This is a genomic window from Comamonas sp. lk, assembly GCF_900564145.1.
Taxonomy (GTDB): Bacteria; Pseudomonadota; Gammaproteobacteria; order Burkholderiales; family Burkholderiaceae_C; genus Comamonas.
This window is the reverse complement of the sequence record NZ_UOOB01000001.1, coordinates 2,051,971-2,109,641: the sequence shown is the minus strand read 5'-3', so window position 1 is coordinate 2,109,641 and position 57,671 is coordinate 2,051,971. Positions and strand designations below refer to the sequence as shown.

Annotated in this window: 50 protein-coding genes and 1 riboswitch (2 of these 51 only partly in view); of the genes, 17 read left to right on the top strand and 33 right to left on the bottom strand. The window is 61.2% G+C overall.

Annotated elements, in window-relative coordinates:
- The 3 genes from EAO39_RS09725 to hisD form a co-directional block, all read right to left on the bottom strand.
- A protein-coding gene (locus EAO39_RS09725) for an SDR family oxidoreductase (protein WP_120967207.1) crosses the window boundary here: on the bottom strand, positions 1–75 show its start. Its footprint begins 666 nt before the window's first position; the window shows 75 of its 741 coding nt (coding positions 1–75); it begins with the start codon at positions 73–75; the stop codon falls past the left edge of the window.
- 13 nt (positions 76–88) lie between these two features.
- A complete protein-coding gene (locus EAO39_RS09720; protein WP_120967206.1) occupies positions 89–2,338 on the bottom strand; it encodes a sulfatase-like hydrolase/transferase in 2,250 nt (749 codons plus the stop codon).
- Between the two features lie 144 nt (positions 2,339–2,482).
- A complete protein-coding gene (gene hisD, locus EAO39_RS09715; RefSeq protein ID WP_120967205.1) occupies positions 2,483–3,790 on the bottom strand; it encodes a histidinol dehydrogenase in 1,308 nt (435 codons plus the stop codon).
- 126 nt (positions 3,791–3,916) lie between these two features.
- Here hisD and EAO39_RS09710 point away from each other — a divergent pair, with 126 nt between their 5' ends.
- Positions 3,917–4,969: a LacI family DNA-binding transcriptional regulator gene (locus EAO39_RS09710; RefSeq protein ID WP_120967204.1), complete on the top strand. Its 1,053-nt coding sequence runs from the start codon at positions 3,917–3,919 to the stop codon at positions 4,967–4,969.
- A 41-nt stretch (positions 4,970–5,010) separates the two neighbouring features.
- On the opposite strand, the gene EAO39_RS09705 is transcribed toward EAO39_RS09710, so the two are convergent.
- Genes EAO39_RS09705 through EAO39_RS09690 form a run of 4 tightly spaced genes read right to left on the bottom strand, consistent with a single transcriptional unit; the run spans position 5,011 to position 10,662 of the window.
- Positions 5,011–6,183: an acetyl-CoA C-acyltransferase gene (locus tag EAO39_RS09705; protein WP_120967203.1), complete on the bottom strand. Its 1,173-nt coding sequence runs from the start codon at positions 6,181–6,183 to the stop codon at positions 5,011–5,013.
- 15 nt (positions 6,184–6,198) lie between these two features.
- Complete coding sequence (locus EAO39_RS09700; protein ID WP_120967202.1) at positions 6,199–8,310, bottom strand: FAD-dependent oxidoreductase; 2,112 nt, start codon at positions 8,308–8,310, stop codon at positions 6,199–6,201.
- Positions 8,311–8,347: 37 nt separating this feature from the next.
- Positions 8,348–9,454, bottom strand: coding sequence for an acyl-CoA dehydrogenase family protein (locus EAO39_RS09695; protein WP_120967201.1), 1,107 nt, complete (start codon positions 9,452–9,454; stop codon positions 8,348–8,350).
- A gap of 14 nt (positions 9,455–9,468) precedes the next feature.
- Complete coding sequence (locus EAO39_RS09690) at positions 9,469–10,662, bottom strand: acyl-CoA dehydrogenase family protein (RefSeq protein ID WP_120967200.1); 1,194 nt, start codon at positions 10,660–10,662, stop codon at positions 9,469–9,471.
- A 296-nt stretch (positions 10,663–10,958) separates the two neighbouring features.
- Here EAO39_RS09690 and EAO39_RS09685 point away from each other — a divergent pair, with 296 nt between their 5' ends.
- From EAO39_RS09685 to EAO39_RS09655, 6 genes are all read left to right on the top strand, one after another.
- Positions 10,959–11,945: a tripartite tricarboxylate transporter substrate binding protein gene (locus EAO39_RS09685; protein WP_120967199.1), complete on the top strand. Its 987-nt coding sequence runs from the start codon at positions 10,959–10,961 to the stop codon at positions 11,943–11,945.
- A gap of 133 nt (positions 11,946–12,078) precedes the next feature.
- Positions 12,079–14,226 (top strand): acetate--CoA ligase family protein, encoded by a 2,148-nt coding sequence (locus tag EAO39_RS09680; protein ID WP_205589364.1) that lies wholly within the window; start codon positions 12,079–12,081, stop codon positions 14,224–14,226.
- Between the two features lie 192 nt (positions 14,227–14,418).
- Positions 14,419–15,276, top strand: coding sequence for a helix-turn-helix domain-containing protein (locus tag EAO39_RS09670; RefSeq protein ID WP_120967197.1), 858 nt, complete (start codon positions 14,419–14,421; stop codon positions 15,274–15,276).
- Positions 15,257–16,039: an IclR family transcriptional regulator gene (locus tag EAO39_RS09665; protein WP_120967196.1), complete on the top strand. Its 783-nt coding sequence runs from the start codon at positions 15,257–15,259 to the stop codon at positions 16,037–16,039. The genes EAO39_RS09670 and EAO39_RS09665 overlap by 20 nt, the downstream gene beginning before the upstream one ends.
- A gap of 154 nt (positions 16,040–16,193) precedes the next feature.
- On the top strand, positions 16,194–17,162 hold the full coding sequence (locus EAO39_RS09660) for a tripartite tricarboxylate transporter substrate binding protein (RefSeq protein ID WP_120967195.1): 969 nt from the start codon (positions 16,194–16,196) through the stop codon (positions 17,160–17,162).
- A gap of 151 nt (positions 17,163–17,313) precedes the next feature.
- Positions 17,314–18,090, top strand: coding sequence for an enoyl-CoA hydratase (locus EAO39_RS09655; protein ID WP_120967194.1), 777 nt, complete (start codon positions 17,314–17,316; stop codon positions 18,088–18,090).
- Between the two features lie 353 nt (positions 18,091–18,443).
- Here the strand turns inward: EAO39_RS09655 and EAO39_RS09650 are convergent, their stop codons facing one another.
- The 3 genes from EAO39_RS09650 to EAO39_RS09640 all read right to left on the bottom strand — a co-directional run bounded on the left by EAO39_RS09650 (position 18,444) and on the right by EAO39_RS09640 (position 22,062).
- The gene (locus EAO39_RS09650; RefSeq protein ID WP_240467087.1) at positions 18,444–19,280 is read right to left on the bottom strand and encodes a TnsD family Tn7-like transposition protein; all 837 of its coding nucleotides are present in this window, start codon (positions 19,278–19,280) and stop codon (positions 18,444–18,446) included.
- 76 nt (positions 19,281–19,356) lie between these two features.
- A protein-coding gene (locus EAO39_RS09645) for an IS3 family transposase (protein ID WP_120967072.1) occupies positions 19,357–20,507 on the bottom strand; the annotation gives its coding sequence in 2 pieces (ribosomal slippage) (positions 19,357–20,258 and positions 20,258–20,507; 1,152 coding nt in all).
- Positions 20,508–20,544: 37 nt separating this feature from the next.
- Positions 20,545–22,062 carry a TnsD family Tn7-like transposition protein gene (locus EAO39_RS09640; protein WP_162989518.1) on the bottom strand — a complete coding sequence of 506 codons (1,518 nt, stop codon included), beginning with the start codon at positions 22,060–22,062 and terminating at the stop codon, positions 20,545–20,547.
- A gap of 457 nt (positions 22,063–22,519) precedes the next feature.
- On the opposite strand from EAO39_RS09640, the gene EAO39_RS09635 reads away from it, so the two are divergent.
- Entirely contained in the window at positions 22,520–23,656 is a 1,137-nt protein-coding gene (locus EAO39_RS09635) for an iron-containing alcohol dehydrogenase (RefSeq protein ID WP_120967191.1), read from the top strand.
- Positions 23,657–23,716: 60 nt separating this feature from the next.
- Here EAO39_RS09635 and EAO39_RS09630 read toward each other — a convergent pair whose 3' ends face one another.
- From EAO39_RS09630 to EAO39_RS09605, 6 genes are all read right to left on the bottom strand, one after another.
- Complete coding sequence (locus EAO39_RS09630; protein WP_120970891.1) at positions 23,717–26,179, bottom strand: AI-2E family transporter; 2,463 nt, start codon at positions 26,177–26,179, stop codon at positions 23,717–23,719.
- Positions 26,180–26,597: 418 nt separating this feature from the next.
- Positions 26,598–27,698: a patatin-like phospholipase family protein gene (locus EAO39_RS09625; RefSeq protein WP_120970889.1), complete on the bottom strand. Its 1,101-nt coding sequence runs from the start codon at positions 27,696–27,698 to the stop codon at positions 26,598–26,600.
- Between the two features lie 83 nt (positions 27,699–27,781).
- Entirely contained in the window at positions 27,782–28,654 is an 873-nt protein-coding gene (locus EAO39_RS09620) for an ATP-binding protein (protein ID WP_120967190.1), read from the bottom strand.
- 14 nt (positions 28,655–28,668) lie between these two features.
- Positions 28,669–29,361, bottom strand: coding sequence for a response regulator transcription factor (locus EAO39_RS09615; protein WP_240467086.1), 693 nt, complete (start codon positions 29,359–29,361; stop codon positions 28,669–28,671).
- 492 nt (positions 29,362–29,853) lie between these two features.
- Positions 29,854–30,696: an HDOD domain-containing protein gene (locus tag EAO39_RS09610; RefSeq protein ID WP_240466938.1), complete on the bottom strand. Its 843-nt coding sequence runs from the start codon at positions 30,694–30,696 to the stop codon at positions 29,854–29,856.
- A 56-nt stretch (positions 30,697–30,752) separates the two neighbouring features.
- Positions 30,753–33,125: a Tex family protein gene (locus tag EAO39_RS09605; RefSeq protein ID WP_120967187.1), complete on the bottom strand. Its 2,373-nt coding sequence runs from the start codon at positions 33,123–33,125 to the stop codon at positions 30,753–30,755.
- Positions 33,126–33,304: 179 nt separating this feature from the next.
- On the opposite strand from EAO39_RS09605, the gene EAO39_RS09600 reads away from it, so the two are divergent.
- The 7 genes from EAO39_RS09600 to EAO39_RS09570 all read left to right on the top strand — a co-directional run bounded on the left by EAO39_RS09600 (position 33,305) and on the right by EAO39_RS09570 (position 40,676).
- Positions 33,305–34,405 carry a DUF72 domain-containing protein gene (locus EAO39_RS09600; protein WP_120967186.1) on the top strand — a complete coding sequence of 367 codons (1,101 nt, stop codon included), beginning with the start codon at positions 33,305–33,307 and terminating at the stop codon, positions 34,403–34,405.
- A gap of 64 nt (positions 34,406–34,469) precedes the next feature.
- Positions 34,470–34,561: riboswitch (TPP riboswitch) on the top strand.
- Between the two features lie 69 nt (positions 34,562–34,630).
- Entirely contained in the window at positions 34,631–35,713 is a 1,083-nt protein-coding gene (locus EAO39_RS09595) for a long-chain fatty acid--CoA ligase (RefSeq protein ID WP_120967185.1), read from the top strand.
- Entirely contained in the window at positions 35,710–37,161 is a 1,452-nt protein-coding gene (locus tag EAO39_RS09590; protein WP_120967184.1) for an acyl-CoA reductase, read from the top strand. Before EAO39_RS09595 ends, EAO39_RS09590 begins: the two co-directional genes overlap by 4 nt.
- 4 nt (positions 37,162–37,165) lie before the next feature.
- Positions 37,166–37,924, top strand: a complete 759-nt coding sequence (locus tag EAO39_RS09585) for an ABC transporter ATP-binding protein (protein ID WP_120970887.1) — start codon at positions 37,166–37,168, stop codon at positions 37,922–37,924.
- Positions 37,921–38,709, top strand: a complete 789-nt coding sequence (locus EAO39_RS09580) for an ABC transporter permease (RefSeq protein WP_120967183.1) — start codon at positions 37,921–37,923, stop codon at positions 38,707–38,709. Before EAO39_RS09585 ends, EAO39_RS09580 begins: the two co-directional genes overlap by 4 nt.
- A 25-nt stretch (positions 38,710–38,734) precedes the next feature.
- Positions 38,735–39,739, top strand: coding sequence for an ABC transporter substrate-binding protein (locus EAO39_RS09575; protein WP_120970885.1), 1,005 nt, complete (start codon positions 38,735–38,737; stop codon positions 39,737–39,739).
- A gap of 139 nt (positions 39,740–39,878) precedes the next feature.
- Positions 39,879–40,676, top strand: coding sequence for an SDR family oxidoreductase (locus EAO39_RS09570; protein WP_120967182.1), 798 nt, complete (start codon positions 39,879–39,881; stop codon positions 40,674–40,676).
- 33 nt (positions 40,677–40,709) lie between these two features.
- Here the strand turns inward: EAO39_RS09570 and EAO39_RS09565 are convergent, their stop codons facing one another.
- From EAO39_RS09565 to EAO39_RS09520, 10 genes are all read right to left on the bottom strand, one after another.
- Complete coding sequence (locus EAO39_RS09565; protein ID WP_120967181.1) at positions 40,710–41,849, bottom strand: enoyl-CoA hydratase/isomerase family protein; 1,140 nt, start codon at positions 41,847–41,849, stop codon at positions 40,710–40,712.
- Positions 41,850–42,054: 205 nt separating this feature from the next.
- Positions 42,055–42,270, bottom strand: a complete 216-nt coding sequence (locus EAO39_RS09560; RefSeq protein ID WP_120967180.1) for a molybdopterin-binding protein — start codon at positions 42,268–42,270, stop codon at positions 42,055–42,057.
- A gap of 32 nt (positions 42,271–42,302) precedes the next feature.
- Positions 42,303–43,271: an ATP-binding cassette domain-containing protein gene (locus EAO39_RS09555; RefSeq protein ID WP_120967179.1), complete on the bottom strand. Its 969-nt coding sequence runs from the start codon at positions 43,269–43,271 to the stop codon at positions 42,303–42,305.
- A 110-nt stretch (positions 43,272–43,381) separates the two neighbouring features.
- On the bottom strand, positions 43,382–44,209 hold the full coding sequence (gene ssuC, locus EAO39_RS09550) for an aliphatic sulfonate ABC transporter permease SsuC (RefSeq protein ID WP_120967178.1): 828 nt from the start codon (positions 44,207–44,209) through the stop codon (positions 43,382–43,384).
- 10 nt (positions 44,210–44,219) lie between these two features.
- On the bottom strand, positions 44,220–45,428 hold the full coding sequence (gene ssuD / locus EAO39_RS09545; RefSeq protein ID WP_120967177.1) for an FMNH2-dependent alkanesulfonate monooxygenase: 1,209 nt from the start codon (positions 45,426–45,428) through the stop codon (positions 44,220–44,222).
- Positions 45,429–45,440: 12 nt separating this feature from the next.
- Entirely contained in the window at positions 45,441–46,502 is a 1,062-nt protein-coding gene (locus tag EAO39_RS09540) for an aliphatic sulfonate ABC transporter substrate-binding protein (RefSeq protein WP_120967176.1), read from the bottom strand.
- Positions 46,503–46,527: 25 nt separating this feature from the next.
- Positions 46,528–47,541, bottom strand: a complete 1,014-nt coding sequence (locus tag EAO39_RS09535) for a sulfonate ABC transporter substrate-binding protein (protein ID WP_120970883.1) — start codon at positions 47,539–47,541, stop codon at positions 46,528–46,530.
- Between the two features lie 207 nt (positions 47,542–47,748).
- A complete protein-coding gene (ssuE, locus tag EAO39_RS09530) occupies positions 47,749–48,354 on the bottom strand; it encodes an NADPH-dependent FMN reductase (RefSeq protein ID WP_120967175.1) in 606 nt (201 codons plus the stop codon).
- Between the two features lie 148 nt (positions 48,355–48,502).
- A complete protein-coding gene (locus tag EAO39_RS22930; RefSeq protein ID WP_240466937.1) occupies positions 48,503–48,706 on the bottom strand; it encodes a hypothetical protein in 204 nt (67 codons plus the stop codon).
- A gap of 57 nt (positions 48,707–48,763) precedes the next feature.
- Positions 48,764–49,795, bottom strand: coding sequence for a sulfate ABC transporter substrate-binding protein (locus tag EAO39_RS09520; protein ID WP_120967174.1), 1,032 nt, complete (start codon positions 49,793–49,795; stop codon positions 48,764–48,766).
- 142 nt (positions 49,796–49,937) lie between these two features.
- Here EAO39_RS09520 and EAO39_RS09515 point away from each other — a divergent pair, with 142 nt between their 5' ends.
- Entirely contained in the window at positions 49,938–50,213 is a 276-nt protein-coding gene (locus EAO39_RS09515; RefSeq protein ID WP_120967173.1) for an oxidative damage protection protein, read from the top strand.
- 320 nt (positions 50,214–50,533) lie between these two features.
- Here the strand turns inward: EAO39_RS09515 and EAO39_RS09510 are convergent, their stop codons facing one another.
- The 7 genes from EAO39_RS09510 to EAO39_RS09480 form a co-directional block, all read right to left on the bottom strand.
- Positions 50,534–51,034, bottom strand: a complete 501-nt coding sequence (locus tag EAO39_RS09510) for a disulfide bond formation protein B (RefSeq protein WP_120967172.1) — start codon at positions 51,032–51,034, stop codon at positions 50,534–50,536.
- A gap of 113 nt (positions 51,035–51,147) precedes the next feature.
- A complete protein-coding gene (locus tag EAO39_RS09505; RefSeq protein WP_120967171.1) occupies positions 51,148–52,275 on the bottom strand; it encodes a sulfate ABC transporter ATP-binding protein in 1,128 nt (375 codons plus the stop codon).
- Positions 52,276–52,304: 29 nt separating this feature from the next.
- On the bottom strand, positions 52,305–53,345 hold the full coding sequence (cysW, locus tag EAO39_RS09500; RefSeq protein ID WP_240466936.1) for a sulfate ABC transporter permease subunit CysW: 1,041 nt from the start codon (positions 53,343–53,345) through the stop codon (positions 52,305–52,307).
- On the bottom strand, positions 53,345–54,226 hold the full coding sequence (cysT, locus tag EAO39_RS09495; protein WP_120967170.1) for a sulfate ABC transporter permease subunit CysT: 882 nt from the start codon (positions 54,224–54,226) through the stop codon (positions 53,345–53,347). The genes cysW and cysT overlap by 1 nt, the downstream gene beginning before the upstream one ends.
- 159 nt (positions 54,227–54,385) lie before the next feature.
- Positions 54,386–55,387 (bottom strand): sulfate ABC transporter substrate-binding protein, encoded by a 1,002-nt coding sequence (locus EAO39_RS09490; protein WP_120967169.1) that lies wholly within the window; start codon positions 55,385–55,387, stop codon positions 54,386–54,388.
- 254 nt (positions 55,388–55,641) lie between these two features.
- Complete coding sequence (locus EAO39_RS09485; protein ID WP_120967168.1) at positions 55,642–56,250, bottom strand: alpha/beta hydrolase; 609 nt, start codon at positions 56,248–56,250, stop codon at positions 55,642–55,644.
- Positions 56,251–56,393: 143 nt separating this feature from the next.
- Positions 56,394–57,308, bottom strand: a complete 915-nt coding sequence (locus EAO39_RS09480; RefSeq protein ID WP_120967167.1) for a LysR family transcriptional regulator — start codon at positions 57,306–57,308, stop codon at positions 56,394–56,396.
- Positions 57,309–57,510: 202 nt separating this feature from the next.
- Here EAO39_RS09480 and EAO39_RS09475 point away from each other — a divergent pair, with 202 nt between their 5' ends.
- Positions 57,511–57,671, top strand: the 5' end (the start) of a protein-coding gene (locus EAO39_RS09475) for an NAD(P)H-dependent oxidoreductase (protein WP_120967166.1). 457 nt of this gene lie beyond the right edge of the window; the window shows 161 of its 618 coding nt (coding positions 1–161); its start codon is at positions 57,511–57,513; its stop codon lies off the right edge, out of view.

Here is a 57,671-nt window from a genome sequence, read left to right as displayed (position 1 = left end):
GGCAATCGCGCGTCCTATGCCACGACCTGCACCGGTCACGAAGGCCACTTTTCCCGCAAGCGAAAAATCTGTCATTGAAGCCTCCGGTTCATTGCTCACCGAGAATCGCGGCGTAAATCGCGCTCGGCTCGGTTCCGCCATCAATGTCGAGGTCGACGAAGACCCGCAGGGACGCACCGGTAAAGGCAAACGGTGCCTCGTAGGAGCGGCTGACGGGTGCGCCCGCATCCAGTCCGCAGTTGAGGCCGGCGGTGGTACCGTGCGTGGGCCAGGTGCTGGGAATGACCACCGAGCCGAGCTCCACGCCATCGACGTAAAGCGAGGCCGCGCCCGCATTCTTACCCTGGCGCTGGAACCGCAGTTCGATGCTCGCCTTGTCCGCTGCCGGCCGGAAGTCCACCTGGAGGCGGTGCGTCACTGACTCGGAGTAGACGTATTCGTAGCACAGCTTGCCGCCCTGAAGGAACAGCACAAAGCCACCGAAGTGACTACCCCAGGCCAGGAGAATGCCTTCCACCCCGGGAGCGCGCGCACCGTTGAACGTGGCCTTGATCCGGTAGCTACGGTCGGTGATATCGGGCGAAGTCAGCCGGTCGATCCGGGCCATGTCGCCATGCAGCTCGTAATGCGCCACCGGGTTCATCTTCAGGCGTGCGGCCGCCCGTTCCCAGTCCCGGTCATCGAGCGGGAGCGCGCCGTATTGGCGTGCCTGATCCCACCACAGGTCGACCATTGCCTTGAGCTTTTCGGGCTTTTGCGCCGCCAGGTCATGGATCTCCGCGTAGTCCTGGTCCAAGTGGTACAGCTCCCACTCATCCTTCTCGAAGTCTCCGTCCTTGGGATGGCGTGCGACGGCCTTCCAGCCGCGGTGCCAGATGGCGCGATCACCGAGCAATTCGAAGAACTGGCTTTCCTTGCGCGTGGGTGCTGTCGACTCGCCAAAGGTATAGGCCATGCTGAGGCCATGGATCGGCAACTGCGGCGTGCCCTTGTAGGTTTGCGGCGCCTGCACCTTCAGAATGTCGTAAACCGTGGGCGCGAGGTCGATAACGTGATGGAACTGGTGGCGGATGGCCCCTTCGTCCTTGATCTGCCCCGGCCAGTGCATGATCAGCGGCGCGCGCACGCCGCCACCATGCGTGCCTTTCTTGTACCACTTCAGCGGTGTGTTCGAGACCTGGGCCCAGCCTGTCGGGTAGTGGTTGTAGGCCTGCTCGCTGCCGATCTTGTCCAGGTTCGCCAGTCCCACTTCTGGCGACTCCTTCTCGTACACCATGTGCTTGCGCAGATTGATGGCTCCTGTCGGGCCACCTTCGGCGCTGGCGCCGTTGTCGGACAGCAGCACGAACAGCGTGTTGTCGAGCTGGCCAACGGAATCGAGGTAGTCCACCAGGCGGCCGATTTCAGAATCGGTGTGCTCCAGAAAACCGGCGTAGGTTTCCTGCAGCCGCGTGAACAAGGTCTTCAGGTCGGTTGTCAACTCGGTCCAGGGCTGGACACCAGGGTTCAAGGGCGACAGCGTGGTGTTGGGTGGCACAACGCCCAGGCGGATCTGCTTTTGCAGACGCTCGGCCCGGATACCGTCCCAGCCACCGTCGTAGCGACCCTTGTAGCGGTCTATGTATTCCTGTGGCACATGGTGCGGCCAGTGGCAGGCACCGAAAGCCAGGTAGAGAAAGAAGGGACGCTGCTGCGCGGAAGACAGGTGGTCACGCACGTCGGTGATCGCGTGATTCACCAGGTCCGTGCTCAGGTGGTAGTTCTCCGGCTTTTCCAGGCGGATAGGACGGTTGTCCTGGCACAGCTCCGGGTTCCACTGGTCAGTCAGCGCGCCATGGAAGCCATACCAGCGGCTGAAGCCCTTGCCGATGGGCCAGTTGTCGTGCGGGCCAGCCGAACCATAGTCGGCGATATTGGTTAGATGCCATTTGCCGACGGCGTAGCTTCCGTACGCATGCTGGCCCAACACTTCAGGGATGGTCGCCGCTTCGCTAGACACCTGGCCGCTGTAGCCAGGAAAGCCGCTGGACCATTCCGCAATGATGCCGACACCCACGGTATGGGCATTGCGCCCCGTCAGCAGACAGGCCCGCGTAGGCGAGCACATCGACGTCACATGGAAATTGGAATAGCGCGCGCCCTTGGCGGCCAATTCATCCATGCGTGGCGTGGCAATCTCGGAGCCGTAGCAGCCGATGTCGGAATAGCCCACATCGTCCAAAACGACAAACACTACGTTGGGTGCGCCCGCCGGTGGCGCCACCTTGTCAGGCCACCATGGCACGGAGTCCTTGTAGGTCTTGCCGATTGTTCCCTTGAACGCATTTGCGGGGTTCATCTTGTTGTGTCTCCGAAAGTGAAGCCTCTGGCTTCAGATAGGTAAAAAGCGCTGTAGTCCACCAGCGTGGGGCGGGTACAGGCCTGGAGCAGGCTAGACCTGCACGGCTGCTAGTCCGCCCCATCCTGTCGCTGTCGCCTGAGCTCAGGCGGCTACGCCTGCGTAGGGCACATCTTCATTGCCATAGCGGCGCACACGGATGTTGGCCTGCTCGCCGTGGGCGACCATGCCTTCGATAGCGCACAGGCGCGAGCAGTATCGGCCGATCATGGCCGAGGCTTCGTCGGTCAAGACCTTCTGGTAGGTGCATGTCTTAATGAACTTGCCGACCCACAGCCCGCCGGTGTACTTGCCGGCTTTGCCGGTAGGCAGCGTGTGGTTGGTGCCGATCACCTTGTCACCGTAAGCTACGTTGGTGCGTGCGCCCAGGAACAGGGCCCCATAGTTGCGCATGTTCTTCAGGAAATAATCCGGATCGCGCGTCATGACCTGGACATGCTCGCTGGCGATGCGGTCGGCCTCCGTCACCATTTCCTCGTAGGAGTCGCAGACGATCACCTGACCATAGTCGCGCCAGGACACGCCGGCCGTCTTGGCCGTCGGCAGGATTTTCAGCAGGCGCTCGATTTCGGTGATGGTGTCGCGTGCCAGCTTCTCGGAGTTGGTGAGCAAAATGGCAGGCGTATTGAAGCCGTGCTCGGCCTGGCCCAGCAGATCAGTGGCGCACAGTTCGGCATCGACCGAGTCATCGGCGATGACCAGGGTTTCCGAAGGGCCGGCAATGAGGTCAATGCCGATGCGGCCAAACAGCTGACGCTTGGCTTCCGCGACGAATGCGTTGCCGGGGCCGACCACCATAGTCACCGGTTCAATACTTGCAGTCCCCAAAGCGAAAGCGCCGATCGCCTGTACACCGCCCAGCGTGTAGATTTCATCTGCACCACCCAGGTGCATGGCGGCGACCACTGCGGGTGCTGGCTTGCCGCCCACGGGCGGCGACGAAGCGATGATGCGCGACACGCCTGCGACCTTGGCCGTCACCACGCCCATGTGGGCCGACGCCACCAGCGGGAACTTTCCCCCCGGCACATAGCAGGCCACACTCTCGACGGGCATGTTCTTATGGCCCAGGATCACGCCGGGCAAGGTTTCCACTTCCAGATCGTGCAAGGTGTTTTTCTGGTGTTGCGCGAAATTGCGGATCTGGGTTTGCGCAAAGCGGATATCGTCGAGCTGACCGGGCGTCAGCTGTTTCACGCAGGCGGCAATTTCGGCATCCGACAGGCGAAAGCTTTCCGGCGACCAGTTGTCGTACTTGGTGGACAGTTCCAGCAAGGAGGCATCGCCACGCTCTTCAATGTCGGAAAGAATATTGCGGACGGTGGCCTGCACTTGCGATGCGTCCTGGGCGGACTGTTCTGCCGTGCGGCCTTCTTTGAGATAGCGAACCATATGTGTCTCTCCGATCATCTGAGTTGGGATTTCTTTGCAATTTCACGCAAGATGTGTACAGTTTGCATTAGCAAATTGCGCAAATGTTGCGCAAACATTCATGGTTAACCCTGGCAGGAATCACTTATGAAATCCCAGACCGCCCACCGAAGCGCCTCCATGCCCAGCGCCCCTACACTGGACGACGTTGCGCAACGCACAGGCGTTTCCACCTCGACTGTGTCACGTGCGTTGTCAGGGCACGCATCCATCAGCGCGGGCACGCGCGACCTGGTGCAGGCGGCGGCCAGCGCGCTCGGCTACCGCCTTCCCACGCAAGGCCGCAAGGTCAGAAAGTCGGCCACGAAGATCGTCGGTGTTGTGATCGGCGCACTGCATAACCGCTTCATGACGGTGCTGCTGGAGCACCTGCACGACGAATTGCTGGCCTGCGGTTACCACGTCACGCTGATCATCGACTCCATGAACGAAGCCAGCAGCCTGCAGACCCTGCGGCCGCTGATCGACGGGTTTCTCGACGGGCTCATCTTTGCGACGGCTTCGCTGGACTCGCCCGTGGTGGCCGAACTCAAGCAGCGCGGCATTCCGCTGGTACTCGTCGTCCGCTCCGTCGACGAGCCCGGTATCGACACTGTCGAGATCGACAACAGCCACGCCGGCGCGGAAGCGGCGCGCCACCTGTACGAGCTCGGCCACAGGAACATCGGCATCGTGATGGGGCCGCGCAACACTTCGACCAGCCGTGACCGCTACGAAGGAGCGATGAAATGGCTGGAACTCCAGGGCATTCCACGCCAGGACGTGCCCGTCATCTTCGGCGAGTACACCACCGAAAGCGGCTACTCCGGCGCAGTTTCGCTGCTAGCGCAGCCTCAGCCCGTGTCGGCCATCATCGCCGGCAATGACACCATAGCCATGGGCGTACTTGACGCAGCGAAGCGCCGCAGCATTGCCGTGCCGCAGCAGCTGTCGGTGATCGGCTTCGATGACATTCCCCTGGCAGGCTCCCCCTTGCTCGCATTAACGACGATTCGCCAACCAGTGGAAGCCATGGCACGCACGACAGCACGTCGACTCGTGGAGCGGATGCAGGGCAACCATTTCTCACCCGCGACACGGGACATCCTACCGATCCAGTTGATCCAGCGCGACTCCACTGGCCTTGTGCGCAAGCCATAGCCTGTGGTCCCTGCCAGCAGCCGCTGGCAGGCGTAGAGTCGCTAGACGACCTCGAACAGGCCTGCCGCGCCCATGCCGCCGCCCACACACATGGTCGTGACCACATATTTCACGCCACGGCGCTTGCCCTCGATCAAAGCATGGCCCACCATGCGCGCGCCCGACATGCCGAACGGATGGCCGATGGCGATCGCTCCGCCGTCAACGTTCAGGCGTTCGTTCGGGATGCCCAGGCGATCGCGGCAGTAAAGCACCTGGACCGCAAAAGCCTCGTTCAGCTCCCACAGACCGATGTCCTCCATCTTCAGTCCGGCACGCTTAAGCAGCTTGGGCACCGCGAAGACCGGGCCAATACCCATTTCGTCTGGCTCGCAGCCGGCCACCGCAAAGCCACGGAAGATGCCCAGCGGCTGAATGTTGCGACGCTGGGCCAGGCGAGCATCCATGACCACGCAGGCACTGGCACCATCCGACAGCTGGCTCGCATTCCCGGCGGTGATGCAGCCGCCCTCCACCACCGGTTTCAGGCCCCGCAGACCGTCCAAGGTGGTGACGCGGATGCCCTCGTCCTGCGTCAGCGTCACTTCCTCTTGGCGCGCTTCGCCGGTCTGTTTATCCACGACGAGCTTACGTGTCGTCATGGGCACGATTTCCCGGGCCAGACGCCCCGCCTCCTGCGCGGCCAGCATGCGCTGCTGGCTTTGCAGTCCGTATTCATCCTGGCGCTCGCGAGAAACGCCATAACGCCGGGCAACCGTTTCAGCGGTATCTATCATCGCCGCGTAGATGGCCGGTTTGTGGGCCAGCAACCACGCGTTGCGCGCCTGGTGCATATTGGTGTGGTTGAGCGTGAGGCTCACCGAATCCAGCCCGCCGGCCACCACGATAGGTGCGCCGCCCATGACGCTTTGTGCGGCCATGGCGATGGTCTGCAGTCCCGAGCTGCAGAAACGATTGACGGTCACGCCCGAGGCCGTGACGGGCAGGCCGGCGCGCAGTGCAATCTGGCGCGCGATATTGAAGCCGGTCGTGCCTTCAGGGCGCGCCGTGCCCATCATCACGTCTTCGATTTCGGCCGGATCAATGTCTGCACGCGCCACGGCATGGCGCACGACATGGGCGCCGAGCTCCGCGCCATTGGTGTCATTGAATGCCCCGCGTGTGGCTTTGCCAATGGGGGTACGGGCAGTAGAAACGATGACTGCGTCATTCATGGGAAATCTCCTTGGTTATTGGGTCGAAGCCTGGGAATCGCCCAGATCCTGAAAGCGGCCGCCGGAAGCCGCCAGTTGGGCCAGCAAAGGTGCGGGCTCCCACTGGTCGCCGTGTTCCTGGTGGAATTCCCGGATACGCGCGTAGACCTTGTCCAGGCCTACCGTGTCGGCATAAAACATAGGGCCACCGCGGAAGGGGGGAAAGCCATAGCCGTTGACGTAAATCAGGTCGATGTCGGATGCTCGGCGGGCGATGCCCTCCGCGAGCAGGCGCGCGCCTTCATTGACCAGGGCATAAACATTGCGCTCGACGATCTCCGCGTCGCTGATCTCCCGGCGCGGGATGCCTGCTGCAAGTGAGCATTCGTCTATCAGTCCATGCACTACGGGATCGGGCAGCGGCGTTCGGCTGCCGGCCTCGTAGCGGTAGAAGCCAGCACCGGTTTTCTGCCCGAAGCGGCCAAGCGCGCAGACACGCTCGAGAATTCGAGAAGACCGGGTGCCAGGCTTGCGCGTCTCGGCCATGCGTTTGCGAATGGTCCATCCGATATCCAGACCTGCAAGGTCGGCCACAGCAAAGCGCCCCATCGCCATGCCGCAATCTTTGAGCGCAGCGTCCACCTGTTCTGGCGTCGCGCCCTCTTCCAACAGGAACTCGGCTTCGATCGCCTGCGGCAGCACCATGCGGTTGCCCACGAAACCATCGCAATTGCCCACCAGCACGGGCAGCTTCTTTATCTGCTGGCCCAGGCGCATGGCCGTCATGATCACATCCGGCGCACTTTTGGCGCCGCGCACTACTTCCAGAAGCCGCATCATATTCGCCGGACTGAAAAAATGCAGGCCGATCACGTCCTGCGGACGCGAGACCACGGCGGCGATCTGGTCGATATCCAGTCGCGACGTGTTGGTGGCCAAAATGGCGCCCGGCTTGCACACACGGTCCAAGCGCTCGAAGACTTCGTGTTTGACCGACATCTCTTCAAACACCGCCTCGATCACCAGGTCCACGTCGCTGAGTGCGTCATAGCTGAGCGTGCCTTGGATCAACCCGACACGGCGCTCCAGCTCCGCCGCGCTGAGCTTGCCTTTGGCGGCGGTGGCAGCGTAATTGTCGCGAATCATGCCCAAGCCGCGGTCCAGCGCCGCTTGCCGCATCTCCAGCAAGGTCACGCGCAAGCCCGCGTTGGCCAGGCTCATCGCAATGCCCACGCCCATGGTGCCCGCGCCTATGACGCCCACATGGTGGATAGGACGTGGCTGGGTGCCTGCAGGCAGATCGTCGAGCTTGGCGGCCTCGCGTTCGGCGAAGAACAGGTGGCGCAAGGCCTTGGACTCCGGGCCTTGTACCAGCACACCGAAACGCTCGCGCTCGTAATCAAGACCTGCTTCGAAATCCAGAACCATCGCCTGCTCGACGCAGTTGATGCACTCCTGCGGAGCAGTGAAGCCCGGCTTGGCCTGGCGCAGCCGTACACGCTCGTCGTCGAACAGCGTGGCAGCCCCATCGTTACGCGCCACCATGCGGGACACCAGCGGCAGGGCTGCACCGGCCTTGTCACGCGCAAACGCCGTGGCCTGAGCCAGCAGCTCGCCGTCGACCACCGCGTCGAGCAACCCGCAAGTCAGTCCCGCCTCTGCGCCCACGGGCTCGCCCGTGACGATCATGCGCAGCGCCTGGACCGCGCCGACTAGGCGCGGCAACCGCTGCGTTCCGCCGCCGCCAGGCAGCAGGCCCAGCTTGACTTCGGGCAGGCCCAATTGGCTGACCTTGGTGGCCACACGGTAGTGGCAAGCCAGCGCCAGCTCCAGGCCACCGCCCAGCGCCATCCCGTGAATGGCCGCTACCACCGGCTTAGTGGAGGCCGCAAGACGCGTGGCCAGCGAACGCAGCGTCGGCTCAGCGCCGGCCTTGGGCGTGTTGAACTGCCGGATGTCCGCGCCGCCGCAGAACATCTTGCCGCCCCCGTAGATCACCACGGCGCGCACGCTGGTATCTGCTTCGGCGGCATGCAAAGCCTCGTCCAAACCTTGGCGCAGCTCGAAACCAAGCCCATTGACGGGTGGATTTTCCAGGCGAATCAATGCGACATCGCCGTCGCGGTGGATGTGAATATGTGCAGTCATGTCGATACTCAATGAAGAATGAAAAAGGCGCTCGGCTTCAGTCGATGCGGGCAAAACGTTCGACATGGAACGCCGTATCACCAAGCGTCTGTTCGACGGCCATCTGGCGCTTGACGTACTGGGACAGCAGCAGCTCATCGGTCATGCCCATGCCACCGTGCAACTGGATGGCATCCTTACCGACCCTGCTGCCAGCCGCGCCGGTGCGCGCTTTGGCGGCCGACACGGCCCGGGTCTGAGCCACCGCATCGCCCTCGTCGACCGAGGTGGCCGCGAACCAGGCAAGCGAGCGCGCCTGTTCGACCTCAATCAGCATGTCAACCATGCGGTGCTGCAGCGCCTGACTCGCACCTATCGCCTGGCCGAACTGCTGACGCGTGCGGGCATACTCGACGGTCATGTCCAGCATCACCGTGGACAGGCCCACGCTCTCAGCGGCCAGCGCCGCCGTCGTGCGCCGCTCGGCCGTGCTCAGCGCGGCATGCGCGTCGCCGACCGGCCCCAGCACCTGTGCCGCCGTAGCCACCACCTTGTTCAGCGTCAGCTCCGATGCGCAGCCCCCGTCGACGGTGGGAAAGTGGCGCCAGACGAGCTGCGGCGCATCGGTCGGCAGGACAAACAAGCTCAGGCCCTGTGCATCGCCGGCCACGCCTTCGGTGCGTGCGGCGACGATCACGTGGGAGGCATGCTGGGCATACCAGACATTGGATTTGTGTCCGCTGAGCACGAACCCATCGCCCTGGCGCTCAGCCCGTGCAGCCAGCGGCAACAGGTCATGACGGGCCTCGACTTCGTAGACAGCGCAAGCGAACATCGCTTCGCCGCTGGCCAGTGCCGTGAGCCAGCGATCTTGCTGCGCAGCGTCGCCCAGATCGCCCAGCAGGCTGCTGGCGTAGACCGCGCTGAAAGCGTAGGGCGTGCGCACACAGCCGCGTCCGAGCTGCTCCATCACACAGGCCGCGTCGACCGCGCTGCCTCCCGATCCGCCCAGACTCTCGGAAACCGTCAGGCCCAGCAGGCCCATCTCGGCAAACTGCTTCCAGCGGGCGGGCGAAAAATCGCGGGCACTGGCGCCCTCACGCGAGACGTAGCGTGCAATGCTATCGGACAGCATTTGCTGCATTTCATTCAAGGAAAAATCCATGGTATTGACCCTTTCTACAGCCCAAGGGCGACCTTGGACAGGATGTTTTTCTGGATCTCGTTGCTGCCGCCGAAGATCGATAACTTGCGCCAGTTGAGGTACTGGCGCGTGATGGCCGACGCCTCGCGCAGCTCGGCATCCAGCGCTGTCTGGGTCGCGACATGGGGGTCGACATAAGACAGGCTGCGCGGCCCTATGGCCTCGACCAGAAGCTCGCTGATGCCCTGTGCCAGTTCGCTGCCCTTGATTTTCAGGATTGACGGCCGCGCGCCCACCTCGCCGCCGGCCTGGGCCTCGCTGACCAGTCGCAGATTGGTGTACTCCAGCGCCAGCAGGTCGATCTCCAGTTCCGCGATGCGTTCATTCAACCGCGCAGCGCGGGCCGATGTGAACATGCCACCGAGCTGGCCGCGCACGATGCGCTTGAGCAGGGTCAGCTCACGCTTGGAGCGGCCGATCTGGGCGATACCGAAGCGCTCGTGGCTCAGCAGGTACTTCGCGTAGGTCCAGCCCTCATTCACTTCGCCCACAAGGTTCTCACGCGGCACGAACACGTTTTCAAAAAAGATCTCGTTGACCTCGTGCTCACCGTCCAGGGTGATGATGGGCCGCACCGTGATGCCGGGCGTCGCCATGTCGATCAGCAGAAAGGAAATGCCTTTTTGCTTGATGGCGCTGCCATCGGTGCGCACCAGGCAAAAAATCATATTGGCGTGCTGCGCCAGCGTGGTCCAGGTCTTCTGGCCGTTCACGACGAAGCCGTCATCGCGCACTTCAGCGCGGGTCTTCAACCCGGCTAGGTCCGAGCCTGCACCAGGCTCGGAGTAGCCCTGGCACCACCAGTCCTCGCCGCTGAGAATGCGCGGCAGAAACCGGCTTTTCTGAGCTTCTGTGCCAAACGCCGTAATCACCGGCGCCACCATCCGTGGGCCGAAGGCCGGCACACGCGGGGCATTGGCCAGATCCAGCTCCTCTTCGTAGATATAGGTCTGCACCGGTGTCCATCCGGTACCGCCATACTCCACCGGCCAGCCAGGGGCCACCCATCCCTTGGCCGCCAGAAGGCGATGCCAGTCCAGATAGTCTTCCCTATCCAATGGACGGTGAGCAGCGACCTTGTCGCGGATGCGGTCGGGAAGATGTGTGCGCACAAAAGTGCGTACGCCCTGCCGGAAGGCCTCGTCGGCCGGACTGAACTTCAAACCCATGCGTGTCTCCTGAATCGAATCGCATGCCAAGGTAGGCAAGAAATTAATTATTGGAGCGACGACCCGTTTTCCGGCGCGGTGTTTCGCTATGTGTTCCACAGCGGCCGCACGCCTTTTGCCGCAGGCGCGCGTTTTCCCTAGAACCTGTTCACCTTTTGCGTCGCGAAAAGTGCGCGCCCACCCTGCCAGGCTCACATAGCAAAACCTTACGCTCGGCGGCTTGCCGCTGCCATGGTCGGCGACGACACTGACTTCGGACCACACCATGTTTCAGCGGTAATTTTGGAAAGAGCACCATGACGATTCAATTGCAACGACGCGCAGTTTTGGCTGCCATCGCGCTGGTCGCGACCACGGCAGGAACTTCGTTTCCAACCATTGCTGCCGATTTCCCCGATCGCCCGCTACGCCTCGTCGTACCCTACCCTGCTGGTGGTGGCGCCGACACCCTGGGTCGTGTACTCGCCAAGCAGCTTTCCGAATCACTCAAGCAAGCGGTCGTGGTGGAAAACGTCATCGGTGCGGCTGGCACCATGGCTGCGAGCAGCGTGGCCCGGGCGCGGGGCGATGGCTACACCCTGATGCTAAGCAACACCGCCACCCATGCCATTGCTCCTGCCTTGTATCCACAGTTGCCCTACGACCCGGTCAAAGACTTTGTGCCACTGGTGCATATTGCGAGCTTCGGCAACGCCATCGCCGTCCACCCGTCGCTGCCCGTCCACAACGTCAAGGAGTTGATTGCCTGGAGCAAGAAGACCTCCAACGGAGGCTCGTACGGTAGCTGGGGCATAGGCTCGGCGGGACACCTGGCCATGGAAATGCTCCAGGGCGAGAGTGGCACCAAGATGCTCCACATCCCGTACAAGGGGGCGTTACTGGCACTCAACGACACCATCGCCGGCCAGTTGCCGCTGACGATGGTCGATGTGACGACGATTACTCCGTTTTACAAGACGGGCAAGGTACGGGTGATCGCCGTGACCGGCTCCAAGCGAGCACCCAGCATGCCCGATGTGCCCACGCTGACCGAACAGGGCATCACTTTCGACACCGACAGCTGGTATGCCGTTTTCGCTCCGCCCCAGACGCCGCGTCCGGTACAGGAAAAACTGCGGGCAGCACTGGCCAAGCTCGTCGTGGACCAGGAAATCCAGAAAACGCTGGCCAGTCTCGGTTTGAACCCTTCAACGCTCAACGTCGATGAATTCGCCGTGATGCAGCGCAAGGACGTGGCCACCTGGGCACGGCTTGCCAAACTCTCCGGCGCGAAGCTGGAGTAAACGCCCTGCGGCACCCGTAGTTCCAGGCAGTCACCCCTGCCTCGCCCCTTTCATCCCTGTCGCAAGCTTGCTCCATCGCCTGGCGCAAATGCGAGACCACGCCCCCGCGGGCGCATCCTTTGAGAATTTCAGCATGAACGCACGCCACCCTTTCAAAAGCGACGCATTGCAGAACGATTGCGCGCTGACCACGATGTTCCGCCCCCAGAGCGTTGCCATCATCGGCGCCTCGTCGGCCTTGCACAAGATCGGCGCCCTGCCCTTGACGCACCTGATCCGCCATGGCTACGGCGGCAAGATCTACCCAATCAACCCAAAAGCGACCGAGGTGCAGGGCCTGCGTGCCTATCCGGACATCGCGAGCATCGGTGCGCCCGTGGACATGGCCATCGTGGCGGTACCGGCCGCCGCCGCCGGCGCGGCGATCGAGGAAGCCGCCCGCGCCGGGGCCCGCAGCGCGGTGGTGTTCACGTCCGGCTACGCCGAAGTCGGCGCGGAAGGCGTCATCGCCCAGGAGCGCCTGGCGGCCATTGCGCGCCAGCACAACATGGCCATCCTGGGCCCGAATTGCCTGGGCTTCATGAACGTGCGCGAAAAGCTGTACGCGACCTTTTCACCCGCCCCCTTTGCCGGACTGGTCGAGGCCGGCAACGTGGGCATGGTGACGCAAAGCGGTGCCTTTGGTGCCTATGCCTACAGCATGGCCCGCGAGCGTGGCATGGGACTCTCGTATTGGATGAGTACGGGCAACCAGTGCAGCGTGGACGTGGCCGCCTGCATCGAATGGCTGGCCAACGATCCCCACACCAAAGTCATCATGGCCTACGTGGAAGGCTGCCGTGACGGTGAGGCACTCAAGCGGGCCCTGGCCCGCGCGCACGAACTGGGAAAACCGGTGGTAGTCACCAAGGTCGGGCGCACCGGCTCGGGGGCCCAGGCGGCGGCCTCGCACACGGCGTCGCTGGCGGGTGACGACGCCGTCTATGACGCCTTGTTCCGCCAATACGGGGTGATCCGCGCCCTGACGATTGAAGACTTCTTTAACTTCGGCTATGCCCTGAGCGTGGCCCAGCGGCGCCCCGCAGGCCAGCGCCTGGGCGTACTCACGGTGTCCGGCGGGGTCGGCGCGCTGATGGCGGACGACGCGGAAGACGCGGGACTGGTGCTGCCCGAAATGCCGGCTCAAGCGCAGCGTGCCATCGTGGAGCGCGTGCCTTTTGCCGGCCCCAAGAACCCGGTGGACATCACCGGCCAGTCGTCTTCCGAGCCCGACCTGCTGAGCTTCGCCGCCGACCTGATGGCCGACAGCGGCAATTACGACAGCCTGATCGTTTTCCTGGCCGCATCCGGCATGTCCGAAACGCTGTGGCCCCAGTACCGCGACAGCCTGATGAAAACGCGTAAGCGCTTTCCCGACATGCTGATGGCGATCTGCACGCTGATACCCGCGCACCAGCGCAAGCCGTTGGAAGAGGCTGGCGTGCTGCTGTTCAGTGACCCCACGGCAGCGATCCGAACCTTGGCGGCCATCTCCCGCCCCGTCACCCACGTCCAAGCCAGCATCGTGGCGCCACTGACCGCGGGCCTGCGCACGGCATTGCAAAGCACGTCCCATTTCACCGAAGCGCAGGCGCTGGACCTGCTGAAACAGGCGGGCTTCCCCGTGGTCGCCCATGCAGCATGCTCGAATGCTAACGAAGCCGTGGCGGCGTTAGAGCGCTTTGGCCCACCGGTGGTGGTCAAGCTGCTGTCGCCGGACGTACTGCACAAGAGCGACGTTGACGGTGTCCGGCTCAGTCTCGGCACCTCGGAAGGCGTTCGCTGCGCCTTCGACGATGTCATGGCCTCGGCGCGCCAGCATTGTCCCGATGCGCGCATCGAAGGCGTGCTGGTGGCTCCCATGGTCAAGGACGGCGTCGAATGCATTTTGGGCGTGCACACCGATCCGGTGTTCGGCCCCGTGGTGATGGTGGGGCTGGGTGGAATACTGGTGGAAGTGCTGCGCGACGTCAGCTTCCGGCTGGCCCCATTCGACCATGCGACCGCTCTCGACATGATCGACTCGCTCAAGGGAAAAGACGTGCTGTACGGCGTGCGTGGCCGACCGGCATGCGATGTAGCGGCGTTGGCCGATGCGCTGGTGCGACTGTCGCAGTTCGCCTACGCGGCCAAGGACCAACTGCAGTCCATTGACATCAACCCCTTCCTGGTGCTGCCGCAAGGCCAGGGCGGCGTCGCCGTGGATGCCGTTATCGAGGTCGGTGCACACCCGCAACATTAAGCCGCAGCCCTCCAGGCCCGTGCGGCCTGGAGGGCGTCTTTTCTGGCTGTTGTCACAGCCGCCTGCGCATGCCGGCTGCGTGCAACGCTGTTTAATATAAAGAAACACGCATAGGCACGTGCGGCTATCAGCCATACCCTGTGAAGGCGTTCTTCGTCCGTCTCGAAGATCCGCTGCCACATGGAGACAGGCATGCCCCATTCCTCTTGCTTCCCTGCAAAGGTGCCCAGAGTCCGCTCGACCAAGAAGCCGGCGCGGGACTACCAGTTTGCCACCTCACTGGTCCACGGCCTCGACCTGCTGCGCTGCTTCACACTGGCCGAGCAGTTGCTCAGCAATGCCGAGCTGGCGCACCGCACCGGCCTGTCGAAAGCGACCATCACGCGCTTGACGTACACGCTGACGCTGCTGGGCTTTCTGCGATTTGACACAGCGATGCGCAGGTACCGGCTGGGCTCGGCGTCCATCACCGTGGGCTATCCGCTGCTCGTCAGTTTGAAGGTTCGGCAGGTCGCCCGGCCGCTGATGCATGCGCTGGCGACCGAGATGGGTGGAACGGTCGCGCTGGGCATGCGCGACCGCACGCAGATGGTCTATCTGGAGACCTGCCGTGCACGCGACCTGGTGGATCAATTGCCCGACATTGGCGCCAGCATTCCCATGCTGCAGACGGCCATGGGCCGGGCCTGGCTGGCGCGCGCGCCAAGCGAGCAGGCTGCTACGGTGCAACAGGCGCTGGAATGCGATACGCCGGACATATGGCGCAGATACCAGGCCGAACTGGACGCGGCGCGCCAGGACATGGCGCAGTTTGGCTACTGCTTTACGCGAGGCGACTTCCATGACGGAGTCCATGCGGTGGCCGTGCCGCTCGGCGTCACCGTCGAAGACGAGTTGCTGGTTTTCAACTGCTGCGTCCCGGGAAAGGCCCTTGCCTCGCGGGCCCTGGAGGAGGCACTGGGACGGCGTCTGCTGGCCTTGGTCGCCGAGGTACGGCATCGGCTCGACGCCGAAACCACGGGAATGCGCGATGCCCCCGCACACCATTGAAAAAGACCGGCAGTTCGCCAATACGCTGGCGCGCGGGCTGGAGCTGATGCAATGCTTTCGCGCCGGAGAAGCGGCGCTTCGCTGCCGCGATTTCGTGGAGCGCACGGGCCTTAACAAAGCGACGGTTTCGCGCCTGCTCTACACACTCGTCCAGCAGGGCTACCTTCGGCACGACAAGATCCTCCACCGGTATCGCCTGGGGTCGTCGGTGCTGTCCATGGGCTACTCCCTGCTCGCCGGCATGCGTGCTCGCCAGGTGGCGCGTCCGTACATGCAGGCGCTGGCGGATGAGTACAACGGCACGGTCGCACTGGGCATACGTGACCGGCTCCACATGATCAACGTCGAGGCGTGCCGGCGCGCGGAAAGCCCCATGCCGCGCTCCGACATCGGCTTGCCGCTTCCGCTGCTGGAAACGGCGATGGGACGGGCCTGGCTGTCGCACGCCTGCGCCCGCAAGAGGGACGAAATTCTGAACCAACTGAAAGTCAACGAGCCGAGGTCATACCAAAGACACCATGCACGCATCGCAGAAGCGCAACGCGATTTGCTGGAACTGGGCTTTTGCCGCAACCGCGGCGACTGGCGCCCGGAGCACCACTCAGTGGGTGTGCCGATGGCCATGCCGGTGAATGCCGAAATCCTAGTGTTCAACTGCGGCATCATGGCGGAGCAGGCTGAGGACGGGGTGCTCGAACGCGAGATCGGACCGCGGCTGGTGACACTGGTGCGCAGCGTGGAGCGCGCGCTGGGCCTGCGATAACAGCGACGGCACGGGCCGGGTGGCCAAACGGTTCACACAGCAAAACACCTATCGAAAGCCAGCATGGGATGCCTATGCTTTTGTCAGGAGCTTCGTACAGGGCAACTGCACGAAGATTTTGCGACGGATTGCCTAGCCCCACGGAACTGGAAACATGAAACTCATCTATTCGCTTCTGACAGCCTGTGCTGCCTTGACCCTCGCAGGCCAAACCGCAGCCCAACCCAGCTACCCGAGCCAGCCGATCAAGCTGGTCGTGCCATTTCCCGCTGGCGGCGACTCCGACATTCTGGGCCGCCTCCTGGCACAAAAGCTCGGCACAGGACTCAAGCAGTCCGTCATGGTGGATAACCGCCCCGGGGCCACCGGAATCATCGGTGTGGAAACCGTCGCCAAGGCCAAGCCCGATGGCCATACCCTGCTGTTGACGCTGGCAGCGACCCATACGATGCTGCCTCACCTGCATTCGCGAATGTCCTATGACGCACTCAAAGATTTCGTACCCATCGGAATGGCTGTTCGGTCCGCCATCGTATTGGTGGTAGACCCGTCCCTGCCCGTCAAATCCTTATCCGAGCTAACCGCACTTGCGAAAGCCAAGCCGGGCAAGCTCTCCTATGCGTCTTGGGGCAATGGCTCTGGCGGCCATCTCATCGGCGAGGCTGTCAAATCCCGGGTGGGCGTGGACCTCATCCACGTGCCCTACAAAGGCGTCGCCCCCGCAATGAACGACTTGATGGCTGGCCATATCCCGGTCATGTTCACGGGGCTGAGTTCGGCACTGCCCTATATCAAAGCTGGGAAAATGCGCGCGCTGGCCCTCGTGACGAAACAGCGGGTTCCGACACTGCCAGATGTGCCGACCTTGATCGAGCAAGGGGTCGATTTCGAAGCGGAATCCTGGTATGGGCTGTTTGCGCCAGCCGGCACTCCGGCCGCGACTATCAAGCAACTGAACACGGAGCTCAACAAGGCGCTGGAACTGCCTGATCTCCGAGACCGCCTAATGTCAATCAACTTCCTTCCGCAGCCGACCACATCGGAGCAGTTCTCAGACATCATTAACAATGACTATGCGAAGTGGGGAAAGATCATCAACACAATCGGCATCAAGATCGATTAACACGCTTAACTCCATTGTTTCAAATGCATCGGTTTGTCGAAAGGAAATACATCGTTCCTGCGCAGCCGACAACGTCGGTAGGCCATCGCCCTTGGTCTCTTTCCCCCGCTCCACCGCTTGCAAGACACGAACGATACCGCCAGGAGAATCTATGACTGAGCATGTAACCGTCAATTCAGCCCAGAATGTCTTGACCCTCACTCTGAACAGACCAGAGAAGATGAATGCACTGACCAACGCGATGTACGCGAGGTTAGCTGATGCAATTGCAGGCGCCGAGAACAACACATCCGTTCGAGTTATCGTGATTCGAGGCGAAGGTGGCATGTTCACCTCTGGCAACGATTTGGGCGAATTTTCCGCAGTGGCTTCCGGGAAAGCAGGCAGTGAAGAACGCCATTCATCTCGGTTTCTGCGTGCTCTCGCCAGCTCAACGCGCCCGTTGGTAGCAGCTGTGAACGGACGTGCCGTGGGAGTGGGGACAACAATGCTGTTGCACTGCGACTTCGTGCTTCTCGCCGACGATGCACTGCTGTCCACACCCTTCGTCAATTTGGCGCTAGTCCCCGAGGCGGCTTCGAGCTTGCTCCTGCCTGCCCGCATTGGCTACGCACGAGCTTACGAGATGTTTGCTTTGGGCATGCCTGTGACTGCTGAGCAGGCAGCGTCCTGGGGCATCGCGAATCGCGTTGTACCAACGGCGGATTTACATCAGGAGGCCCAGAAAATTGCACAGCTTCTTGCCAGCCGCGCCGCTGGATCATTGAAGCTGACAAAAGGTCTGATGAAACAAAGAGAGTCCGTTGCAAGTCAGATGGACCTGGAAGGTGCCCAGTTCGTCGAGTGCCTCAAGAGCCCTGAAGCTCGCGAAGCCTTTGCTGCCTTTGCACAGAAAAGAGCACCTGATTTCTCGCAGATTTCGGCTTAGAGGCGATGCTTTCAGTGGCTGCTTTCGAGCTCCCAGTTCCGCTGTAGGTTGACTCCTATGAGTCGACACCACCGGTTCGCAGCTTACGAAAGCTGCCGTTCAGGTTGTATCGATCCAGTAAGTTTCCGGATTGAGGCGTACAGCGGACGTCTGGCCAGGTAGCGGGTCAACGTCTGGTATCGATGGCAGCGGTCACAGGCTTACCAAAGCTCAGGGGCCGCAACCAGCCTGAAGCAGCCACCATGAGAATGCGTGAGCCGACAGCTACAGACCGAACGCCGGAGGCCACAAGCAACGGAATGCTCAGCGATGGAAGGTAAGAAGGTCAGCGTAACCAGAAGACGCCCTCCGGATCAATCCAGCATTTTTCTGAAACTTTGATGAGCTCCCAAAGCATCCTGAACCGCCTGTCGTGTAAGCGGCAACCGATGCAAAGAATCTTTCTTGGCAAGAAGTTCCGGGATCTTTTGATACAGCTGCCAGAAAAAGATACGCCGAGCACCCTGCTCTTTGAGCAACAACAGCGTGGTGTCCCGCACCAAGCTACTTAAGAGTTTGTCACGAGCGTCCCAATCCACAGTCACTCCTCTTACCTTTGCTCCTTTAGGCAGGAAGGGCGGCTTGTACTTGTCTAGCCAAATGCGATCATTGCGATAAAGCCAAGTATGAGTGCTCTGCGCCTTTTTAATCATCCAAGTGATGCCTCGAAAGCCTGAAGCTTTCAATAAGCTAAGCCAGATAGCTCGCTCCTGGTCTCTCCTATCTGTTTTGTCCTTTTGAGCTTGGTTCCGACTGGAACGAGCATCATCTTCGGGCAACTCAATCTGTGAGATTGCCTCCAACGAGACACCCATCTGCACAGCAATCTCGGCATCACCTTTGCAAAGGCGTAGTTTCCGGCTCGCTGCAGCATCAATTGCGGGGAGCATTAACGGTGAAACGTCCTGCCCTACGGTGAATGCATCACCTCCCTGCAATGTGGTGGCTTGAGTCTCTGAGCCAATACCTTTGCAAGCTTGAGTCACCGCAGTCAAGTCGATTGAGTGCCCCTGACCTGGCTGCGCAATGACGTCAATATCCGCCGGCTGCAAGGAATCAGCGAAACCAAAGGAGCACAACTTTTGGGGTTGCGGGGTGTTGGATTGAGCTTCTCTGAACGTGGATGCACTGCCAAACAACCAGTGAATCACCAACAAGTGGCTCAGCGGATGCGTCCCTGTTCTTGATGGATGCAGCAATCGCCCTAATTGAATCGACCAGATTTTTTTAGATAGCTGCCAGCCTCACGGAATTACGTCTCTCAAACTCTATTGGAGACAGACCATCAGCAGACGAATGTCTGCGAATGGGGTTGTAGAACATTTCGATGTAGCTGAAGACATCGCTGTGCGCCTCTTGCCTCGTAGGATAGGTTTTTCTGCGGATGCGCTCCCGCTTAAGCAACTGAAAAAAACTTTCAGCAACTGCGTTGTCGTGACAGTTTCCTCGCCTGCTCATACTCGATTGCAGGTTGTGGCTAGCAAGGAAGCGCTGCCATTCATGGCTTGTAAATTGGCAGCCTTGGTCAGAGTGCACGGTCACGGTATTGCATGGTCTTCTACGCCAGAGCGCCATATGCAATGCATCCAAGGGCAGCTGGGTATCAATGCGGCTACCTGTTGCCCAGCCAACAACTTGGCGTGAGAACAGGTCAATTACCGTTGCCAGGTACAGCCACCCCTCATGAGTGCTGATATAGGTGATATCAGTCACCCAGACTTTGTTCGGAGCATGCACGGTGAACTGCTGCGATAGTAAGTTGGGAGCCACGACTGCTGGAGCACCTCCTCGCACACGAGGGCGTCGTCCGTAGCCTCGCTGAGCCTTTAATCCCTCACAGCGCAGCAGTCTTGCTACCCGGTGCCTGCTGCAGGTCTCGCCTAAGTCACGCATGTCCAATGTCAACTTGCGGTAGCCATATACGCCACCGCTTTCTAGCCATGCCTGCTTTAGAAGGCCCAATAGACGCTGGTCATCGGCCGCACGTTGACTGAGCGGCCGAACCCTCCAAGCGTAGTAACCACTGGGGTGCAATTGCAGCACCCGGCACATGCGCACAACGCTGTAAATCAACTGGTGCTTGGCAATGAAGGCGTACTTCAGTCGCACTGGCGAGCGAAGTACGCCGCCGCTTTTTTTAGGATGTCACGCTCCTCGGTGACCCTTTTGAGTTCTGCTTTGATACGGCGTAATTCTTCGCTTTGACTGACTTGCTCCTGCCGCTGAGCTGCGGGGATTTGCTGCAGTCGAATCCACTTATACAGACTATGCGTGCTCACGCCTAAACGGCGTGAGACGTCGGCTGCGCTGTGGCCGTGTTCCAAGATTTGCTTGACGGCCTCAATCCTGAATTCTTCTGGGTAGCGTTGTGCGTTCATATGGACTCCTATTTGAACGGAAATAGGAGGCTGTGAACTATCTACAAAAAGTTGGTCGATTCAGCGGCTTGTGCTTGTCTAGCCAAACGCGATCATTGCGATAAAGCCATGTATGAGTGCTCGGCGCCTTTTTGATCATCCAAGTGATGCCTCGAAAGCCTGAAGCTTCCAACAAGCTAAGCCAGATAGCTCGCTCCTGGTCTCTCCTATCTGTTTTGTCCTTTTGAGCTTGGTTCCGACTGGAACGAGCATCATCTTCGGGCAACTCAATCTGTGAGATTACCTCCATCGAGACACCCATCTGCACAGCAATCTCGGCATCACCTTTGCCACGGCGTAGTTTCCTGCTCGCTGCAGCATCAATTGCGGGGAGCACTGACGGTGAAACGTCCTGCCCTACGGTGAATGCATCACCTCCCTGCAATGTGGTGGCTTGAGTCTCTGAGCCAACACCTCCGCAAGCTTGAGTCACCGCAGTCAAGTCGATTGAGCGCGCATGACCTGGCTGCGCAATGACGTCAAGACCCACCGGCTGCCAGGAATCAGCGAAGCAAAAGGAGCACAACTTTTGGGATTGCGGGTTAATGGATTGAGCTTCTCTGAACTTGGATGCACTGCCAAACAACCAGTGAATCACCAACAAGTGGCTCAGCGGATGCGTCCCTGTTCTTGATGGATGCAGCAATCGCCCTAATTGCATCGCCGCAGCGTCCGTATCGATGGGAAGCCTTGCGAACTCTGCAACCTTCCCAAGTGGAGCGGCATATTCGAGAAAGGCGCTGGAGAGCTGCGCAAGCCGAAGGTAACCCCCATGGGTCACCCACCCTCGACGAGCAAGCTCACCCGAGTAAACCTCATTCAATTGCGGAGCCAACAAGGGCCTTATCGCACCGCCCTCCACGATCTCCTCAATGAGCTGTGCCAGACGCCAGAGCAACGCGAATGTCTTGTCCGGCATCGAGGCCTGGCCCTCTATTGCGCTCTGTAGCAGATGACAACTTGGTAACAACCAATTGAAGCGCTTTAGTCCAGTCGATTTGTAAACGGACTGGGAGAGGAGTTGCTGGTGCTTTGTGCATACCCAAACTCCAGGGTACTGGTGGCGAAGATGCCAATAGGCCCACCCGACGTTTCGCACGTCTTCATTGATGCAAGCAGGGCAAGCTTTAAGCGGATGACTTGCCCTGAAGCGGCTTGAAAGGATGCCTAGACGAAGCTTCAACCGCGCCACATTGGAGCCGGCCAAACAGTTGACTGCATCCTCACGATCTCCAGCGGAAATGAAGGCTTGATAAAACTTCAGCAAGGTGTGTTCACGGGCAACACGCCCTGTGTCACCTACCCTACCGTTCGTACGCTCAACGAAGGTCTGAAGGTTATTAGGTAAATCATGTTGCACGCCACCACGCGCATGTGCAAACAACAGCTCACAAGTGCTTTCCGAGCTTGGATACCCCCATAGGTAGTGATGGCGGCTCGCAAGGCTAAAGCAGGTCTCATCCTGGAGCCAATCCAGGAGTGGAAGCTGGATAGAGACACCATCATCAAGCGGCATCAACATAATCTAGCAGCACCGATTTGGATTGCAAGATCTTGTTGGCTTCCTCTTTGGGCCAATTGTGGCCGCCCCTCTCAGATGCGCCTCGCGTAATTAAGTAGGAGTCAACAGCATGCTTTCTGGTGTCATCTCTTGGACATGCGCCGAACAGAGACGCTAGCGACTTGAAGGCAATCTACTCCCCCTCCAAAAAAGACCTCCATGGGAGCTATTTTTTTGAAGCGAGCGAGTTTACGACTTTAGTTCTGCACCACTGTCCCCCGCAAACCCGCATGAATGCTAGGTCGGTGTTTGCGACTTTATTTGCGAGTTTGCGACTTTATTTACCCAGAATAATAGCCCCTGTCTCCGCCGCGACGAAAATCACGCACATTGAGGGTTTGCTTTCTTTGCACTGCAGCATGAGGCTTTTAGATTGGAGCTATTTCCTGCTTCGCTTCAAACGCTGCACGCCATGGCCTTCATCAACTACGTTACCCAGATTCAATTTGATTTCGGCGCTGTTCGCCTTCTACGCCAGGAGTGCGAACGCGTGGGCATCGCCCGCCCGCTGATCGTCACCGACCAGGGCGTCAAAGCCGCAGGCGTGCTGCAAAAGGCGCTGGATGCTCTTGGCGATCTGCCATATATCGTGTTCGACCAGACCCCCTCCAACCCTACGGAAGCGGCCGTGCGCGCCGCTGCCGCGCTCTACCGCCAGCATGGCTGCGACGGGCTGATCGCCGTGGGCGGCGGCAGCGCCATCGACTGTGCCAAGGGCGTGGCGATTGCCGCCACCCATGACGGCCCGTTGGCGCATTACGCCACGATAGAGGGTGGATCGCCGCGCATCAGCGAGCGCGTAGCGCCGCTGATTGCCGTACCCACGACCAGCGGCACCGGCAGCGAGGTGGCACGCGGCGCCATCATCATCGTGGATGACCACCGCAAGCTGGGCTTTCACAGCTGGCATCTGGTTCCCAAGGCCGCCATTTGCGATCCCGAACTTACCTACGGCCTGCCGCCCATGCTGACGGCAGCCACCGGCATGGATGCCATTGCCCACTGCATGGAAACCTTTATGGCCGCTGCCTTCAATCCACCGGCGGACGGCATTGCCCTGGATGGCCTGGCCCGCGGCTGGGCGCACATCGAACGTGCCACACGTAACGGCAATGACGGCGAAGCGCGCCGCCAGTTGATGAGTGCCAGCATGCAAGGTGCGATGGCATTTCAAAAAGGGCTGGGCTGCGTGCACAGCCTGAGTCACAGCCTGGGCGGCGTGAACCCGCGCCTGCACCACGGCACGCTCAACGCCATGTTTCTGCCCGTAGTCGTGCTCTTCAATGCACAGGCCGAAAGCGTGCAGCGCGATAACCGTCTCAACCGCATGGCCCACGCCATGGGCCTGAGCAGCGGCAGCGACATTCCCGATGCCATCCGCGACATGAATGCACGCCTGGGCCTGCCGACCGGGCTTGCGGCCATGGGCGTGGAGCGCTCGCAGTTTGATGCCGTGATTGGCGGCGCGCTCAAAGACCATTGCCACGCCACCAATCCACGCCTTGCGTCGGTGGAGGACTACCAGCTGCTGCTGAGCAGCTCCATGTAAGATAAATCCAATGCCTACCCTTTAAAGGCAAGCGATTGCAGCCATCAAAAAAATAGCAAATCAAACCAATGGCTTGCTATCGCTCTCTGCTTGCATGCTGGGCGTACTTTGTGCGCTACTGCCACCTTGCTTTTGAGCGGCTCTGACATCCTCCATCAGCTGCCTGGCCATGGAGCTCAGCAGCTCCAGCTCGCCTTCCGACATGTTTCTGGGCTTGTCGTCGAGTACCGCAAAGCAGCCCAGCAGCTGGCCTTTTCTGTCGGTCAAAGGCACGCCAGCATAAAAGCGCACCTGCAAATCCAGCAAGCGTTGATTGCCGGCAAAACGCGGGTCGCGGGCAATGTCTCCGATGACGATGGCCGTTCCGTCATAAATCACATAGGAACAGATGCTCTCAGCCCGGGGGATGCCTGCGCTCTGGCCATTCAGCACCTGGGATGGCGGCATAGGCAGCAGACTGCCCGGCGTCAGAACCTCTTGCGAATCCACCCAGGCAATCTGCGCCCACCGGGTGTTGAAGGCATTAGCAGCCTTTTGCGCTGCCTCGTGATACAGCGGCGTAAAACCCTCATCCAGCACGCCGCTGCCATGCAAAACCTCTACCCGCTCCCTGTCGTTTTCAGAAATGGGGGCGGCAATCACGCCCTCGTCCATGTCAGCGCTTTGCATGGCATCCACCCATAACCTCAACTCACGCAAGCTGGTCACGCAGGCCTGGGCACCACACTGCGCCGCAAAGTCCGGGTCTGCAGCAACCTGAGGCGCATTCCACAGCACCAGAACCACGCGCATATGCGGCCAGTAGCGGCGTATACGGCGCACCATGCGTCGCGCCGTGCCCTGGGGCTGATGATTGAAGATGGAGAGCACCAGCAAATCCGTGGTTTGCATGCTCTGCACCCAGTCGCTGTCCGCCAGTACGGCCTTGGCACTGCGCTGCGCCAGCAAAGGGTCTGCGGCCAGCGCCCATTCCGAGCAGCTGACCTCATGTCCATGCAGTCTTTCGGCGTGGGCCACCATGGCCGCCGCCAGGGCATCCACCTCCCAGCGCACGCCAGCGCAATGAATACGCAAGCGTCTCTGCGGCCCTGGCGCATCTGCCGGCAAAAGAGCCGGCGCATAGTGGTCCTGCAGCTCGTCGATCAGTGCATCCATGCCGCTGGACAAGCGCAAACGATGCTCTGCCGTGGCCGACTCCAGATGCTGCTGGGTTGCGATGCGCAGTGCAGGAATCGCCACTTCGTCGTAGAAGCTGCCCACGGCCTGGGCCTTGTCTTTTTGCGTGGGTCTGGCCGGCAGCTGGGCCTGCACCGCATCAAGCGCCATGCCTATGGCGTCATCCACGTTATCGGCCAGCAAGCGTTGGTAAAGCCTTTGCTGCGGCCCCAGCACGGGCTCACTGCCCAGCAGCACTTCCATGAACTTGAGCGCGGGAATATTGCGCCCCAGCACCAGCAGACAAACCGTCAGCGGCGTGGAGAGAATCAGGCCGATAGGCCCCCAAAGCGCTGTCCAGAACGTGGCGGCGACGATGATGGACAAGGTGGAAAGCCCGGTGCTGGCGCCGTAAAGCCAGGGCTCGATCACGTTGTTACTGATCAGCTCCAGCAGCAGGATCAGGCTCAGCGTCAGCAGAAACATATTCCAGCCCGGATCGACGGTAAACGCCAGCGCCAGCGGAAATACGGCCGACAGCATGGGCCCCACATAGGGCACAAACCGCATGATGGCCCCCAGCACCCCCCACAAAATGGCGCCAGGCACGCCAATCAGCCACAGACCGGCTGCCAGCGGCACGCCATAGCTCACATTCACGATGAACTGCATGCGCAGATACTTGCCTATGCGCTGGGACGCCTCATCCAGCGCATCGGTGGCCACATGCAGATTGCCGCCCATCAGCCTCAGCAGCCGATCACGCAAATCATCGCGGTCCAGCAAAATCAGAATCACAAACAGCAGCACGATGCCCGCCGTGGTCACGGGCTCGGCGATACGGCCCAGCCATTGCAGCAAGCGGGTAGTTGGATTGGATTGGGCCGTCTGGATTTCGACCTTTTGCACCCGCGGCGCAGCGCCTTCCGGCCTGGAAATCTCTTTCTCCACCGTGTTATAGGTTTTGAACACACCATCCCAGGCGCTGGGCATGTTGGCACTTTTGCGCAGACTGCGCAGCTTGTCTCGAATGGTGGATTGATAGGTCGGCAAATCGGTGCTGAGCTGCTGAACCTGGCTGCCCAAGTACATACCCAGGCCGCCCAGCGCAGCCAGAGCAATCGCGACAACCACAATCGCCGAAGCCATGCGCGGCAAGCCCCAGCGCTTGAGCCGCGAGACGGCAGGGTCCAGCAAAAAGCCAAACAACATGGCCAGCGCCAGCGGAATCAGCAGCTCGCGCCCGAAATACAGTGCCGCGATGACCAGCGTGGCAATCATCAGCCCGGCCAGCAGGCGCAGCGCCGGAACCATGGCGGCCAGCTGCATCAGGCCCGGCAGCGCAGATTCAAGTTCGCGCCTGTCCAAGCGGCCCCAGGGTGCAGGGACGCTGCGGGAACGCGGGCTCAAGGCATCGCCCTCCACTTCAATCGGAGCCCCGGCATAGGGCTTGGCGGGCGCAACGGCTCCGACCTGGACCGGCACGGCCGACGCATCTTCGCCTGAAGCGGAGGACTCGCCAACGGTGGAGGGAGTAGCAGACTGGGACATGATCAACGTTACTCGATGGATGATTTGCCAGACACAGAAACTGGTTTACATGGTAGCCAAGCCTGAAAAAGTTGCGACTCGATCCAAGTGCAAGCCCTCGATGCCAGCACTGCGATGCAGCTCACCCAAAAGAGGAGCTGCTCGCGCTTTACCAGTCTTCATTTATGAATGAAAAATCTATTAAACCCTTTGAATATGGGCGCTGCCTGCTATCAAAGGTAAATCATGCATCCACTCAAAGTGGCTGCACACAGCCGGGGTCCGGCCTGTCCAGCCACTGGGCGAACTCGTCGGCCAATTGCTGACTTGCCGCCGTCGCGGCATTCCAGGCGCGGGAACGGGCCTGGTGATCGCTGCCGTAATCCAGAAAATCATGCCGATCGGGCAGCTTGCCGCGCGGCAGGCCGGCCACCCAGGCGGCATCCGGGGCCAGCACCACCATGGAGTCCAGATAGTGGCTGGGCTTGTGGCGCCAGCGCAAGCTCTTGTCCAGCCAGCCGGGTACCACGGCTTTCTGAAAATGCGGATACAGCACAATGCCTTCTCCGGCACGCGAGGCAGCGTAATCCAGATGCATGTGATAGTCGGTAATCCCGCCATCCCAGTACGCACCGCGCGGAGCGCCCTCGATATCGTGTACGGCCTTCAGCACAAAGGGAATGGAACAGCTGGCCCGCACGGCCTCCATGAAATTACGTGAGGTCAGTTCCACCTGGCGGGTGCGCAGATCATCAGCTCCAAAAGGCATGGCGTGCAGCGCGCCGCCTGCTGCCGTGGAAAAAACCACCCGCTCCAGCCAATGACCCAGAGCCGGCCGCCGTACCGCATTGCAGGCAAATGCACCCAGATAGCCCAGCGGCGTGCGCCAGCGGGATTCTCGGGCCAGCAGCTTGTGACCGCGCGCCGCGATCACATGCAGGCGATAGCGGGGATGGGTCAGCACCTCGCTCACCCGACCGCCATAAAAGTCTTGCAGGCTTTGCGCAAAGCGTTCGCTCACCAACCAGGATGGAGTTCGCTTCTGGCCTGGGGGAGGATCAAAGCGCTGGGCAATATAGTCGCGCTCCAGCCGCTCCAACGCAGCGGTAGGCTGCTCCAGGCAGGCCGTGGCCATGCGCCAGGCACCGATGGAGGCGCCCACCAGATCCACGGTTTGAGACGACTGCGGCAACCACTGGCCGAAGATGAAGCGATCCAGCGGCCCCAGAATCAAGCCCTTGGGCCCGCCGGCGGCAGCAGGAATCACGCGAATGGAGTCTGGCGCCAGGCCGTTCTGGCGAATATGGGCCAAGGCCTTGGGGCCAGCGTATATGCGAAGCGCAGGTGTATGACTCATGCCCGCCATTGTGCAGCCCAATGCCAGACCGGCACACTGCGAGTGCGACAAGACGCCCAAGGCCAAGCAGCGCTACTGCACCGCTACCAATACAGAAGAACCGAAACGCCTCCGCCCTCTCGCGGCTGTAGCTGTAGTTGCGCACCTATCTCCGCAGCCCGTCGGCGCATGCTGGAAAGCCCCAAACCTGCAGACGGGGTTTGAACTTCCAGCCCACGGCCATTGTCTCGAATCGAGAGTTGCGCATGGGCAAAAGAATGAGCAGCAACTCGAACTGCTACCTGGCCCGGCGTTTTATTGCTGGCTGGATCGAAAGGCTCCAGAGTGATCCAGAGTTCGGTCGCTTGGGAATGCTGCAGCACATTGCTCGCTGCTTCCTGCAAGATGGCCATGATCTGCTCGGCCATGGCCCCGGCTGGCAACCTGCGACCCAAACTGGCCTCATCGAATTCCGGATCCCAGACCTCCCAATACAGATGCATGCCACGGCGCTCGGTCACGGCTTGCAAGCGGTGGCGAAAGCGGGCCAGGCGAATGATCAAGGCATCGCCTTGCCCATCCATGGAGTCCACAATCCAGCGTAAATCCAGCAAGGACTGCTCCAGCATGGCTTGCACAGGATGCTCGTTGCCAGGGGTCTCATCCAGCAGCAGCATAGCCTGCACCAGTTGACTGCCCACACCATCGTGCAAGGCCGCCGCAATGCGACGGCGCTCGGCCTGAACCTCGCGCGAGGGGCGCACGCTGCGCCTTCTGCGCCACAAAATACTGCGATACGCCAGAGGCAAGAGCCAAAGCAGCCAAAAAAATGTGGCCAGCGCCGTCAGCGCGGTCATCGCCAGCAGCAGCGGAGACTGCATTGCCTGCGGCTGCAAACCCCAGGCAATCAAAACGGCCAATTGCAGCAAAGCCAGCAGCAAACGCACCCAAATATCGCTTGGCGGCTGCATGGCCATGGTGTTCAGCCCTCTCAGAACAAACCGCGCAACGAGGCAAAGCGTACGGCCTGTGCACGGGTGCGCACTTGCAGCTTGCGGTAAATATTTTTGATATGGGTGTTCACTGTCATGGCGCTGATCAGCAGACGTTCGCCAATTTCAGCACTGGTGTAGCCGCTGGACACCATACGCAGCACCTCGCGCTCACGCGCGGAGAGACGGTCCAGCGTAGGGTCAGGCGCTCGGGGCACAGCGTCTGCCGAGGTCGCAGTCTTGTCAAACCGCTGCAGCAGACGTCGCGCCAGATTGGGAGTGATGGAGGCGCCGCCATTGGCCACTTGCAAGACCGCTTGTGCGTAATTGCCAAACCAGGAGTTCTTGACCATATAGCCGGCAGCACCCAATTCAAAGGCCTTGAGCACCTGATCGTCCGTCTCCACCACAGAGACCACCACAGCCTCGGCATGTGGACAGGCGCTCTTCATCAAATCCAGCAGCTCCAGCCCATTACCGTCACCAAGATTGAGGTCCACCAGCATCACGTCAAACTCGTGCTGGCGTATGACTTTCTTGGCTTCGCGCAGACTGGAAGCTTGGGCAACCACCATGGTGCGCTTGTCATTCATGATTTCCTGGGCCATCACCCGGCGGATATGCAGATCATCATCCACCACGATCACGCGTACCGGCTTGTCGGGTTGGCCGACAAGAAAATCCGGCCACATGCTTGAACCCTGGGTCTCGCCGGCCACCGGCTGTACCTTGGCACCAGTGTCAGCTGGGATGTTGGACGGTTTCAAGACGCTCTCCTTGCCAGTCAGACTGTGTGATTGCTGCAACATCCCAGAGCACCGTTTTAATTAAGTAAAACTCTCCAAGAAACACAAGGATAGTTTTTATCAATTTCCTTACGCTGTCAATGTAAGCGAACAAGCTGTATTGGTAAGCAAATTTATCGGACAAAGAAGTCAGTGCCCACCTAGCAACCAGCGTTCAGCCATTGGCACAACCCATACCTCACGCAGCCCAAGACTTATGGAACAGGAAATACAAGTTCGGTGAAATGTTTTGGACTTACCCTCATTCACAGGGATGCCAGCTCCATCGACCGGTGGCAATTTGTAACTCTGGATGTAAGCGCCACGCAAGAATTTGTTTCACAGCATAAACAAATTACACCCCCGCATCCGATGCCTCGCGGATCAAACGATCACGGCCTACACCTGTACATCCACACCGCTTACCGCATGCCAATCGATGGAGGCTTGTCTGAGCACCATATCGATATCCAGGCCCAGGGCCAGGCCTATTTCGGAGGGGAATGACACCGCCAGTTGGCGCTCATCCCAGCGCTGTATATAGGTGCTGGCCCGCCATGCAGCCAGATGCAAGACTCCGGTCAACGGTTCGAACTGGGCTTGCGTCAGCGGCGCGTGCATGTATTGCAGCGCATCCACCATGAATTGAGGCAAATGCCAGGACTGCGCCAGCCCGGCAGTCACGAGGCTGAATGCGTAGCCGCACAACTGCGACTCCAGCAGCGGCCGCTGAGGATCCCAGGGCGATACCAGTTCGCTGACCTTGGCGGCCTGCTCGGGCGCAACGCGATGGATGTGCAGCTGCCCCAGACCATGAAGCAGGCCCAATGCATAGGCTGTAGAACCATTGCTCTGGACCGTGGCAGCCAGCGTTCGCGCCAGCTTGGCCGTCTCAAGGCTGTGGCGCCAGAAAGCCGGCAAATCGAAACCGCGCAGGTTCTGTCCACCCAGGCCTGCCAGCGCCTCATGCACCAGCTGGCGCAACTGGGCTTGCGGCAGGACGACCAAGGCTTCAGGCACACCGGGCACGCTCTGCCCCATCAAAGACCCGGCTCCATTGGCCGACGCCAGAACCGAAGCGGCCAGGGCCGGATCGGTGGAAAACAGCTGGCAGAGTCGGCGCAGGCTGGGCTCAGGTCTGCGCAGCTCGCTGGCCAGCAAAGCCACGGTGCGTGGCTGGCTGGGCAGCGAAGCTGGCAAGCTGAGCAAGGCTGCCAGATCCATGGGACGTGACAGACTCATGATTTCCGTAGCGTTTGAGGCAAGCTGTGTGGATGGACTGGTGCAACCACCAGAGCTTACTTCTTCAAGCTCTGCAACTTGGCAAAAGCGGATGACATGGCATTTTGCTGTGTTGCCTCATTGCTACGCTGGGCCTGGGCATAGCCGCCACGCTGTTGGCCCTGGCCCCGGCCGGCGCTCTCGAACCGGTTGTCGCGCGGTCCATCCCTGCGTGCAGGTGCGGCATCCAGCTTCATGGTCAGGCTGATGCGCTTGCGCGCCACGTCCACCTCCAGCACCTTGACCTTGACGATCTGGCCGGTCTTGACCACTTCGCGTGCGTCTTCGATGAATTTGTGACTCATCTGACTCACGTGGACCAGGCCGTCCTGGTGCACGCCCAGATCCACAAAAGCACCAAACTGGGCCACGTTGCTCACCGTGCCTTCCAGCGTCATGCCTTCCTTCAAGTCCTTGATGTCGTCCACGCCCTCGTTGAAGCGGGCCACCACAAAATCCGGACGCGGATCGCGGCCCGGCTTTTCCAACTCGCCCAGAATGTCCTTGATAGTGACAGCGCCGAATTTCTCGCTGGCAAATTGCTCGGGCTTCAAAGTCTTGAGCAACTCGCCACGGCCCATCAGCTGGTCCACGGCCTTGCCGGTGGAGACAATGATCTGCTCGACCACCGCATAGGTTTCAGGGTGAACACCCGTCATATCCAGCGGATTGTCACCGCCGCGAATGCGCAAAAAGCCTGCGGCCTGCTCGAAGGTCTTGGCACCCAGACCCGCCACGTCCATCAGCTGCTTGCGATTCTTGAAGGAACCGTTGGCATCGCGCCAGCGCACCACCGACTTGGCGACCGAGCCGGAAAGGCCGGAGACGCGGTTGAGCAGCGGGGCGGAGGCCGTATTCAGGTCCACGCCCACGGAGTTCACACAGTCTTCCACCACGGCATCGAGCTGGCGAGCCAGCTCGCTCTGATTCACATCGTGCTGGTACTGGCCCACGCCAATGCTCTTGGGGTCGATCTTGACCAGCTCGGCCAACGGGTCTTGCAGGCGGCGCGCAATCGATGCCGCACCGCGCAAGCTTACGTCGATATCGGGCATTTCCAGCGCCGCAAATTCACTGGCCGAATACACCGAGGCACCGGCTTCGCTGACCACCACCTTCTCGATCTTCTTGTCGGCTTTTTCTGCGATCTTGATCAGATCGGCCGCCAGCTTGTCCGTTTCGCGGCTCGCCGTGCCGTTGCCGATGGCAATCAGGTTGATGCTGTGCTTTTCCACCAGCTTGGCCAACACGGCCAAGGAACCGTCCCAGTCGCGGCGCGGCTCATGCGGGTAGATGGTGGTGGTATCCACCAGCTTGCCCGTGCTGTCCACCACGGCCACTTTCACGCCCGTGCGAATGCCGGGGTCCAGGCCGATCACCGCACGCTGGCCGGCAGGCGCTGCCAACAGCAGATCACGCAGATTGTCGCCAAACACCTTGATGGCCACCTTTTCAGCGTCTTCACGCAGGCGGCTGAACAGATCGCGTTCGGTGGACAGGCTCAGCTTCACGCGCCAGGTCCAGGCCACGCATTTGCGCAGCAGGTCATCCGATGCGCGCTTGGCGTGGCTCCAGCCCAGATGCAGGGCAATCTTGCCTTCGGCAAGACTGGGTTGGCCGGGTTCGGGTTCCAGCGGCTGAACCAGCTTGGCTTCCAGAATCTCCAGCGCCCGGCCACGGAAAACGGCCAAAGCACGGTGCGAGGGCACGCGGCCGATAGGCTCGTCATATTCGAAATAGTCGCGGAACTTGGAGACTTCGGGATCGTCCTCGTTCTTGGCTTCCACCTTCTTGGAGCGGATCAGGCCCTCCTCCCACAGCCACTCACGCAGCTTCTGCACCAGCGCCGGGTCTTCGGCCCAGCGTTCGGACAGGATGTCGCGTACGCCGTCCAGCACCGCAAACGTGTTCGAGAAATCCGGGCCCGGCTTGCCGTCATCCAAGGTGGTAGCGGGTTGGCAGAAGGCTTCGGCCTCCTTGTGCGGATCCAGCTTAGGGTCGGCAAACAGCTTGTCGGCCAGCGGCTCGATACCGAATTCCTTGGCAATCTGACCCTTGGTGCGGCGCTTTTGCTTGAAAGGCAGGTAAATGTCTTCCAGCTCCTGCTTGGTGGGAGCGGTGGCAATGGCCAGACGCAATGCGTCGGTCAGCTTGCCTTGCTCGTCAATGGCTTTGAGCACCGTCTCGCGGCGATCAGCCAGCTCGCGCAGATAGCTCAGGCGCTCGTCCAGCGTACGCAGCTGCGTATCGTCCAGGCCGCCCGTCGCTTCCTTGCGGTAGCGGGCAACAAACGGAACCGTGGCACCGCCATCGAGCAACTCCACCGCGGCACTCACCTGCTGCGGCTTGACATTCAGTTCTTCGGCAATCTGACCAATGATTTTTTGCATTTGATACCCGCCCCATGGCGTTCAACCCAGAAAGCCAATGAGTGTGCCATAGGCATTCCGCCCCTCTGCGCATGCAAGCCGGCTGAAATGCAACAGAAACGAAAAAACTATGCATTTCATAGCTGCTCGCGCTTTCTCACTATGGGCTTGAGGTCTATTTCATTAAAATCAGACTCACCATGCCCGACTCTGTCCAGGATGACTTGTTTGCCGATGCCAGCCCACCGGAGCGCCAGCCCGCGCCCGGCACGGCCGCATCGCGCTTGGCGCCCGGACAGGCCGATGCCAAACCCGCGCCCAAAACAGCGGCTAAATCCGGCGGTGTAGCGCTTGCGCCAAGCGCTTTGCAGCTGGCAGAGCTGGCGGCCCAACTGCCTGCGGGTCTGCGCATGGGCGTATCCACCTGGTCTTATCCCGGCTGGGATGGACTGGTCTGGGACGGCGCCTATGACGCCAGCGTGCTATCCAAAAAAGGGCTCACCGCCTATCACCAGCACCCGCTGCTGCGCACCGTTTGCGTGGACCGCACCTTCTGGCGCCCGCTGACGGCCAGCCAATACGCGGCTTTTGCAGCCCAGGTCGATGCCGATTTTCGTTTTGTCGTCAAATGTCCGGCCGGAGTCACCGATGCCCAGGTTCGCAGCGAGGACGGCAAGCCCCGCCAGAGCAACCCGGCCTTTCTGGACCCGCGCCTGGCCGTGGAACATTTCGTGGAGCCCACGCTGGAAGGCCTGGGCGAAAAGCTGGGCGTGCTGGTCTTTCAGCTCAGCCCCCTGCCCTGGAGCTGGCTCAGCCGCCCCGGCGCGTTGCTGGACAAACTGGGGGTCATGCTGGCTGCCGTGCGCCAGGCACTGGCCGCTCGGCCGCAAGTCATCGTGGCCGTGGAAGTGCGCGACCCCGAGTTGCTGGGCCCTGCGCTGGCCGCCACGCTCAAGGCCCACGCAGCCACCTTCTGCCTGGGGCTGCACGGCAAGATGCCGCCCATAGAGCAGCAGCTACCCATGCTGCGCGCCCTGTGGCCCGGCCCCCTGGTCTGTCGCTGGAGCCTGAACCGCATCTTCGGCGCCTATGGCTACGCCGATGCGCAGAAAAAACATGAGCCTTTCAACGAAATCCGCTCCGAGGACCTGCATACCCGCGCCCTGCTGGCGCGCACCATCCAGGGCATTACGGGTGCCGGCCAGCCCGCCTTTGTGACCATCAGCAACGATGCCGAGGGCTGCGCGCCACGCTCGATTGCCCTGCTGGCACAGGCGTTGGCCCAAAGCGGCCCCGCCTAGCCAGACCGACATTCGGGCGCTTGCCGCCGTACACGACGGCGTCAGCGCAACTGCGGTAAGATGGCCCTCCGCTCCGGGGTGCACTGCCGTGCTGAGATCCACACCCGAGAACTTGATCCGGGTCATTCCGGCGGAAGAAGAGCTTGCATCCTGACGTGACCGCACCTGCTTGCGGCACAGCCAGGGGCCTTCGGAGCATCATGTCCCAGCTCTCGAAGGAATTCCATGGACAAGGCCGCCTCGCTGGTCGCAGACCTGCTCTCATTCATTGCCATGGATGGCTGCACCGACGACCAGTTCGACCAGCTCGCCCTGCGGCTGTTTGCCTATCAGTTCGAATCCAATGCGCCGTTTCGCAGCTTCTGCCAGCGGCGCGGTGCCACGCTGCGCAATGTGAAGACCTGGAGCGATATTCCGGCCGTACCCATTGACGCTTTCAAGGCCATGGAGCTGCGCAGCGAGCCCGCCTCCCCCACCGAGCGCGTGTTTATGACCAGCGGCACTACGGGTCGGGCTGCGCGCGGCCGCCACTTCCACCCCCTGCTCGACGTCTACGATCTGTCGATGACGCGCAACTTCGCACAGCGCTTCATGCAAGGAGCGGAGCGTCTGCCCATGGGCATTCTTTTCCCCGACGAGCAAGCCATGCCCAATTCCTCGCTGGCGCATTATCTAGCGCTGGCCAAGTCTGAGTTCGGCACGCCTGACAGCCGCTATTTCCTGGGCTCTGAGGGGCTGGACATGCCGGCGCTGTGCGCGGCTCTGGAGGAATCCGAACGTACAGACCGACCTTATGCACTGCTGGGTGCCAGCTTCAGCCTGGTACATGTGATGGACGCTCTGCGTGCCCAGGGCCGTAGCTTTCGCCTGCCTGCGGGCAGCCGCATTCTCGACACGGGCGGCTACAAAGGCCAGTCGCGCGAGTTGCCGCTGGAGGAGTTCTATGCCGACCTGTCCCAGCTGCTGGGCGTGCCGCTCAGTCACTGCATCAATATGTATGGCATGACCGAGCTGAGCACGCAGTTCTATGACGACGGCAACACCGTGCTGCCCTCGGTCAAATCGGGGCCGCACTGGATACGCTCGCGCCTGGTCGAGCCCGTCACCGGCCGCAACGTGGCACCCGGCGAGCGCGGCATCCTCGTGCACTGCGACCTGGCCAACTACAACGCCGTCACCACCATACTGACCGAGGACGTGGGCCTGTGGGCCGAGGGTGGTTTTCTGCTGCTGGGCCGTGCCGAGGGTGCGGCCGCCAAGGGCTGTTCGCTGGCCGTAGAGGAGTTTGTGAAAGCTGCTGCCGCATGAAGATCGAGCGGATCACGGCCGGCTATCTGCCCGGCTTACGCGACGACGAGGTTCAGTGGCAAGTGCTGCCCTTTGAACGCGAGGACCTGCGGCTGGAAGTCTCTGTTCCCGTGCTGAGCGCCGCCCAGATGCGGGCGCTGGCGGATCGGGTGCAGCAGGCGGCAGATCGCCATCTGCGAACCATGACGGTGGCAGAGATCATCGCCGTGATCGACCGAGCCATTGCGCGCCTGCTTGACCGCAATGATCCGTATCGCCAACAGGCCGAAGCCTGGCTGCCCGTGGTCAGCGGCTACGACGCGGACATGGTGCGGCTGGGACTGACCGGGTTTTTCAAGACCTTCCGCGCCGCGCAGCTGCGGCGCTTTGTGGCCGAGGATTTTGCCAACCCCGCCGTACTGGACGGTTTCCAGCCCGCGCCCAAGGGCGGAGCCGTACGGGCCTTCGGGCCTGATCTGCTGGTGCACAGCTGGGCGGGCAACGTACCGGCGCTGTCGCTGTGGAGCCTGGTCTGCGGCCTGCTGGTCAAGGCACCCAGCATAGGCAAGCTGGCAAGCGCCGAGCCACTGTTCGCAGGCTGGTTTGCACGGCTGCTGGCCGAAGTCCATCCGCCGTTGGCCGATTGTCTGGCCGTGGTGTGGTGGAGCGGCGCGGGCACAGAGGAAGCCAGCGCCTTGTACGAGCGCGCTGATACGGTGCTGGCCTATGGCGGCAACCAGACGCTGGATGCGCTGCGCCGGCGCCTGCCCGTGACCACCCGCTTTCTGCCCCACGGCCACAAGCTGGGCTTTGGCCTGATCGGCGCGGCCGCAATGGATACGCTCAAAGCTCCCGCTACGGCCCGCCTCGCCGCCTGGGACGTGATGCGCTACGACCAGCAAGGCTGCTACTCGCCCCATGTCTTTTATGTGGAGCGTGGCGCTCCCGTGAGCCCGCGCGCCTTTACCGACTATCTGGCCGCCGAGCTGGCCAATCTGCAGCGCCGCTTTGCGCGCCGCCCCCTGGCTCTGGAGGAAGGCACGGCCATCGCCAAATGGCAGCAGAGCGTGGAGTGGGCAGGTGACGAGCAGCAGTTGCTGGGCCCGGTGGATGCACCCTGGAGCGTGGCCTATAGCGACAGCCTGCAGCCGCTGACGCCCACGGCCCTATACCGCACGATTGCCGTGGTCGGCGTGGACAGCCTGGATGCCGTGGTCCCCGTGGTTGCCGCGCAGCGCGAATTCCTGCAGACCGCCGGCATTGCCGCCACACCCGAGCAGCTATACCGGCTGGCCGGTCTGCTGGGCGCCGCCGGCGTTACGCGCATCAGTGCCATAGGTTCCATGAGCATGCCCGAGGCCGGCTGGCACCATGACGGGCGCTTCAATCTGATCGATCTGGTGCGCATGACCGAGATCGAGCAATCGGCCGAGCTAGCGGCCCAACCCTTGGCCTCTTATGCGGACTGAGGACATGGCTTTTCTCGAGATCGAACGAGCGGTCTTCACCTATCCCGGCCATGCCCCGGTAGTGGACGGTGTGGACTGGCGTATGCAAGCCGGCGAAATTCACTGCCTGCTGGGCCGCAGCGGCTGCGGCAAGACCACGCTGCTCAAGCTGGCTGCAGGCCTGCTCAGACCGCAATCTGGCCGCATCGTGTTGCATGATCGCGAACGTAGGGGCGAGTTGGCCGCACCCGGGCCGCAAGTGGGCTTTATGTTCCAGGCCCCCACGCTGCTCGATTGGCTGACAGTGCTGAACAATGTGCTGCTGCCTGTTTCGCTGCAGCGCAAACCCACACCACAGGACAGGCAGCATGCGCTGCAACTGCTGGATCAACTGGGACTGGCAAGCCATGCACAACAGCATCCACGCCAGCTCTCTGGCGGCCAGCAAAGCCGTGCGGCTCTGGCACGGGCGCTGATTCTTGCCCCACCGCTGTTGCTGCTGGATGAGCCTTTTGCCGCCCTGGACGCCATCACACGCGCCGAGCTGCAGGACGATCTGCTGCGCACCTGCCGCGAACGCGGCACCACGGTGCTCTTCGTCACCCACGACATCAATGAAGCCGTCTACCTGGGCGACCGCATCGCACTCATGCATGGCGGGCGCATTGTGGACGACTGGACGATTGAGCTGCCCGCGCCCCGCACCCAGGCCATGCGCCATGGTCCGCTCTTCAACGAATACTGTGCCCGCGTGCGCGCATCCATGGACAGGACTGCCCTATGAGCGCCACGCCATTTCAGGCACGGCTGCTGGCCGCTGCCCTGCTGCTGATTTTGCTGGGCCTGTGGGAGCTGCTGGTGCGGCAATGGGGTCTGTCGGCCCTGGTGCTGCCCGCGCCTTCGGTGGTGGCAGCGTCGCTATGGACGGGCCTGGCCTCGGGCTATTTCTGGCCGCACCTGCTAGCAACGCTGCAAGCCCTGCTGCTGGGCCTGGCGGCCGGCAGCCTGGCCGGTCTGCTGATGGGCATGGCACTGGCCGAATGGGAATTGCTGGAGCGTGTGCTCAAGCCCTATGTGGTGGTCAGCCAGGTCGTACCCAAGCTGGCGCTGGCGCCGCTGTTTGTGCTGTGGTTCGGCTTTGGCATGTTGCCCACGGTGCTGATCACGGCGCTGATCTGCTTTTTCCCGCTGATGGAGAACACGCTGACCGGCCTCAGGCAGGTCGATGCCCAGCGGCTGCAGCTGTTTCGCATGCTGGGGGCAACGCGCCTGCAGACGCTGCTGCGCCTGAAACTGCCCGCGGGCCTGCCCGCCATCCTGGCGGGTCTGCGCGTGGCCGTGGTTCTGGCTCTGGTCGGTGCGGTGGTGGCCGAGTTCATGGGCGCCAGCCGCGGCCTGGGCGCCGTGGTCATTGCCGCCCAGGGAATGATGGACACCTCTTTGATGTTCGCGGCCCTGGTCATCATCGCCGCCATGGGCCTGCTGCTGTATCAGGCCTGTCTGATGCTGGAGCGCAGACTGCTGCGCACCCACGCCTTTCCAATCTCTCGCTCAAGCGGCAAGTCTTGAGTTTCTCCACTGTTTGATCCGCGCCATGCACACACCGATTCAGCCTCCGTTCATCTCCCGCCGCAGCCTGCTTGGCGCCGGTGCCGCTCTCACCGGCCTGACGCTGGCGGGCACCAGCCTGGCCGCTCCTGTCCAGGGAAAGATCCGCCTGGCAGGCTGGAGCAAGCCCATCAGCGAGATCACCAACATTTTGGTCGAGCCCGAAAAAGGCTTTTTCAAGGCCCAGGGCCTGGAGCTGGCCTACCTGCCGGGGGCGGGCGGTGGCGATGCCATACGCAATATGCTCAGCGGCCAGGCCGATGTGGCCTTCACCGATCCAGGCTCCTTCTTCATGGCACTGGACAAGGGCGAGAAGCTGGTCGCCATCTACGACATCTATCCGCAAAACGTATTCAACGTGGTCTCGCTCAAGTCGGCAGGCATTCACAAGCCGGCCGACCTCAAGGGCAAGAAAATTGGCGTCTACAGCCTGTCCAGCGGCACGCGCCAGAACCTGCTGGTGATGCTGCACCAGGCCGGCCTCAAGGAATCGGATGTGACCATCGTCGTCACCGGCCTGCTCAACTTCGCGCCGCTGATGCAAGGCCAGGTCGATGCCACGGCTGCCACCGACACCGGTCTGACCGTGGGCCTGCGCAAAGGCATTGGCGAAGTCAACGTGATGCAGGTGCGCGAGCACCTGAACATCTCCAGCGATATGTTCGTGGTGCGCGAGGATGTGCTGCGCGAGAAGAAGGATTTGCTCAAGGCTTTCCTCAAGGGCTACCGCGACAGCGCGGCCTGGATGATGGCCAACCCCGAGGAGGCAGCGACCCTGGCCGGCAAGTACGCCATCGACGGCACGCAGCGCGACATCAACCTCGACGTGATCCGCCTGCGCAATGCGTCCTCCCAGCCGGTACAGGCTGGCAAGCCTCTGGGCAGCTTCGACATCGCAGCCCTGCAAAAAGGGGCCGATGCCTATCACGCTCTGGGTCTGGTACAGCGCCAGATCAAGGTGTCTGACGTCGTGACCACCAGCTTGCTGTAGTTCCCCTGAGTCGCTATGCAGCTTCCCTCTGAGGGGGACGACGCCCTCGGTGCGGGGCGGCCCTTCCTCGGTGTCTCACACTTTGCCCGCGCCAGCTTGAAGGTCTGCGAGCGACATATCAGCACAATGGAAAATTGAGATGAATCAAGCTTCTGGAATGAATCTGCGCGGCAAGGTGGCACTGGTCACGGGTGCCGGCCGTGGCATAGGCGCCGCCATTGCCACGGCGCTGGCACGCCAGGGCGCGACCGTGGCGGTCAACTATCTGTCCAATGATGAGGCTGCCGCCAGCACGGTGGCGACCTGCCAGGCTGCTGGCCAGGACATGAGCGGCGATGCCTGGGCCGTCAAGGCCGACGTGGGCTCGCAAGCCGACGTCCAGTCCATGGTGGACGGCATCGTCCGCGAGGCCGGGGCCATAGACATCGTGGTCAACAACGCCTTCAGACCCTATGCTTTCGACCCCGAGCGTCGCAAGCGCTTCGACGATCTGGAGTGGAGCGACTATCAGGCCCAGTTCGACGGCGCCGTGGGCGCAGCCTTCAACGTCTGCCGCGCAGTACTGCCGCAGATGCGTCAGCGCGCACGGGGCAGCATCGTCAACATCGTCAGCAATCTGGTGGAGCACCCTGTCGTGCCCTATCACGACTACACCACAGCCAAGGCATCGCTGGTGTCCTTCAGCCGCAATCTGGCCTGCGAGCTGGGACCTATGGGCATACGCGTCAACTGCGTGGCACCAGGCCTGGTCTACCCCACGCAGGGCACGCAAAACACCAAGGAATCGTTTCGCGAGTCACTGATGGCGGCCACGCCGCTCAGACGCCTGGCCAGACCAGAGGACGTGGCCGGGCCGGTGCTGTTCCTGGCCTCGGAGCTCAGCGGCTTTATGACGGGACAGGTGTTGTTGGTGGACGGCGGCCTGGTGATGCGCTGAACTTACGGATCAGCGCATCAGCGGATCAACAGGCTACGGACAGCAGCCCTGCCCGAAAAACCAGTCCTTCAGCGCAGCCAGCGGGTGGGAATGTGCGGGCCAGGGGCTGGCAAAGAATGCCTGCCACTGCGCATCGCTCACGTCCTCGATTCGCGCGGGATTCCAGCGGGGGTTATGGTCCTTGTCCACCGCCAGAGCGCGAATGCCTTCCAGGGTTTCGCTCTGACCGGGGCGCAGATAAAAGCAGTGGCGCACCATATCGCGCTCCATGCGCAGGTCCTCGGCCAGCGTCATTTTTCGCGCCCGGCGGATTTGCTCCAGCACCACATGCAGCATCAGCGGCGAACGCTTGCGCAAGGTAGCGGCCTCGGCCTGGGCCCAATCGCTGCCCGCTTGCAGCGCCTGCTCGATGGCAGCCACCGTGGGCTGACCAAAACAGGCATCAATCTCGGCACGGTGCGCCGTATTCTTGCCGTCCATGCTCACAAAGCGGGAGCGCACCACGGCATTGAGCGCTTCCACATTGGTAAATTTCGTGGTGGCCAACGTCTCCCACAGCTCTGCCTGTTGTTCGGCAGGCATGCAGCCATCGGCCAGACCGAAGGCCACGGCATCGCCGGCGCCAATGGTGTCGCCGGTCAGCGCCAGCCACTCGCCCACGGCTCCAGGGCAGCGCGACAGAAAGTAGCCACCGCCCACATCGGGGAACAGGCCAATGGCCGTCTCGGGCATGGCCATCTTGGTGCGCTCGGTCACGATGCGCAGCGAGCCTCCCTGGCTGATACCCATGCCGCCGCCCATGACGATGCCATCCATGAAGGCGATATAAGGCTTGCCCAGGCTGTGGATCAGATGGTTGAGGGCATATTCCTCGGTGAAGAAATCCTCAAGCTCCGGGTTGCCGCTGCTGCCTGCGCCATGCAGAAAGCGGATATCGCCGCCAGCGCAGAAAGCGCCAAAGACACCTTCCTTGTTGCTACCCCGAATCGCCACGCCCAGGATGGCGTCGTCCTTTTGCCAGGTCAGCAGCGTCGCCAGCAGCTCGCGCACCATACCCAGCGAAAGAGCATTCAAGGCCCGGGGGCGATTGAGCGTGATCATGCCCAGCGTGCCGCGCACTTCGGCTATCACTTCGGACTGGCTCGCCGCAGCGCTGCTTGAATTCTCGATCATGGTTGAAGGCTCCTTGAAACATCTGTTTTATCGACCGGACCAGGGGGAACGCTCGCCCGGTGCGCAGCAGATTATGCAGGCAGCAACTGTCTTCAAGAAGCCATCTGCGTGACATATCAGGCCAAAACCTTCCACCATAAAAAAAGGCGGTCGCACCCTAGGCACGACCGCCAATCACCTCGTGGTGAGACTCGCCGAGAACAACTTAAAGCTTGGCCAGCGACACTTCCGTAGACTTGACCAGGGCCACGACTTCCGAGCCGACAACCAGGCCCAGATCATCCACCGAGCGCGTGGTGATGACCGATGTGACGATGCCCCAAGGGGTTTGCACATCCACTTCCGAGACCACGTCGCCACGGATGATTTCCTTGATATTGCCTTTGAACTGGTTGCGAACGTTGATAGCTTGAATCGACATGATGTTTCCTTTGAGAGGGGTGAAAAAGAAAGTTAAATAGCCCAGCGCAGGCCTGATGCGGACACACCGGGCCAGGGTTCTGAGGGAAGCGAAGGCGGCGCCACATCGGGCTTTTGCAGCACGCGATCGAGAATGCGGGTCTCCAGCGCCGCGAAGCGCGGATCGCCATGCACGCGCGGCCGCGGCAGCTCAATGCGTTCGTCCAGCGCAATGCGCCCGTCTTCAATGAGGATGACCCGGTCTGCCAAGGCTACGGCCTCCTGCACATCGTGGGTCACCAGCAAGGCCGTGAAGCCATGGCGCTGCCAGAGACCTTCGATGAGTCTGTGCATCTCTATGCGCGTCAACGCGTCAAGTGCACCCAGAGGCTCGTCCAACAGCAGCAGACGCGGCTGGTGCACCAGTGCCCGGGCCAAGGCCACGCGCTGGCGTTGGCCGCCGGAAAGCTTGGCAGGCCATTCGTTCTCGCGATCTGCCAGACCCACCTGGGCCAGCACCTCCCGGCCTTTGTCCTTTGCCGATGGCGGCAGGCCCAGAATCACGTTGTCCAGCACGCGCAGCCAGGGCAGCAAGCGGGCATCCTGAAACATGATGCGCGTGTCCTGCCGCGCCGTGTCGGCGGCCGCGTCGTCAATCAGCACCTGGCCGACGCTGGATTTTTCCAGCCCCGCCACCAGACGCAACAAGGTGGACTTGCCGCAGCCGCTGCGCCCCACGATGGCGATGAATTCGCCGGGCCGCGCATCAAGCTGCACCTGCTTCAGGACTTCACGTTCGCCATAGCGCTTGGTCAGCTGCTGCGTCTGCAAATGCACACCTTGCAGCTTCACACGGTCGGCCTCCGCTGGCTCTGCATCTTTCGACTTGCGCCACAGCAGGCCACTTGCCTGCAAGGCCTCGGCCTCGTCCCACGAGGACTCCCAGGCCACCAGTGGCTGACGCACATTCAAGGCGCCGGCACTGGTCAGCGACTGCGTCAAACGACTCCACAAATTGCTCATCACAAGCTCCTCAAATTTTTCCCATCAAGCTCAAAATCGACCCACTCCTTGCGAGAGACGCCAAGCAAGAGCCGCCTCGCGGCGAAGGCGTCGTCCCCCTCAGGGGGTGATCACTGATACCCCGGATGCCAACGCAGCCACCAGCGTTCCAGCGACCGGGCAAACAGATCGGCCAGCTTGCCCAGCAAGGCATAGAGCAAAATTCCTACCAGCACCACATCGGTCTGCAAAAACTCCCGGGCATTCATGGTCAGATAGCCAATGCCTGCCTGGGCCGAGATGGTTTCGGCCACGATGAGAATCACCCACATCAGCCCCAGAGAGAAACGCAGGCCCACGAGAATCGAGGACAGCGCTCCCGGCAGCACGATGTCGCGGTACAGCTGCCAGCGGGTCAGGCCGTAGCTCTTGCCCATCTCGATCAGGCCCGGGTCCACATTGCGGATGCCGTGAAAAGTGTTGAGATAGATGGGAAAGAACACCGAGATGCTGATCAGAAACAGCTTGGCCGATTCATCAATGCCAAACCACAGAATCACCAGCGGAATCAGGGCTAGCGCCGGGATGTTGCGCACCATCTGAATCGTGGAGTCGAGCAGCGTCTCGGCCCAGCGCAGCGAGCCCGTGAACAGGCCCAGCAACAAGCCCAGGCTGCCGCCAATCGCCAGGCCCAGCAAGGCGCGTCCGGCGCTGACCTTGACGTGCGTCCACAGCTCGCCCGACTCGGCCAGCGTCCAGGCCGCGCGCAGCACATCCAGCGGCGCGGGCAGTACCCGCGTCGAGAGCCAGCCATAGGCCGAGGCGGCCTGCCATGCGGCTATCAGCAGCAGCGGCAACAGCCAGGGCAGCAGCCGTAGGCCAAGCTGACGGGCAAACAGCTCCAGCCGGGGCACCGCCTGGGCTACAGGTTTCAAAGCCAGAGTTTGAACATCGCTCATGCCTGCTCCTTCAGCTTTGCGAAACACGGACCTGGTCGCGAACCTGATCGCGGACGCCCAGCGCACCGGCGCCCGGCGAGTACAAATTGGCCACGGTCTCACCAAACGGGCCGCTGGGATTGCCGCCCCCCAGCTTTTGCTGCACGTTCACCGGCAGCAGCGGGAAGACCAATTCGGCAAAGCGATAGGCTTCCTCCAGATGCGGGTAGCCCGAGAGCACAAAAGTGTCTATGCCCAGATCGGCGTATTCCTTGATGCGGTCTGCCACCGTCTGCGCACTGCCCACCAGCGCCGTGCCAGCACCGCCACGCACCAGACCCACGCCGGCCCAGAGGTTGGGACTGATTTCCAGATCGGCGCGGCTGCGCTTGCTGCCGCCGGCGTGCAGGGCTGCCATGCGACGCTGGCCTTCGGAATCCATGCGTGCAAATGCGGCCTGGGCCTGTACCACGGTCTCGTCCTTGAGCCGGCTGATCAGTCGCTCGGCATCGGCCCAGGCTTCCTCATCGGTCTCACGGACGATCACATGCAGGCGGATACCGAATTTGACTTTGCGGCCCAGGCGCTCGGCTTTCGCTCGCACATCGGCCAGCTTCTTGGCCACTTCGGCAGGCGGCTCGCCCCAGGTCAGATAGGCGTCGACCTGCTCTGCAGCCAGATCATGGGCCGCCGGCGAAGAGCCACCGAAATACACGGGCGGATACGGTTTTTGCAGCGGCGGGAACAGCAGCTTGGCGCCTTTGACCTGCAGATGCTGGCCTTCAAAATCCAGCGACTTTCCTTCATGGCTGCGTTCCAGAATCTCGCGCCAGATCTTGATGAACTCTGCCGATTGCTCATAGCGCGTGGCGTGATCCAGAAACACGCCGTCGCCCTCCAGCTCGGCCTGATCGCCGCCGGTGACCAGATTGATCAGCAGACGACCGCCCGAGAGCCGGTCAAAACTGGCCGCCATGCGCGCGGCCAGACTAGGCTGATGCAGGCCGGGGCGCACGGCCACCAGAAACCTCAGGCGCTTGGTGACGGCAATCAGGCTGGAGGCCACCACCCAGGGGTCTTCGCAGGAGCGGCCGGTGGGAATCAACACGCCCTCGTAGCCCAGGCTGTCTGCGGCGATGGCCACCTGCTTCACATAGTCGTGACTGAGCTGACGGGCGCCCTCGCTGGTGCCCAGATAGCGGGCGTCACCGTGGGTAGGAATGAACCAGAAAACTTGCATGATCGAATGTCCTTAAATCTTGGCGGCCACGCTGGGGGCAGAGGAATTGAGCTGGGCGTATTTGGCGTATTGCTCAGCGGTGGGTTGCCAGACAATGTCAGCCACCCGCACCTGACGCGGAATCACGCCCAGACGAAAAAAAGCATCGGCCACACGCTGCTGATCGGCCACGATGGCCGGGCTGAGCAAGGTGGTGGGCGAGCTGGGCCGCCGACCGATGAAACGGTTGACCACATTGGCCTCCAGCCCGCTGAAAGCGGCCACCAGCTGCACCACTTCCTTGCGGGTGGTCTGCACCAGTTGATCGGCGCGGGTCAGTTCGTCGAACAAGGCCCTGATGACCTGGGGATGGCGCTCCACCAGCCCTTTGGAAGACAGATAAAAGGCGTTGTTGCCCGACAGTCCTTCGCCATTGGTCAGCACGCGCGGGCGGATGCTGATCTCGGTGGCCGCGTAATAGGGATCCCAGATGGCCCAGGCATCCACGCTTTTGCGCTCGAATGCCGCGCGTGCATCGGCCGGCGCCAGATACACGGGCTGGATATCGGCCCAGGCAATGCCGGCCTTGTCCAGAGCGCGCACCAGCAGATAGTGGGCGCTCGAGCCTTTTTGCAGCGCGACCTTCTTGCCCTTGAGATCGGCCAGCGCTTGCAGCGGCGAGTCGGCCTGCACCAAAATTGCCGAGCTTTCGGGCTTGGGCGGCTCGGCGCCCACATAGCGCAAATCCTTGCCGGCAGCCTGTGCAAACACCGGCGGCGAATCGCCGGTGAGGCCAAAATCCAGACTGCCTACAGACAAGGCTTCCAGCAGCTGGGGGCCGGCAGGAAACTCCAGCCAGTTGATCTGCGTCTGGGGAAAGCGCTTTTCCAGCACGCCATGCTGCTTGAGCACCACCAGGTTCACGGCGGATTTCTGGTAGCCGATGCGCAGCTGAGCCGGTGCGCCGCTGACGGGCGTGCCCTGCGCGTTGGCGTAATGGGCAGCCAAGGTCCAGCTGAAGGCCGTGGTGCCCAGCAGCTGCAGTGCCTGACGGCGGCCCCGATTGAAACGGGGGCGAGACAATGAAGAACTCATGATGGATGTCCTGTCTTGCTAGGTCTCAACGGCCGGCTACCAGATCGACCGGCGCGGCATGCAGCAGATTGAGCTTTTTGGGAATCAGCTTGAGATCGAAGAAGGTGTCGGCAATCTTTTGCTGCTCGGCCAGAATTTCGGAATTCACGGCCTTGGTACCGAACTCCGTGCGGCTCAGGTACAGCTCGGTCACCGCAGAATCCAGACCCAGAATCTGGGACAGCTCGGCCGCGGCCGCACTCTTGTTCTTGGAGGCCCAGGCGTCAATCACGGCAATTTCCTCAATGGCAATGCGCAGCACATCGGCATTGCGGGTGGCGAAATCGCGGGAGGTGAAGTAGTAGGCTCGGTTATTGGCCACGCCCTTGGCATCGGCAAGCAGGCGGGCATCCAGCGATTTCTGTGCTGCGGCCAGGAAGGGGTCCCAGATGACCCAGGCATCCACCGCGCCTTTTTCAAACGCCGCACGTGCATCGGCCGGTGCCAGGAAGACGGACTGCACATCGCCGTACTTCAGGCCGTGCTTTTCCAGCAGCTTGACCAGGAAGTAATGCACGTTGGAGCCCTTGTTATAGGCAATGCGCTTGCCTTTGAGGTCCGCCACGCTGCGAATGGCCGAGTTCTTGGGCACGATCACCGCTTCCAGCCCGGGTCTGGCCACGGTGGCGCCGGCATAGACCAAAGGGGCTCCGGCGGCCTGGGCAAAAATGGGAGGGGCCTCGCCCACATCGCCAAAGTCGATGGAGCCCACATTGAGTGCCTCCAGCTGCACCGGGCCGGCATTGAACTCCACCCAGCGCACGGCCACGCCCAGCGGGCTCAGACGCTTTTCCAGCGTGCCGCGGTTCTTGAGAATGGACAGCCAGCCTTTTTGGTGGCCGACGCGCAGTACACGCTGGCCCTGACCTGTTTGCTGAGCCCAGAGCGAGCCCGATGCGGCCAGCGCTGCGGCACCAGCGGTGCGCGCCAGCCATTGGCGGCGTGTGGTTTGAGAAATGGCGGCCTTGGCCGGTTCGGAGGGAAACAATGGCTTGCTCATGATGTAGGTCTTGGGTTCTTGCCGTCTGTCGTCAGCAAAGGTTTTGAGGAAAATCGGGCGCAAGCCCACCTTCACAGTGCACAGACTGCTATCAATTCAGGAATTTCTCGAGGAATGCAGCAGCCGGAACCTGCGCCGCCAGGCGTCAGATTCAATGCATCAGGACTGCTGTGTGGAGCTCAGCTCACCAGAGCTGAGCCTTGGACTTCAGACGCTACATCGCACATCGGCAAAAGCGATGTCTTCAAATTGGGCAGCGCTGTACAGCGGCTCCTGCAACCTGGCACGGCGCAAATCGGTAGCCAGCAAATGGGCCGCATCCTCCACGCGTTCGGCGATATCGGCGGCTATGCCGTATCCGCCTTCGGGCAGCAAAGGCACGCCCTGGTCGGTGGCGTAAATGCCGGGAAGGATGTGGCGCGCCCCCAAGGACTGCAGCACGGGGCGCAAGGCATAGTCCAGCGCCAGCATGTGGTGGGGGCTGCCGCCCGTGGCCAGCGGCAGGACCAGCTTGCCCTTGAGCGCGGTTTGGGGCAGCACATCGAGAAAGACCTTGAGCAGACCGCTATAGGCGGCCTTGTAAACCGGCGTGGCCACCACGATGGCATCGGCCTGTGCAATGCGGGCCGTGGCCTCTCGAATTTCGGCCGCATCGAACTGGGCACCCAGCAAGGCCACGGGGTCTAATTTGGACAGCTGCAGCAAGGGCTCGGTGCTCAGCCCGTGGGCATGCAGGCGCTGAGCCGTTGCTTGTAGCAGCGCGGTGGAGCGTGAAGGCTGTGTAGGGCTACCGGCAATCAGCAAAATCGACATGGCTTGGCTTTATCTTTGTTGGTGCTTTAAGAGCTGTTAGCAGGGTCCAGAAAATCGTAGATTTGCGTTTGAGACGAGGCGCAAAGCGGCAGCCAGTACAAAGTACGGCAAGACTTCGCTGCGACGTATCAAGGGCGTATTACCAAAACTAGGGCTGCCGCACCGTGCTGGGAGACGCATCCGGGGTCCTGTCACCGACCGGGGTTTGCGGTGGCTCAGGCCACAGCTTGCCGCTGGCAATCAATGCTTCGGCTTCATCCCACGAAGCCTCCCACGCCAGCAACGGCTGGCGGGCATTCATAGCTCCTGCGCTCAAAAACGACTGCCCCAGACGGCTCCAGAAATTGCTCATTACCCGCTCCTGTGTTTGCTGTGATCTGGTGCGGCGGGCCAGCCCGCCGCGCTGTGCTTACTTGTTGACGTAGATCTGGTCAAAGCTGCCGCCGTCGGCAAAGTGGGCCTTGTCTGCCGCCGCCCAGCCGCCAAAGGCCTTGTCGATGGTGAACAGCTCCAGCTTGGGGAACTGGCTGGCGAACTCGGCCGCCACCTTGGTATCGGTGGGACGGTAGAAGTTCTTGCCGGCGATCCGCTGGGCTTCTTCGGAGTACAGATACTTGAGGTAAGCCTCGGCCACGACACGCGTGCCCTTTTTGTCCACCACCTTGTCGACCACGGCCACCGAAGGCTCGGCCAGGATGGACAACGAAGGGGCGATGATCTGGAATTTCTCGGCGCCAAACTCCTTGAGTGCCAGATAAGCTTCGTTCTCCCAGGCCAGCAGCACATCACCCAGGCCGCGCTGCACAAAAGTCACGGTGGAGCCGCGCGCACCGGTGTCCAGCACGGGTACGTTCTTGTAGAGCTTGGTGATGAAGTCCTTGGCCTGAGCATCGCCGCCGTATTTGCGCTTGGCAAATTCCCAGGCTGCCAGATAGTTCCAGCGGGCACCGCCCGAGGTCTTGGGGTTGGGCGTGATCACCTGCACACCGGGCTTGACCAGGTCATCCCAGTCCTTGATGCCCTTGGGGTTGCCCTTTTTCACCAGAAACACGATGGTGGAGTTGTAAGGCGCGCTGTTGTGCGGCAGGCGCTTTTGCCAGTCGGCCTTGACATTGCCGTTCTTGACTAGGGCATCGATATCACCGGCCAGAGCCAATGTGGCCACATCGGCCTCAATGCCGTCAATGATGGAGCGCGCCTGCTTGCCCGAGCCGCCATGCGATTGCTTGATGGTGACGTCCTGGCCTTTTTCCGCCTTCCAGTGCTTGCTGAAAGCCTGGTTGTATTGCACGTACAGCTCACGTGTCGGGTCATAGGAGACGTTGAGCAGCTGGGCACTGCCTTGCGCCAAAGCGGGCAATGCAGGCAGAGCGGACAAGGTCAAGCCCAGAGCAAGACTGGCAGCCAGAGGAAACTTGATAAAGTGACGGCGATTTTTCATGAGTCTGTATTCTTTGAGTGAGTGAACAACGCGGGCATCCCTCGTTGCTTTACATTCTTCATCCACAGACTTAAAACTCAAACCAATAAGATTTCAGTTTGTTATTACTCAAACATCTGAATCACCAACAAGGACCCCATTCATGGCACGTACCGTTCACTGCATCAAGCTCGGCGTTGACGCTGATGGCCTGGACTTTCCTCCCTATCCCGGTGAGTTGGGCAAGCGCATTTATGAAAGCGTGAGCAAGCAGGCCTGGGCCGACTGGCTCAAGCACCAGACCATGCTGGTCAATGAAAACCGCCTGAATCTGGCCGATGCACGCGCCCGCCAGTACCTGGCCCGCCAGATGGAGAACCATTTCTTCGGCGGCGGCGCCGATGCCGCCCAGGGCTACGTGCCGCCTACGGCCGCCTGATCAAGGTCTGGGCTCCCAGGCTGGCGTATCGCTCTAAACTAGAGCGACACACTCTCAAATAGATAGCTTGCTACGCTTTATTTGATTGGGTTTCAGCCTGATTCCGCCCAAATTTCCGCAAAAAAAGCCAAGTCCCTACAGTTCGCGCTGTAGGGGCTTGGCTTTTTGGCTTGGCAATTTCTGAAGAGTTAAAAAATTAAAGTGGCGCTCTGGCAAGCACTCAGCATCAACCCTCCAGTTTTTGGGCATGAAAAAGCGCCCCTGCAGGGCGCCAGATCGTGTTGAGGGCCATACCTCGCCTTCAGATCGCGAGGTGTGGCTTACTTGCGCTGCCCCTTGAGCAGCAACAGCAGCAAGACCACAGAGAACACGGCAAAGCAGACAAAGGACCAGTTGGCAATCGAGCCCCCCAGAAAGCTCCAGTCCACCGCTGCGCAGTCGCCCGAGCCGCGGAAGATCATGGGGACAGCGCGGCTGATGGAGTAGTTCTCGATCATGCCGTAGAAATCGCGGCCGCAGGTGGCGAACTCGGGCGGGTACCACTGCAACCAGCTTTGGCGGGCGGCGACAAAGGCACCAAAGCCGCTCATGAGCAAGGCCAGCAGGCCAAAGCTCATCCACCAGCCTTTTGAGCTTCTGGCGCTTGCCAGAGCCGTGAATACCGCAACAGCAATCAGCGCATAGCGCTGCACGATACACATGGGGCATGGCTCCAGGCCCACCACATGTTGCAGATACAGGCCAAAGGCCAGCATGGCCACACAGGTGGCGCTGACCAGGGCAAGGATGCGCCGGGGCGCGGTGGCAAACCATTCAAGCATGTCTACTTCTCTTTCGGCGTCATTTCAAGGAAATACCCAGTACAAAAAAGCAAAGGCTGCGGCATCTGCAAGAAGCCACAGCCTTTTCCATGCGAATGGAAGCTAGTGCATCCTCAAATACCGGCAGCCTCATCCAGGAACACCTTGGCTCGGCGCGGAGTGACCACCAGGGTCTCTCCTTCACGCAAGCCCATGTCCTTGAATTGCTGCGCAGGAATCTGGGCTTCAATCAGCCCATCGCTTCCCGCATTGTCGGTGTTTTGTGTGCCTTCGGAGGGAATAAGTTCCAGGCGCGCAATCGGTCCGACCACAATCGCCCGCGAGAGCTGGGCCACGATGCCGGTGGGTCGGCCCTGAGCGTCCAGGTTCTGGCCCGGGGAGTAGCGTTCCACCTCCAGATCATGCGGACGCACATAGGCAAAAGCGTGGCTGTTCTGCGCGCCTTGGGCATCCTTGCTATCGAGCTGCATGCCTTCTTCCAGATAGACGCGGCCATCGCTGGCGCGACCCTTGAAGAGGTTGACGTCACCCAGAAAACCGTAGACGAAAGGCGTGGCCGGGTTGTCCCAGACTTCCTGGGGCGTGCCTTCCTGCTCGATCTTGCCCTGGTTGATGACCACCACTCGATCGGCCACTTCCAGCGCTTCCTCCTGGTCATGGGTCACGAAGATGGAGGTCACGTGCAACTCGTCGTGCAGGCGGCGCAACCAGCGGCGCAGCTCCTTGCGTACCTTGGCATCCAGCGCGCCAAAAGGCTCGTCCAGCAGCAGCACTTTGGGCTCCACAGCCAGAGCGCGGGCCAGGGCAATACGTTGACGCTGGCCACCCGACAGTTGCGAGGGATAGCGGTCGGCAATCCAGTCGAGCTGAACCAGCTTCAACAGGCTCATGACCTTGTCGCGGATATAGGCCTCGCTGGGGCGCTCCTTGCGGGGCTTGACGCGCAGGCCAAAGGCCACGTTCTCAAACACCGTCATATGGCGAAACAGCGCGTAATGCTGAAACACAAAGCCCACGTTGCGGTCGCGCACATGCACATCGGTAGTGTCTTCACCGCTGAAATGGATGGTGCCCACATCGGCAGTTTCCAGGCCGGCAATGATGCGCAGCAGCGTGGTCTTGCCGCAGCCCGAGGGGCCTAGCAAGGCGATCAGCTCGCCAGATTTGATGTCCAGGCTCACATCGCGCAGCGCCTGAAAGTCGCCGAACTGCTTGCTGACGTTACGGATTTCGATACTCATGATGAAACTCTGCTTCAGATGCAGGCAGCTCAGGCTGCCTTGGCGGTATTGCTTGAAATGCTGCCGACCGGGCTGGGGCGCTCAGGAGGCGATTCTGCTGCGGCCTTGGCCTGCTGCTCGGCACGCCACTCGGCGATGGACTTGATGAACAGCGTCACCAGAGCCAGCAGTGCCAGCAGCGATGCCACCGCAAAAGCGGCTGCAGCCTGGTAGTCGGCATAAAGCACCTCCACATGCAACGGCATGGTGTTGGTCTGACCGCGAATATGGCCGGAGACCACGGATACGGCACCAAACTCGCCCATGGCACGGGCATTGCACAGAATCACGCCGTAGACCAGACCCCACTTGATGTTGGGCAGCGTCACCTTCCAGAAGGTCTGCCAGCCCGAAGCACCCAGCACGATCGCGGCCTGCTCTTCATCGCTGCCCTGCGCCTGCATCAGCGGGATCAGCTCCCGGGCAATGAAGGGGAAGGTCACGAAGATGGTGGCCAGCACGATGCCGGGCACGGCAAAGATGATCTGGATCTCGTGCTTGGCAAGCCAGGGGCCCAGCCAGCCGTTGGCACCAAACACCAGCACATACATCAGACCGGCCACCACCGGCGAGATGGAAAACGGCAGATCGATCAGCGTGGTCAGAAAAGCCTTGCCCTTGAACTCATACTTGGCAATACACCAGGCAGCTGCCACGCCGAACACCAGATTCAGCGGCACGGCAATCAAGGCCGTGATCAGCGTGAGCTTGATGGCAGACAGCGCATCGGGCTCGCCCAGGGCGCTGATATAGACGTCCCAGCCCTTGCGCAGCGCTTCGCCAAACACGGACAGCAGCGGCAGGATCAGGAACAGGCCCATGAAAACCAGGGCCACCGAGGTCAGTACCCAGCGCACCCAGCGCGGCTCGGTAGTGCTGATCTTTTCCAGTTTGGTGCTTTTCTTGGGCGCCGTGATCTTGTAGAGCGCCACCAAGAGCACCAGAGCTGCGATGACCCAGACCAGCAGCTCCGTCCAGATGGGCAGCAGGCCGGGGAAAAAGCCCACTAGCAATTCATGAATTTTTTGCATCAGCGGCCTCCCTGTGCCTTGCGCTGCCACGCTTGCAAGGCATTGATCAGCAGCAGCAATACAAACGAGATCAGCAGCATGACCACCGCCACGGCAGTAGCGCCGGCCAGATCGTGTTGATCGAGCTTGGCCATGATGATGAGCGGCGTGATTTCGGAAACCATGGGAATATTGCCCGCAATGAAGATGACCGAGCCGTACTCGCCCACGGCGCGTGCAAACGCCATGGCAAAGCCGGTGAGCAGTGCCGGACCGATATGCGGCAGGATCACTTTGTAGAAGATCTGCCAGCGCGAAGCGCCCAGGCTGGTTGCCGCTTCTTCCAGCTCTTTCTCGAAGTCCTCCAGCACCGGTTGCACCGTACGCACCACAAAAGGCAGGCCGATAAAAATCAGCGCAATGGCAATGCCCTTGGGGTTGTAAGCCATCTGAATGCCCAGCGACTCGAAGTACTGCCCAATCCAGCCGTTGCCGGCATACAGCGCCGAAAGCGAGATACCGGCCACGGCCGTAGGCAGGGCAAACGGCAGATCCACCAGTGCATCCACCACCTTCTTGCCGGGAAACTGGTAGCGCACCAGCACCCATGCAATCAGCATGCCGAACACCACGTTCACACAGGCCGCCACAAAGGACATGAAAAACGACAGCTTGTAAGAAGCCACCACGGCAGGCGATGCCACGGCGTTCCAGAACTGCCCCCAGGTCAGGGTGAAGCTGGCGGACAGCAAAGCCACCAGCGGAATGAGCACAATGATGCTCAGATAAAAAATCGTGTAGCCCAGCGTCAGCCCGAAACCGGGCAAAACGCGCTTGCTGCTGCGAGCCTTGCGGGGGCTCTCCTTAGCAAGCGTGGGACTGGTCGGGACAGCAGTCGACATAAACGTTCCGAGGCAGCCTTGTGGTGAGGAAAATAAAGAGATCAGAGAGCAAGAAAGCAGGCAAGAGAAACATCGGGGGCCAGCCCCCATGGCTCTCGCCTGCTTGTTGCACTCGAAGACGATTCAGCTGCGGGTCAGATGCAGCTCAGTTGGCAAGGCTTACTTGCCGGGGGTGTAGAGCTTGTCGAACTGGCCGCCGTCGTTGAAGTGCACTTTTTGTGCTTCAGTCAGAGAGCCGAAGTATTTGCCCACGGTGAACTGCTTGATGGGCTTGAACACATCGGCGTTCTTCTTGAGCACGGCTTCGGAGCGGGGACGCAGCGCATGCTTGGCCGCAATTTCCTGGGCTTCGTCGGAGTACAGCCATTGCAGGTAATCATGGGCCAGCTGGGTTGTGCCCTTCTTGCCTACGGTGCGCTCCACCACGGCCACGGGGTTTTCCGCCACGATGCTGACCGAGGGGTACACGGCATCGACCTTGCCCTGACCGAATTCACGGTCCACGGAGACCACTTCGGATTCAAAAGTGATCAGCACGTCGCCGATATTGCGCTGCAAGAAGATGCTGGTCGCATCGCGACCGCCCTTGCCCAGCACGGGCACGTTCTTGTAGAGTTTTTGTACAAAGTCGGCGGCTTGCGCATCGGTGCCGCCTTTTTCACGCACCGAGCCCCAGGCCGCCAGATAGGCGTAACGGCCGTTGCCACCGGTCTTGGGGTTGACCACAACCACCTTCACATCGGGGCGAATCAGGTCGGACCAGTCCTTGATGTTCTTGGGATTGCCGTTGCGCACCAGAAACAGCATGGTGGAGGTGGTGGGCGATGCATCGTGAGGGAACTTCTTGTTCCAGTCCTTGGCGACCACGCCGTTCTGGGCCAGGAAATCCACATCGGTGGTCGTGTTGAAAGTCACCACATCGGCAGCCAGACCGTCGTTGACTGCACGTGCCTGGGCGCTGGAGCCGCCATGCGACTGATCCACCTTGATATCGACGCCCTTGGTCTTCTTGTAGTGGGCGATAAAGGCCGCGTTGTAGTCCTTGTAGAACTCACGCGCCACGTCGTAGGAGACGTTGAGCAGCTGCGTCTGGGCCGATGCGGCACCGGCTGCTGCCAGTGCGATGGATGCCAACAAAGTCTTGAGCTTCACGGAATGCATGGTTCGCTGCCTTTTCTTGTGCCATGTGTTTGGAGATGTACACATTGTGCGAACAGCTGCTTAAAACTCAAAAGAATATATTTTTCTTTGTTTTGTTGATTTCGATATAAAGAAACTCAGAGCAGGATTTCATTCTTGCAGCACCAGACGCCAGTCAGTCATCGGAATCACCAGGGAACGGCACCAAAACGTATACAGGAATAGCGCTTTTAGCTATAAAAAAAGCAGCTACTGCTGCTTTTGATTGATGTCCATCAGGCCGGCACTGCAGGCCGTTCGGAACTCGTTCCCGCCACTGGGCGCCCTGTACTTTTGCCGGCCGCCGACCAGGAACTGCTTTGCTGCAGCGATTGCAGCAAGGCCAGCCCCAGCGGCCAGTCGCCCAAACCTGATTCCACATTGATGTGCCCGGCGTTCTGCAAACGCACCAGCTCGCTGCCCCAGGCACGCGCATAAGCACCGGCTCGGCGTATGGGGCAATACGGATCGTTGCTGCTGGCCACCAGCACGCTGCGGTAAGGCAAAGGCGCATAAGGCACGGGAGCGAAATCTGCCAATTGGGCGCGTCGCTCGGGATCGGCCGGTGCCACCAGCAAAGCACCTTGCACACGGGCCGCTGCCTCCTCGCCCATATGGACTGTGGTGATGCAGCCCAGGCTGTGGGCCACGATCACGACGGGTTTGTCCGACTCCAGCACGACTTTCTCCAGCGTGCTGACCCAGGCATCGCGGTGCGGCACCAGCCAATCGTCCTGAACCACGCGCTGAGCGCCTGGCAATTGCTCCGCCCACAGGCTTTGCCAGTGACCCGGGCCTGAGTTGCGCCAACCTGGCACGATAACGATCTGATAAGGGGATTCCACGGTGCCTCCTGCGAGTGCATTGCCTGCAAGAGCCGCATTGTGGTGAGGCCGACCGCCAAACCCAACGAATGTTTTGTTCTTACTTTATGGGTAGAAGCTAATACCGTAAGCAAAGCCTGGCGTCGAGACTCCCTTTTCCCCGTTCAGGGCTGGGCCAGGCTGTTGCGTCCCGGCATGGTTTCAGCCAGGAAATCCAGGAAATGCCTGACCGCAGGCGCCAACCCGCGCCTTGACGGAAACACGGCATGAACAATGCCCGGCGGCGGCGCCCAGTCGGGCATCAGCTGCACCAACTGCCCGGCGGCCACTTCTTCCTGACACATATAGTCAGGCAGCCAGCACATGCCGCTGCCGGCCAGGGCGGCAAATTTCAGGGTCAGCAAATCATCCACCACATAGCGCGGTTGCAACTGCAGCCGGTGCTCCTTGCCTTCGGGGCCCAGCAGCAACAGGCTGTAGTGACCATCAACGGCCGACATGGCCATGCTGTCCAGCAATTGCAAATCTTCCAGTTGGGTGGGCGTGCCCTGACGCTCAAGCAAATCGGGGCTGGCAACCAGCACCTGACGCGAGGTATCCAGGCGCTTGACCACCATGGAGCCGCTGTCTTCCAGACTGGCGCGTACGCGTAAAGCCACGTCCACGCCGTCTTCAACCAGATTGACCGGTCGGTTGGTCACCTGCATCTCCACCTGCACCAAAGGGCAGCGCTTGAGGAAGTCCGGCATCAACTCGCCCAGCACCGTCTGGGCCAGGGTTACCGGGCAGGTCACCCGAATGGCGCCACGCGGCTCGGTCTGCACTTCAGCCACCGCGTCGGAGGCGGCCAATGCCGCATCGCGCATGGCTTGACAATGACGCAGATAAGTTTCCCCCACCTGAGTGAGCGACAACTTTCGCGTAGTGCGCTGCAGCAGGCGAACGCCCAGATGCTCCTCCAGCTCGGCCACACGACGCGAGAGCCGGGATTTGGGGATGCCCAGTGCCCGCCCTGCAGCGGCAAAGCCACCCCGCTCCACCACTTCGACGAAATACAGCATGTCATTGAGATCAACCATGCACACCTGCCTTTGATTTTCTGGGATCAATTACTTCGATATTCAGGACAATCTATCGCATATTTGACGACTTATCGCGCAATCTCAATAAATTCATAATCTATCCATCGAATCACTGGTTTCGGTAGGCGAGTTATTGCAATGCAGCAACACTCAGCCGCCTGAGGCCTGCTACATCCACCTCAATCGGACTGAATTACCTATGCGTATCCTGCACATCGACTCCTCCATCACCGGCGCCAACTCCGTCTCCCGCGAACTCACGGCCGCCGTGGTTGAAAACCTCAAGCAAGCCAACCCCGAAGCCCAGGTCGACTACCTGGATCTGGCAGTAAACGCCCCTTCGCACCTGAGCCCCGTCTC

What these genes read in the sequence shown, in the direction of transcription:
- EAO39_RS09720 (WP_120967206.1), bottom strand. Translation starts at nt 2,338, where the DNA reads ATGAACCCCGCAAATGCGTTCAAGGGAACAATCGGCAAGACCTACAAG.
- hisD (WP_120967205.1), bottom strand. Translation starts at nt 3,790, where the DNA reads ATGGTTCGCTATCTCAAAGAAGGCCGCACGGCAGAACAGTCCGCCCAG.
- EAO39_RS09710 (WP_120967204.1), top strand. Translation starts at nt 3,917, where the DNA reads ATGAAATCCCAGACCGCCCACCGAAGCGCCTCCATGCCCAGCGCCCCT.
- EAO39_RS09705 (WP_120967203.1), bottom strand. Translation starts at nt 6,183, where the DNA reads ATGAATGACGCAGTCATCGTTTCTACTGCCCGTACCCCCATTGGCAAA.
- EAO39_RS09700 (WP_120967202.1), bottom strand. Translation starts at nt 8,310, where the DNA reads ATGACTGCACATATTCACATCCACCGCGACGGCGATGTCGCATTGATT.
- EAO39_RS09695 (WP_120967201.1), bottom strand. Translation starts at nt 9,454, where the DNA reads ATGGATTTTTCCTTGAATGAAATGCAGCAAATGCTGTCCGATAGCATT.
- EAO39_RS09690 (WP_120967200.1), bottom strand. Translation starts at nt 10,662, where the DNA reads ATGGGTTTGAAGTTCAGTCCGGCCGACGAGGCCTTCCGGCAGGGCGTA.
- EAO39_RS09685 (WP_120967199.1), top strand. Translation starts at nt 10,959, where the DNA reads ATGACGATTCAATTGCAACGACGCGCAGTTTTGGCTGCCATCGCGCTG.
- EAO39_RS09680 (WP_205589364.1), top strand. Translation starts at nt 12,079, where the DNA reads ATGAACGCACGCCACCCTTTCAAAAGCGACGCATTGCAGAACGATTGC.
- EAO39_RS09670 (WP_120967197.1), top strand. Translation starts at nt 14,419, where the DNA reads ATGCCCCATTCCTCTTGCTTCCCTGCAAAGGTGCCCAGAGTCCGCTCG.
- EAO39_RS09665 (WP_120967196.1), top strand. Translation starts at nt 15,257, where the DNA reads ATGCCCCCGCACACCATTGAAAAAGACCGGCAGTTCGCCAATACGCTG.
- EAO39_RS09660 (WP_120967195.1), top strand. Translation starts at nt 16,194, where the DNA reads ATGAAACTCATCTATTCGCTTCTGACAGCCTGTGCTGCCTTGACCCTC.
- EAO39_RS09655 (WP_120967194.1), top strand. Translation starts at nt 17,314, where the DNA reads ATGACTGAGCATGTAACCGTCAATTCAGCCCAGAATGTCTTGACCCTC.
- EAO39_RS09640 (WP_162989518.1), bottom strand. Translation starts at nt 22,062, where the DNA reads ATGCCGCTTGATGATGGTGTCTCTATCCAGCTTCCACTCCTGGATTGG.
- EAO39_RS09635 (WP_120967191.1), top strand. Translation starts at nt 22,520, where the DNA reads ATGGCCTTCATCAACTACGTTACCCAGATTCAATTTGATTTCGGCGCT.
- EAO39_RS09625 (WP_120970889.1), bottom strand. Translation starts at nt 27,698, where the DNA reads ATGAGTCATACACCTGCGCTTCGCATATACGCTGGCCCCAAGGCCTTG.
- EAO39_RS09620 (WP_120967190.1), bottom strand. Translation starts at nt 28,654, where the DNA reads ATGGCCATGCAGCCGCCAAGCGATATTTGGGTGCGTTTGCTGCTGGCT.
- EAO39_RS09615 (WP_240467086.1), bottom strand. Translation starts at nt 29,361, where the DNA reads ATGTGGCCGGATTTTCTTGTCGGCCAACCCGACAAGCCGGTACGCGTG.
- EAO39_RS09610 (WP_240466938.1), bottom strand. Translation starts at nt 30,696, where the DNA reads ATGAGTCTGTCACGTCCCATGGATCTGGCAGCCTTGCTCAGCTTGCCA.
- EAO39_RS09605 (WP_120967187.1), bottom strand. Translation starts at nt 33,125, where the DNA reads ATGCAAAAAATCATTGGTCAGATTGCCGAAGAACTGAATGTCAAGCCG.
- EAO39_RS09600 (WP_120967186.1), top strand. Translation starts at nt 33,305, where the DNA reads ATGCCCGACTCTGTCCAGGATGACTTGTTTGCCGATGCCAGCCCACCG.
- EAO39_RS09595 (WP_120967185.1), top strand. Translation starts at nt 34,631, where the DNA reads ATGGACAAGGCCGCCTCGCTGGTCGCAGACCTGCTCTCATTCATTGCC.
- EAO39_RS09590 (WP_120967184.1), top strand. Translation starts at nt 35,710, where the DNA reads ATGAAGATCGAGCGGATCACGGCCGGCTATCTGCCCGGCTTACGCGAC.
- EAO39_RS09585 (WP_120970887.1), top strand. Translation starts at nt 37,166, where the DNA reads ATGGCTTTTCTCGAGATCGAACGAGCGGTCTTCACCTATCCCGGCCAT.
- EAO39_RS09580 (WP_120967183.1), top strand. Translation starts at nt 37,921, where the DNA reads ATGAGCGCCACGCCATTTCAGGCACGGCTGCTGGCCGCTGCCCTGCTG.
- EAO39_RS09575 (WP_120970885.1), top strand. Translation starts at nt 38,735, where the DNA reads ATGCACACACCGATTCAGCCTCCGTTCATCTCCCGCCGCAGCCTGCTT.
- EAO39_RS09570 (WP_120967182.1), top strand. Translation starts at nt 39,879, where the DNA reads ATGAATCAAGCTTCTGGAATGAATCTGCGCGGCAAGGTGGCACTGGTC.
- EAO39_RS09565 (WP_120967181.1), bottom strand. Translation starts at nt 41,849, where the DNA reads ATGATCGAGAATTCAAGCAGCGCTGCGGCGAGCCAGTCCGAAGTGATA.
- EAO39_RS09560 (WP_120967180.1), bottom strand. Translation starts at nt 42,270, where the DNA reads ATGTCGATTCAAGCTATCAACGTTCGCAACCAGTTCAAAGGCAATATC.
- EAO39_RS09555 (WP_120967179.1), bottom strand. Translation starts at nt 43,271, where the DNA reads ATGAGCAATTTGTGGAGTCGTTTGACGCAGTCGCTGACCAGTGCCGGC.
- ssuC (WP_120967178.1), bottom strand. Translation starts at nt 44,209, where the DNA reads ATGAGCGATGTTCAAACTCTGGCTTTGAAACCTGTAGCCCAGGCGGTG.
- ssuD (WP_120967177.1), bottom strand. Translation starts at nt 45,428, where the DNA reads ATGCAAGTTTTCTGGTTCATTCCTACCCACGGTGACGCCCGCTATCTG.
- EAO39_RS09540 (WP_120967176.1), bottom strand. Translation starts at nt 46,502, where the DNA reads ATGAGTTCTTCATTGTCTCGCCCCCGTTTCAATCGGGGCCGCCGTCAG.
- EAO39_RS09535 (WP_120970883.1), bottom strand. Translation starts at nt 47,541, where the DNA reads ATGAGCAAGCCATTGTTTCCCTCCGAACCGGCCAAGGCCGCCATTTCT.
- ssuE (WP_120967175.1), bottom strand. Translation starts at nt 48,354, where the DNA reads ATGTCGATTTTGCTGATTGCCGGTAGCCCTACACAGCCTTCACGCTCC.
- EAO39_RS22930 (WP_240466937.1), bottom strand. Translation starts at nt 48,706, where the DNA reads ATGAGCAATTTCTGGAGCCGTCTGGGGCAGTCGTTTTTGAGCGCAGGA.
- EAO39_RS09520 (WP_120967174.1), bottom strand. Translation starts at nt 49,795, where the DNA reads ATGAAAAATCGCCGTCACTTTATCAAGTTTCCTCTGGCTGCCAGTCTT.
- EAO39_RS09515 (WP_120967173.1), top strand. Translation starts at nt 49,938, where the DNA reads ATGGCACGTACCGTTCACTGCATCAAGCTCGGCGTTGACGCTGATGGC.
- EAO39_RS09510 (WP_120967172.1), bottom strand. Translation starts at nt 51,034, where the DNA reads ATGCTTGAATGGTTTGCCACCGCGCCCCGGCGCATCCTTGCCCTGGTC.
- EAO39_RS09505 (WP_120967171.1), bottom strand. Translation starts at nt 52,275, where the DNA reads ATGAGTATCGAAATCCGTAACGTCAGCAAGCAGTTCGGCGACTTTCAG.
- cysW (WP_240466936.1), bottom strand. Translation starts at nt 53,345, where the DNA reads ATGCAAAAAATTCATGAATTGCTAGTGGGCTTTTTCCCCGGCCTGCTG.
- cysT (WP_120967170.1), bottom strand. Translation starts at nt 54,226, where the DNA reads ATGTCGACTGCTGTCCCGACCAGTCCCACGCTTGCTAAGGAGAGCCCC.
- EAO39_RS09490 (WP_120967169.1), bottom strand. Translation starts at nt 55,387, where the DNA reads ATGCATTCCGTGAAGCTCAAGACTTTGTTGGCATCCATCGCACTGGCA.
- EAO39_RS09480 (WP_120967167.1), bottom strand. Translation starts at nt 57,308, where the DNA reads ATGGTTGATCTCAATGACATGCTGTATTTCGTCGAAGTGGTGGAGCGG.